The organism is Chryseobacterium ginsengisoli, from assembly GCF_039542325.1.
Classification (GTDB): domain Bacteria; phylum Bacteroidota; class Bacteroidia; order Flavobacteriales; family Weeksellaceae; genus Chryseobacterium; species Chryseobacterium ginsengisoli.
In genome coordinates this window covers 115,344-171,537 of sequence record NZ_BAABHX010000005.1, presented here as the reverse complement: position 1 = coordinate 171,537, position 56,194 = coordinate 115,344, and the positions used below count along the sequence as shown (strand labels likewise).

Sequence of the window (56,194 nt, the reverse complement as noted above, 5' to 3'; positions counted from 1 at the left end):
CAAGCGTTCCGAATAACGGATCAGCAAATGTAATGCTTCCGAATGAAAATGTTGCTTCTGCGAGAATTATGGTGAAAGCTTTAAATAATATTTATTATGCTCTTAATTCTGCAAGCTTTTCTATTGCGCAGGTTGTTTTGGCAACGGCTGAAAATAATGTGAAGAGTTTTTCTATTTATCCGAATCCTTCTCATGATGTAGTAAATGTTATTTTGAAAAACCAATCACAAAAAGCTGATTATTCATTATTTGATGCTTCAGGAAGATTAATTAAAAACGGAAACTTTAAAGGTGAAACTAAAATCAGAGTGAATGATTTGATCAACGGAAATTATTTACTTTCTGTAGTTTTAGAAAACGGTGAAAAAGTAACTGAAAAATTAATTATTAAGAAATAAGTGATTTATTGGTATAAAAAACAGAAAAGCAACCGTTTTAATGGTTGCTTTTTTTATTAATCGTGATTTTCGTTGATTAAACTTTCTCCATTGGTAATATTGATACTTGTAGGAGTTACCAATTGAACTCCGTCTGCATCGAGACGTTGTTTTATTTTTAAATAAGCCTCACTTTTTAGCTGAACCATATTGGCTCCGACTTTCATCCAGAATTTTGCCTGAATATTAAAAACCCCCTGTTTCAAATCTGTGAAAATAACTTCTACAGTGTCTAATCTGTCAATATTTTCTAAGCTCTTCACAACTTCCATAATTCCTTTTTGAGCCTTTGTAATATCTTCATCTGCGGGAATTTCAAAATTTAAAATAATTCTTCGCTGAGGTGAAGCGGTAATATTGTAAAACGGAGCATTAAAAACAACCTGATTCGGAATGTATGCTTTTTTTCCATCGTCAGTAATGATTTTTGTTGTTAAAAATCCGATTTCCTGTACCGTTCCGGAATGAGCTCCAATTGTGATGTAATCTCCAACCTTAAAGGCTTTATCAATCCCAATCAGCATTCCTGAAAATATACTTGAAACAAGGTCTTTCAAAGCGACCCCTGCAATAACCCCTGCAACTCCCAAACTTCCGATAAATTTCCAAAGGAAACCGCTGAATCCCATAATTTCAAGGGCAACAAACGTTCCCATGACCATAATTAAAAATCTGAAAATACTTATTAAAGTAACTAAAGAACTTTCTTTTTTACTCTTAGGAAAGAATTTATGGAAAATTTTTACAGCAAATTGACTTAAATATTTACTCGTAATCAGGAAAAATGAAAATACCAGAACTCCGACCACTAATTTTGGAGTAAGCTCTGCTAATTTTAAATACCAGTTTTCTAATACATTATATACAACATCAATATATCCTAGACCATTTTTCTGCATGATTGGAATTTTTTTTTTGATTAAAGATATAATTTTTAAACAAAAATTTTGCCAGTTCCAAAAACTCTACTAAATTTGTAGACTAATAAGAGCAAAATATTATGTCAATTAAACTAGGAGATACCGCACCGAACTTTCAGGCAGAAACTTCTGTGGGTGATATTAATTTTTATGAATATTTAGGAGATTCTTGGGGGATTTTATTTTCTCACCCTGCAGATTATACTCCTGTTTGTACTACAGAATTAGGTTACACTTCAAAACTGAAGCCGGAATTTGATAAAAGAGGAACGAAGGTAATTGCTTTAAGTGTAGATGGAGTAGAGGATCATCAAAACTGGATTAATGATATTAATGAAACCCAGAATACAGAAGTACAATTTCCGATCATTGCAGATAAAGACAGAAAAATTTCCGAGTTGTATGATTTTATTCATCCGAATGCTTCTGTAACGGCAACAGTTCGTTCTTTGTTAATTATTGATCCTGATAAAAAAGTAAGATTAATTATTACTTACCCTGCTTCAACAGGAAGAAATTTTAATGAAATTCTAAGAGTACTGGATTCTCTTCAGTTAGTTGATTCACATAAAATAGCAACTCCTGTCAATTGGAAAGACGGGGAAGATGTAATTGTTCCACCATCGATTTCTACCGAAGATGCAAGAAAAATTTTCCCGAAAGGAGTGACAGAAATAAAGCCGTATCTAAGATATACGCCTCAACCGAATACATGATTTATTTGATTTTTTATAGTTTAGTTTTAATTTGTACGAAAATCGCCTCAGAAAAGTTTTCCGAGGCGATTTCATTTGTAAGTGTATATGAATGTGTGAAGTGATTCTTATTGCGATACATCTCTTGCTACTTGCTTAGCTTTTGACGTAGGAAGATAAATACTAAATCCAACATTGAAAGTAATATTTGAATTTAAACCTTCATTACCAAAACCAGCCTGTCCCTGATATTTAACTAAACCTTCAATACCGATATTTGGAGTAATGAAATATGAATAACCAGGACCAACACCGAAGTCAAGACCAGTTGTAGAATTTCCACTTTCTACAGAAGATCCTCCGATACCTACGTTTCCTTCAAGAAACCATCTTCCGTGGTTTAATAAGTTATCAACACCTTTTTCTCCTGGAGAAAGATAGTAACGTCCTAAACCTCCAACTGCATAATCAAATCTTGTTGGGCTTCCGTTTGTTACTTTGCTGATAGCTAAATTAACATATCCACCGACTGCAACATTATCTTTAATAAAATATGCTCCTTTTGGCTGGATTGCAATATTGTATCCACCACCAGTATTAAGTCCGAAGTTACTTGATAACAAACTACTTCCTACCAACCAGTTGCCTTGTTGTATTTGAGCATTCGCAGTTGTAGCTAAACCTGCCACCGCTAGTATTCCTGATAAAATTAACTTTTTCATAATTTATTATTTTTAATATTTAGTGCTTACTATTCGTGATTTCAGAAAATCAATAAATGTGCCATACTACTCAATGTTTAGTGAATATTAGCTTCTTGATATTGATTAATTCATTCTAATAGTCATGGTTTCAGCAGTGTAATTAAAATTATAAATACATTGATTTTAGATTAAAAGTAAAATAATAGACACGATAAGTCCTGCAATGGTAAATATCATTCCTCGTTTAAAAATTTTCGTTTTAGGATTAAACATCCAGAAACTTGAGATCACAAAAAAGAATAATGCAACTCCAAAAAATGCATTTAAAGGAGAAAGAGTATCTTTTGATTGTGCTTTGTGAAGTTTTGTCATTTTGTCTAAAAGGAAGGGAAGTTCTTTTTTAGAATATTTTGCCTGTCCTGTTGCCGAATCGTAAGTTCCCTGCTTAAATTTTAAAATGGTTCCTTCTGTTTTTTCAACCTCAAGACCCTTCATTTTCAATTCTTTTCCCAGTTCTTTTTCAGAAAGATCTTTCGCGATGATTTTATCATACTTTTTTTCTTTCTTTAAAAAATCGGTGTCGCGGTAAATATAATCGCGATTTCCAAAAGTCCTAATTAATTTTTCCAAACGTCTTAAATTTCGACAAATAGAAAGCATCTCTAAAGATGCTTTTATTGTTTTAATATGTCTTTAAACGCTCTTTAAATAACCTTTAAACAATCTTTTTTAATGACCTTACGGATTTCCGTAACTGAAATACATTTCAATCTCGTAATTATGCAAATGTAAGTTTTTATAAATAATCGCGATTTATCAATTTACATGTGTATTAATTTAATAGTTTTAACAAACCAAAAAACTAAACATTATGAAAAAAACATTTTTTTTAAGTGCATTCATTGTTGCTGGATTAGTAAGCGCAAAGAATGTTGATGTAAAAAAAGACAAGGAAGGTGAAAAAACCGAAAAAAAAGCATCAGAAACACAACAAGAAGATCCCACTGGTAGAATGCAATGCACACAAGTAGGAATGTTGGTGTGGTGTACGAATGAAGTTGTTGCAGACACCGTTTGTTGGGGAGAAGGTTCTGGAACCTCAACTTATCAACAAGCTATGCTGGATGAAGTTCACAACTCTCAATTATTAACCGAATATTTTTGCGGACTAGGAACTGGAAGCGGTCCAAATAATGGTGGTAATTAAAAAAAATTAAACAAATGCGGTTTTATATATTCTTTTTACTATTGTTTAGTTGCTGTTTATACTCTCAATCGGACAGCATAAAATCTCAATATGAAGTTATTTACAGAGTTAAAATGCTTTCTGATACAAGTAAGACAAAAGATTTTAATGAAATGGAGGAAGACCTTTCGCTTTTGATAAAGGGAAACAAATCACTATTTAAAAGCACAAAAAAAGCTATTCGAGATTCTGTTGCCTATGCTATAGGCAAAAAGAGTTTTGAAAATCCTGTTAATGGAATGGTTGTTTTAGACATGAAAGCCGTTCCGGGTGTTAACTTTAAATCTGAAGTTTTTTTAAATGACGGCAAACAAACGATATATAAAGAATTATTAAAAAACCGTTTTTCTTACCCTTTAGAAGATGCAATTGAATGGAAAATTGAAAGCGAAACAAAAACTATCGCGTCCTATCTTTGCAAAAAAGCTATTGGGAAATATAAAGGACGGGAATATGTAGCATGGTTTACGGATTCCATCCCATTTCCTGACGGTCCATATGTCTTCAAAGGTCTTCCGGGTCTAGTTTTGGAAGTTTACGATTCTAAAAACTATATTTCATTTTCAATGATAAGTTTTAAGAAAGTTGAAAAACCAATCATTGTAATGAAAGATGTTGCCAACACGAAGTATTCAACATTTCACAAAGCCCGACAAAATTTTTTAGACAATCCTTCAGGAACATTAAGTTCCCAAATAGGATTAACTATAAAACCGAATGATGCTTCTAGAATTAATGGAAATGTCAAAAGGTTTAATAATTATATCGACTAATGGTAAGTAACCTTTAGGTTATTAGTTTTTAAAGATAAAAGCATCCTTAAGGATGCTTTTATCGATTTTCTTCTTTTGTGAGATTTTTTATCTGAAACGTTAGTAAACGTCGTACAGGTCTAACGAAATATTTAATAAAGTCATTATTTCCCATTTCTTCCATATTCTCGAAAATACTTAGGATTTCAATGTAAATCATTATATAAATCATTGTATCGCCAAATATCCAACTGAATTGTTCACCTATTTTTACTTTACTATTGTAGATAATATTTAACAATACCATTGCAATTACAATGCTCCCTCCATATTGACAGAATTTAGTAAACGTTTTCCTTAAACCTTCAGAAGTCCGCCTTGTTCCGTTTATTGTTGCTTTTCCAATACCAAAACCCAAATCAAGAACAACTAACGCTAAAAGGGCTATTAAAAGAAGTCCATCAGGACTATAAAAGATATATGTTTTCATAATTATTTATAAATTCTAATTTCAAACGCACCAAGTTCTCCGGCTGTTTCATATGCTGAACCATTTACAGCGTTAACAATCTTAATATTAAAAGTATTATCATCAATCCTATTACCTAAAACCTGTTTTGGAGCTCCCCCATCAGTGGCGTTTATCTTTGATACAGACCAAACTTTGCCAACAGGAAAAGCACCTAATAAAGTTCCATTATAAGAACCTGTTCCGACTCTTTCCCAAATGATTGCTCCAACCGTATTTTCAAATATCGGAAAGACTGGAAGTGCTGGCGATCCAGTTAACTGAATGTTTCCAGTGTAAACCTTGTAAGGCTTTGAATTATCTAAGTGCTTTTTCTGAATGAAATCCCCATCATTTGTAGGGTTAAAAACTGTTTGAGAAGAAACACCTGTACTTCTATCAACTTTAATAATATCTGACAAATAAACAGACTGAACAGCCGTATTTCCTAGCGTTGTTGTGTTATTGCCATTACCTATAGCATTTGCGCCAATAACAGTTTCATTATTTGAATTTACACCATCTTTAAATTTAGCCCTGTTTCCAATAATCACACCATCAAAAACATTCTCACACCATCCATTTGCTGAACCTACAAACACGGATGTTCTAGATTCTTTCACCAATAAAGCCGAACCACTACCAACAGCCGTAATTTCATTCCAATTATTAGTGTCAACATAATTACCAACAAATTGCCCTAAAGCTCCATTTCCTAATATTGTAGACGAACTAAGATTTAAACCATTGGAAGCGATATTCTGACCTACAGCAACAACCCTATGAGCTGTTAACGTATTTTGTAAATTACTATGACCAAAAATTTGATTTAATCGAGTTACTTTCGCTTTCTGTAAATTACTATTACCAAATAAAGTGGTCGTATTAATTGAATTAGCTTTTGTCAAAGAATCAGTTCCAGCAATAAAATTGTATGTTCCTGAAGCGTATTTTCCGGCTGTATTTTTACCTATTGAAACATGATTATCCAAGTTGTTCCCCGTTCTCACTTCTAAAGTTACATTTCCGGCAAAGTCTCTCACTTCCTGAACAGGAATTTGATTTTCATTATTTTTAACATGTAATAAAGAAACTGTAACATCACCCGTGATTGCTGATCCATCCAATACAATATCAAAATAGTTATTCGATATACTCGTAATCTCAACTAAATTGTTATTTGTACCCAGCCATGAATCAGGATTTCCACTGTCCGAAGATGCCCCAATAGAATAACCCCATGTCCCCGTGCTTCCTAAATTTGAATGAATCGAAAACAAATAAGATTCTCCAACCGTTAAACCAAAATAGACCCTGTAATTTCCGGCTGGCGAATTATTCAATATCAATTTTTTAGTTGCCGGATCATATGTTGCATTTGAATTAGCGGGCGAAGAAGTCAAAGACAGTTCAATATTTTCAGTAGGAACTTTGTTAAGTTCATCAGTAATTTGATTCCTAATAACCCCGTTTACACCAAAATATTTATTTCTAAAATTCCCTTCTACAAGAGGTCTATAATTAGGATCAGGACTACCATTTCCATAATGTTCGTGAGCTCCAATTAATAAATTATGACTTGTACCATGTCTTTGAAGATTCTTTGAAAATCCAAATCCTATCAAGACATCATTATCTAAATAATTGTCTTGTCCTGCTTTGTCAAAAATATTCCCACCCAACACCAAGGAATTAAAAATATATCTGAAATTCCTCACATTATAACCTGTAATAACAGAACTGTGAACATCCCCGCACCAAATCTCGTTTCCAGTTGCAACAACATTTGACATCATTGGACTTCTTAAATTGAAGCCGTTGGAAGCGATTGCAACTCTGTTAGGATCATTATGTGGAGCTTTTGCATTATTAATACCTTTGCCCACAGCCGTCACTGAATCTGCAATTTGAATATCGTTTCCGGCAAATAATCCAGTGCCGAAAAATGTGAAGTTAGTACCGTCATTGAATCCTTTAGCGATTAAGGAACCATACGCAACTAAAGAATCGTGTGCCGGGTGTCCCGGACGATAATTTGTATCACCTGTAAAATCCTGAAAGATATCCGTTCCGTGAATAACGTATCTCGAACTATATCCTGAATCGCCTTCATCTTTTCCGACATAATTTGGAAGGACATTCCATCCCGAAATTACAGCATCATGCATTACAGTGTCCGAAAGATTTGACTCGCTATTAATGGTTCTTTTGGCTTGATCTACAAAAAATGGCATATAGTTTTCCTCAATATATTCTTTGGTGAAAACATTCCCATCAACTCCATTTGAAGGATTATCAATAGTAGCCATATTTTCAGGCAAACTCATGACCTCTAATTTATCTTTCCATTGCTGAACATCGATGTTTGAAGCGTCAACATTAGCTAAATTTTTAATAGCATTTGCATAAACTTCTTTATCTAATTTATTTTGTAAAGATGTTTCTAAATTTTCAACACTCGAAATTGGCAGTTTGTCAAATTTATGCCAAAGAGAAGCCCAAGATTTTTGGAACTGTTCTTGTGTTGGATAATCGCCAGTCTGAAACCAGCTTTGTATTGTATTTAATGGTACTGTATCAGTATTATTAATTGGCATTGTTTTTTTATTGAAAGTTAGGTTCTATGAAATATGCTATAATTGATGGCTGTATATTATTGTGAGGTTGATCCCCGCCAACAGAAGGATTATTGAAGTTTGAACCACCTCCGCCATTTGCACTGGCTCCGTTTTGATTTCCAGTTCCTACTTTTTCTCTTCCTGATGTGGTTCCATGTGCATGGCTTGGTAGCTCCGAAACTGTTAGTTTATGTCTTTTCTCTCCTAAAGTTCCTTTTAATGTCGCAAAGGAAAAATTAGCCGGATCAATATCATTTGGATCAAGTCCGACAATTGTTTTTCCGCGAATGTCAATTGCTTCTTTCCATCCATCTGGGATTTCATCAACTGGCTTAAACCAAGCCCAAACAATACCTCCGTTAATAATTGGTGCAGTTTTTATTTTTAATACTTCAACTTCATCTTTTAAAGCATTAAAATCTGTAATACTTACACTATTATTTACCTTTATTTGTAAGCTTTTTAATGTTTCTAATCTGAAGAATTCAGACCATAAATATTGTGTTGATGAATCCCCGAATTTGACAACTTTCTTTTCTACTAAAACTTTGTCCGTCGTATCTTGAAAAGTTTTTACAATTTCTTCAGTATGAACATAAACATTTGTATATATGTTTCCGCCTTCAAAATATAAAACATCTCCGTTTATAGCGACTACACCCGGACTTACATTTTGTCCTGTTATTACACAGCCTGAAAGTATTGTCAAATGCCCTGCTAAATCTCCTAACACATTATAAGTTTCTATTGATTCCATTACAACCGCCATAACATCATTTGTTAATGGAACACCGCCTGTTTGCAACCATTTTATATTAATTCTCATTTTTTAAATAATTTTGATGTCATAATTTTTACTTTGAAGGACATAAAAGTTTATTTCCGCCCTTAATTGTGCCTGATCTATATTAGTGTTTGGAATCTCAACAATAAAATCAAATTCACTTGTTAGCTCTGATTCCATTCTTAAATAAATCGGTTTATCATCCCCATTAACCCACTTCATTTTATTGTTAATATTTCCGCTGAAATATCCGGGGCTCGAAGGATCAATTTCTCCTTCAGTATAAATAAAAACTCCTTCATACTGGACGGCTTTAACGATTTTAATTCTTCTTGAAACTGTGTCGAAAGCATCATTTAGCCTTTTTTCCATTGAAAATTTTTGGTAATTATGATTCATTTTTATTAAGTTCCTTTTCCGAACCTTCATAAATTCTATGTATAATAATTCCATTGGATAAATAAGCATTATGATAAAAGCTTTCATTATTCTAGTCCTCAAAAAGGTTGGTAAATACCAAACAGCCAGTTTTCGAAAACTAATGTCAAATAATTCATCTTTCATTACGCTTCAGGTTGATAATTAAAATATGTTATTCCGCTCCAATCTTCTTGACCTGTCATTTCATCCTTTATTGTAAATCGTCCTGATTTTGGTATTCTTGAAATCGTAATAGGTTGATAATTCCCATAACCTCCAACAGTAGCGTCAATCCATTTACTTAATACATTAAGTTCTTGTAAATCTCTTACGCCTTCAGTTGCTTTAATTGCTTCACGTAAACTTTGTACACTTAATTCCCCGTTAAATGGTGTGTTTAATAAAAATTTCTTTATTGTGTCCTGAACTGGAAAAAGTCCGGTGATTTTACTCATCCCTGTTGTGCTTAAAACCAAAGGATCAATTGCGACCTTGAAAGAAACTTTTAAAATATCAGGTAAAAAATTAACAATTACGACTGTGTCTCCTGTTGCTTGAACTTTTTCTATATAATCACCAAAAGCAAGGACTTTTTCATCCGGTAAAATATCGTCTGTATTTTCTCCTGCAATTTTCATTGATATTCTAATTTTATTATCAACTCCCTTACTTCTAGTAACAGCACAATACTTGATTATTTTTGACTGCTCAATTTTTTCCGGTGTAGCTTCGATAATTTCACCGTTTTCCTCATAAGTGGTTTTAAACTGATCTGTTTCAGATATTAATTCAAAACCATATTGAAATTTGAATGCTAAACCCCTATACCAATAAAGATTTGGGATTTTCTGATTAGCAATTTTTTCTTCAATTTCTTTCAGGTGCAAATTGCAAGCTTCTTGAAAATTAAAAATCATGAATGCAATAACCTGTAATAATTGTCTCCATACTGAAGATTTACTTGTTGATGTTAATCCGGATAAATCAGCATTGGATTCCTTTAATGCGATCATCTCATTTATAATATCTTCAAAAGTCTTTTTCATGTTATTTTATTCTAAAATTTCCGCCTATTTTCATATAATCAATTCCTCCTAGTTCTGTAATAGCAAACTCAATATTTCCGGTTGCTGGATGAATCCTTTTTGCTTTGAAGTATGACAAAATATCATCATCTATTTTTAGGGCTTCCGGCTCTTCGAAAGTCATTCCAGATGTTAAATCATCTGAAACAGATTTCCCGTTTGCAATGGCTATTTGGAAACAGTTTTCAACATTTCCGGTATATTGAATAGAAATGTCTAGAAGTGTCTGATTATGCAATACAATATTTTCCACTATGTTATTTTTCCTAAAGTCAATGCACCGCCATTTGGAGGACAAACACCCGTAACAGTTGCATTTGTTAATAATATTTTTATTATCTCATAAATCACATCTACCAAATCATCTAAAGCCTGATCCGGATCAGTTGTGTTATTTCTTACAGTTTGCAATTTTGTTTTTATGACTGCCTTTGCTTGTGCTTCTACAATTGCCATTTAATTCTATTTTAAAAATTGATTAAACCGTGTTTTAATTTCCTGAAATTCCAAGTCATTTAATAATTTAATGGTTACACCTGAATTTGTTTGGAATTTCATATTTCTGCAAGCCTGAATAAAATCAGACATCATTTTTTTTAAAGTTTCATTCTCTTTTTTTAAAAGAAAACCTTCATTATCGATTTGTAATTGTACATTCCCAATTTTCAGGTCAAAGTCTTCGATTTCACTGAAAAACTCAACATAAAGCCTGTGTAAATCTTCATTAATCGGAGAAACTAAAACATAACTTCCAACCTTTGGATAAAGGAAAAACCGTTTTCCATTTTTCTCTACAGTTGCAGAAAGTTGTACATCTGTATAATCAATAGAATCGTCATTTACAGTACAGGTTCCGTTTTCTTTATCGACTGATACAACCTTTGCAGGAAAAGTATCAACACCTCTTTTTGACAATTGCTTAAAGGCGTTTTGTAGGTCTTTATTAATTATCATAATTTATTGCTAAATGTTGCTTTTCTACGTGCTCCACTAGTCCCGAAAGTTGTGACAACAGCTTTAATGAAATAATTTCCTTCACGATTTTTATGTTCAGAATCTCGAACTTCAGCCGCCATTCCGCGCGTTACATAAGGAATTAAAAAACTTGTTACATCACCTTCAAAGCCGTCATACTTTAATTTTTTTATTTCGGCTTTTGCCATTTCTTCAAGCTTTTTTTCATCTGAAACAACAGAAGTATGATAAGTTCTTAATTCGCCGTCCGGATCGCCAAATTCATAGCTTTTTTTCTTATTCTCTTTGTCTATATAAGTATATCGGACTTTAATTTTTTTATCTTCTGAAGTTTTGAATTCAAGGTTATTTTCTACCAAATTATAATTGAGATCGTAAATAACTCTTTGCCCTGTGTTCGTCAATTGTTGTAACCCACAATAAAGACTTCCATCATCTTCTAAAAAAACCGTCATTGATAAATTATCCTTTAAACCCTGTAAAACCTGTGTTCCGTTTGCATCTTTGATAATGTATTTATCAAGCGCAACACTGGGGATTCTTTTTGAAAGTTTTATTGGTGTGTCTTTTACAACCTCTTCCAAAATTTCTTTCATTGTTGTTTTACCAAAAGATTTTGTAATGTTTTTTCTTCGCAGTAAATACATTGCGTCCTCACAGTGAATTTCTAAAGGAATTTTCCCTTTTATCCGTGCAACAAAGCCTTCAAATTCTACTCCCTCATATTTACCCTCGTATGCTAAAGTAATTTTAACAGGATCACCCGTTTTAATAACCTCTTCAGTAAATTTTTGTTCGTTATTATCTCGGACTTTAAATTTCAATGGCATTTTGATAATTGCCGTATCAACAAGTTCTTCAACCGATTTAGTAACTTCAACTTCATTAATAGAGTTGAAAATAAAATTTCCAATTTCAACTGTTGCTTTTAAAATAAACATTATCCAAGTGCTGTTATTAATCTGTTATTTTTTTCCTTCTCCTTTAGATCGGCGTAAAAGTCCTGATCTGATACAGCCGTAATTGTATATTTCTGTAAGCCCTGTTCACCTGCCATTTCATCAAATTGAATTTCTTTTAAAACTATTTGCCGAATTCCAAACATTTCAAAAAATGGATTAGAAACAACTTCCAACGATTCGTTTATTTCAAACATTTCGTGCAGTTCCCGAACCTGTTCCGTCGGGTATTCTTCCAAATTATCCGGATTCATGCAAACTCCTTTGATAGATATTTGATAATCTTCTGTACAGATATATTCTTTTACAGTTCCTTTTCTTTCTTTTCCGACGGTTGCAGTTTCTACAATTGTTTTTGTTAATGATATTGAAACAAGTGGTTCATTTGGGCATGAAAATTCATTTCCTTCCTTATCCATTACTTTCAATGTCAGGAAATACTTTTGCCCCATCTGAATGCCCGAAACCGAACCATTCAGAGAAGGCAAAACCATTTTCTCCTTATTCTTTGCCCACCAATTTGGAAAAGGTGAACCGATGTAATCAAAATGCGCCCTTGCTGTAAGTTCTTTGATATTAAATTCGTATTCCATTAGTTTGTTTGCATTTGATTCGCGCTGTTAACCGCTCTTAATAAAAGTTCCTGAACTCGATCACCTAAATTATTTATCCCGTCTTCCGTTTTATTGACATTAATCACGGTTTGATCTTGAAGTTTATTTATATTAATTGTGATGTGAGTAAGTCGAGAACCGCCACCGGTTATACTATCGCCCGCCTTCTTTTTGTCTTTATCTTTTCCTGTTGAAGGATCATCTTTCTTGCCTTTTCCCGTCAGACCAGGTATTGCGTTTAAGTAATCATTTTTATTTCCGGTTTGTTCGCCTTTCAGACCTTTAAAAGAATCTTTCATCTTTTTAAAGTCATTTTTCATTGCGTCTGTATCGAAACTTACTCCGATTCCTTTTGTAGCATTTAAAATTCCCTGTGCGTTATTTTTAGTAGTGGCAACATAATCTGTGAGTTTTTTCCCGTAATCGCCTTTCAGTTTGGAAATCTCTCCTTCAGCACTTGTTTTTACTTTTTCTGTAACTTTTGAGAATGCTCCGGAAAAGTCCCCGTCCATTGCTAATTTTATAGCATCCCCAACTTTAGAAAAGACTCCAACAATTGTTTGTGAAGCGTCTTTCGCATATAGTACAATTAAGTTAAAACCAAACTTGAATGTTTCAACACCAATATTGAAATGTGCTTTTATTTGATTCCAAACAAGTTCAAAAATAACTTTGATATTTTGCCAGCTTTCAGACCAACCATTACTATATTTGATTAACATTCCGATAACGGTAATCAAAGCAACAATTCCTATAACAATCCAACCAATTGGGGAAATTGCCAAAACAAGATTAAATATTGCTAATGCAATTGCTACATCTTTTAAAATCGGTGCAAAAGGTTTAATTGCACTGATAAGCCAAAGCATACCTTCTTTAAACCAAGTAACCACAACCAAAACGCCTGACATTATACTCCCAAAAGTATCAAGAGCATCACCGCCGTCTTTAAAGTCAAAAATTGCTTTAACTAAATCCCATAAAGCCAACGCAATCGGCTGTACATTTTGCCAAAGAACATCAAACCAGTGTGCAATTTCGGGAAGGTGTGCTTGTAAGAAAGCCAATCCATCGGACATAGCCCCCAACGCTTCACCAAAAACACCACCTCCAAAACTTCCAACTGCAACTAAAAACCCCCAAACCTGATCTTCTAAATTCGCGATTTGACCGCCTAGAGTTCTCGAAACAACTTCCATTGATCCAGCAACCCCTTTCATTCCTCCGAATTCTAAAATCGCGTCTCGGATTGCCTTCTCATTATTATTAACTTCTTTAGTAATTCCTTTAAAAGTTAATTTTACTTTATCACCTTCTTTTTGGGCTTTTACTCCAAACTCTTTCATTCTTTCAAATTCACCGCTTTGAGCATCAAGAATACCTTCAACTAATTGATCGAATGATTTTCCCTGTGATGAAGCTAAATCTCCCAATTTTGTCAATTCTTCATAGGTAGGATAAACACCACGATTGACAAGTTTTATAAATCCGCCTGTAAGCTCGTTTAATTGATAAGGTGTCTTTTGAGCGAATTCAGTTAAAAGAGCCAAAGCCCCTTGACCTATTGTCTTACTTTGAAAGGTATTAGCCAGTACCGCGTCAAACTTTTCATATTCCTGCCGGGCTTCTATTACTTTGTGAGTAAATGCCATAACACTACCAAAAGCAAAAGCCCCAACCAAAGCTCCTTTAAGTTTTCCAAGCGATCCGGAAACAACACTTGATTGTTGATTCATGGTTCGCATTGATCCAATTAGATTCCTTATTCGAGTGTTTGCTACTCCTGCAGTATTAGAAATGTTTTGCAATTGAGAACTAGCGTAATTCCTAATTCTTACTATATATTGATATACATTCATTATGAGTTTTCTTCAGATGCTTTTTTTTCTTGTTGGCGGATAAACTCCAAATCCTGTAATCTTTCCGCCCAATCTTCATCACTTAAAGAATCAGGATTCGGAATGTGCATGTAGTACGTTAAAAGTGCGTTGTAAATTCTGATTGCTGTCTTTAAAACAAAATCATTTTTCTGAAGCACTAAATTTTTTGCTAAGTCTTTAGACGAGTCAATTTCATTGTCGATAATTGCCCCGTCTAGAGCTTTTTTAGCTGTCCTATTTTTTTATTTTGCAATTTTTCCAATTCTTGATATAAAGGAAATCTGATTTCAGGATTGTTTTTATTGTTAAATCCTTCTGTTTTTTCAGTAACTACCATATCAAACAAATATTCCTGTGATAAAAAAGGCTTTGATTGTGGATTCTTTTTTTCACACATCCTTAAATCCTCTCTTGTAATCACCCTAACAACACATCTTTCGTCACCAATCAAAATTTCTGTCTGTCTGTTTTCAAGATCATTGGTTACTGCATCAGGATATTTAAAGAAATCAAGCAATGTTTTTTTGGCAGGTAAGAAATAATCATCATTAGTTTTAATTTCCGTATCTCCACCAATCCATAGAGCCGAAAGCATTTCTTCACCAAATGCAATCTCAGTTTCTTTCTGCATTGCAGTAACCGCCCTTTTAAAATCATTCATGTTCGGGTCTTTTAAATAACCTGTTTTATCTTCTATTGGAAGTTCCCAAACCCCGCCAAACTTTTCCTTCCATTCGTTAATTTGATCTTGCGTAACTGTCATTTTTTTTGTTTTCATTTAGTTAATAAAAGCCCCACCCAACCTATTGAAGTGGGGTAAATTTTAAGATTATGTTTTAAATTTTATTGTTGTGGTTTAAGCTTCAGAAATATGATAGGCAATTCACAAAGCATGTTTGTATCACCTTGCGACATTCCTTTTTTTACCTCCGTAAATTCACAGCTTTCAAGAATATCTGTGACTGTTTGCCCGCCGTCTTCCGGCACATAAGAAACTACTAAGTCAAAATTAAGTGCAAGAATATCTTTGTTTTTTGCGTCTTCTGTCATTGCTTCCAATTCGGACTGCCAAATAATTAATTTTCCTTCACATTCTTTGTCACCTCTTAAAATCTTATGTCCTTCATTTCCTCTACCTTTTAAAACTGATTTAGTTTGTTTAACAGTGTATTCGACATTTGTACAACCTGTAACGATTCGACCACCCATTGAAACAGAAACTTCAGCCCAAGAATATTGGGAACTACTAAATTTTTCGTTTCCTGCCATTTTTTTATTATTCGATATTTGTTGTAAATCCTATGTTAACGACTATATATTTTGCATATCCAACGGGCTGAAGGGCAATCTTCACATTAAGAATTCCGGTTTGTAAAACTTTTTGATTTTCATCTATAAATACTCTACGCCCGCTTAATTCTCCCGTTTCTATCATTAACCCATTAATTTGAGTTTCAACATTTGTTTGCCAACTTTTAATGATTGCCGGATGAATATTTCCTGAAGCTGTTACAGGAATTTCATCAAGCAACTCATTTATCAAGGTGTTGTAAGAAATTAAAATTGCTTTATCCATTACAAAACCATTCGCCAACGATTTAAAATCGTCACTTTCTTTTGTTAATGTTGGATCATCTGAAAAGAAAAACCCTGCACGCCCTACATAATTTCTTAAAAAGATGTAACCCTTATCATGTATTGTCTCCCAAAAATCAGAGTTGCTTTCTACCTTTGCCCCATTAGTGAAATAGGCTTGAATTTCTTCAACCGCTCCATCTTTTACCCTTCCAATATTTCTTTGCACTGGAATGGATGCAATACGAGCCAAAGCCAAACCAATTGAAGCTTCTTTATTTCCGTCTGTATTTGAAACCAAAATCGAAACTCTATTGTAATTATTTTGACCGTAATCTTTTAGATCGGTTGCAGAACCTGTATAATTATTTCCGGAAATGATAACACGAAAAGGATAATATTTACCTGCGTAATAATCTGCTAAATTTTGCGAAGCAATTACTGAAGCGTTTACATCAGCATCAAGAGCGTCTAACGCTGTTTCCGTGCCTGAAGACTTTTTAATTAATCCTAGAATTCGAATTTTTCCACCAGCATCTTGAATTAACCTTGTTGCAATATTTCCCGCTTTATCTACCATTTGAGCCATTGTTGTGGCATCGGAAACAAGCATAACCCATAATTCTGCATTTTCACCAGCATAATCATAAAAATGTTTGATATGCTTGTACGCAAAAGGATTTGATGTTTCATCAATTCCAAGATTTTTGGCTTCTTCTATTGAAAATAATTGATAAGATTTGCCAATTGTTACTTTTGTGGCAACGCTTACACCTGTGATAATTAATCCGGGTATTTTTTGAATATCTGCCTGTAATCTACCAAGCCCCGTCGTAGATATATTAAATTTAATATTTGGTAACATGTTTAATAGATTTTAGCAATTACAAATCCCGCAACAAAAGCAAGTGCAATCAACGATCCCCACAACCAATAATTTGGCTTTTGCTTTTCCTTTTCGTCCTTACTTTGAATTGAAGAATCATTTTTAATTCGACTTTCAAATTCTGCCTTTATTTTCGCTCGCAATGCAATACTATCACACTCGGCATAAGCATAGAAATATAAACTATCATGCACTATCGTGACTTTAGCATTTCCGTTTTTTTGTTCGTAAACAGTCGGTTTTAAATTCGATTTCAATGATGTTGAAACACCTTTTAAATCATTGTTAAAACCGAAATTTTGAATCGGGATCTTAAGACTTGCAGTTGTTTTCTGTGTATAAAAAACAGTGTCTTTGTAAGATGTTGTTTTTATCGTGTTGCTTTCGCTTTTAGTTTCTTTTGTTTCTGAAACCTGCCGAATAGTTCGACAGGATTCTAAAACAAAAAATAAACTAGTAAATAGAAGCAAGTTTTTTATTGATTTCATTATTTTGAAAAGTATAATTCAGCTTCTTTTGTTCGTCTGTTAATTAATCCTTGAACTATTTTGCCGTCATCATAAACCCATCTCATGAACTGATTTTTGATTTCAGGATCGTTTGGATTACTATTAACTTTCTTCAGTAAAGTAGAGCCTTTAAATTGTGGACTTCCTACATTGTAACAAAAAGAAACCAAAGCGTTAAATTGATTTTGTGTGAGATTTTTTTTCACAAACTTTTGTACTGTTTCAACATAATACTTTAGAGTATTCATGAAAAGTTTTTGTTCTCTCTCAACTGAAATTTTGTCACCAGGCTTAACTTTTGTTCCGTCTTCATAATATGTGATCCCGCGCCCAATCGTCCAAACTCCACCTGAATCTTTATAGGCTGTATATCTTATTCCTTCAACTGAGGAAAGAAATTTTTGACCAGATAGGTCAAACATTTTTTGACTTTCACCCGTAATAATTAATTGAACTCCTAAATTTGTTAATATCATTAATCTTCACTTTTTGAGTTTTCAATTAAGTAATCAATCAAATCATCTTTTGTCAATGATTTCCATTCAGATTCCGGCAATCCTAATTGGTTGGCTTTCGCTTTGAGTTCCGGAACCTTTAACCCATGCAGAACAACAATTTCATCCAAATCGTCCAAATCAAGTGAATTTAAAATTGTTTCAATCTCTTGATCGTCTAATGTTCTACTGTGAGAAACGGCATCCGGATTTTTCTCAAATAAAAATCCATCACTTGTTGCAAAAACTTCCTTTGCTTCCGGCTTTGATTCAAAAAACTCCAATGCTTTAGTTTTAATATCTGACATAATTTGAATTTTAAAGGATTGCACCTAAGTATTTAGGATTTGTTGCTCTGATATTTCCTACTAAAGCCCTTTGAGCAAAAGAAAGCGTATCAGCTTGTAACCCAGAATGTCCAATTGTTGCGTACATCTTAACATCTCCAAAACATCTGAAAACTTCATCCGTACACCATGTGAATGAGCTTCGTTTGTCGGTTGATCCTTTCACTGATCCATAAGGTAATTTTTCACCTTCAGCAGTGTAGATCGGATTTTGGGAATATCTCCAAACCTTGAAGCCGTACATTTGTTTCTCATTAAGAATATCTTTATAAAGTTTCTTATCTTCTTTTTTAATTCTCGCCATGTGTTGAGCATTAAAACAAACGTTAAGATTTTCCAGTAAATCCAAATCAGAATAAAAAGCTTCTAAATCAACAAGGGCGTCAATAATTGAGTCCGTCGCGCTCAAATTCATGATTTTATTAAACCCGTTATCTGATGATGGTGACCAAATATGAGCCGCCCTTTTACCCAAATTTTTACCTAAAGAAATTCTGTGTCTTTTGATAACACTTTCTTTTTTATTGTAAGCAAATTCAATTTCCTGTAAATCTCTGTGACGTGTTTGTTCAGTTGAATAAGTTTTTAGAATAACTTCATTTGGAATGTCTTGAATAGTTGCAAATGGTAATTCACCGTCATCATTGTTTAAGAAATAATCTTCGTGAACACCCGGTTCAATTCCCGCTTCAGCCAAATGCAGTTTATTATGTTCCACATGTTCCGACATATCAACCGATGCATAAACAAAGCTTGTATCAGGAACCGGATTTTCTTTAATTCCCGGAACCCAAACTTCAGTTTGTAAACCGTTCATTAATTTTCCAGAAAATAATTTCGGCACAAAGTATTGAACTATAACCGATCCAAGAGTTACACCAGCGGAAAGAACGAAAGGATCGATTTTAAAAATTGCTGAAACTGGAATTGCGAAAAGAAACGCTAAAATAAGATTGCTTAATAAAGCTTTAATTGATAATTTTTTCATGTTTAAATTGATATATTTTTTTAAGAATTATTTACCTGTGTATCTAACACCCGCCCCAAAATCAGTACACAATTTTTTATACTTATCAGGTTCATTTGTTCTAATTAATGATAGTTTCGCAGGATCATGTTTTTGTAGGTAATCGAAAGACTCTTCATCTCCGATTGCAATTTTTGTTTTATCATTACTTAGCTTGATAACTCCTTCAATTGTGTGTGTCTTCGTTTCTTTGTTTTCTTCAGATTCTTTTTTCTCGATTAAAGCACTCAATTTTTTGTGTTGATTATCGTAATCGTTATCAAACAAAGAGACTAAACCATCTTTAAAGTCTTCAGGAAATAGACCTAGTTTAATTGCTTTCTCAGCCAATGCAGTGGCTTCTGTTTTCTTTAAGGCAATATATTTATCCTGCCATTCCTTCGTTTTTCCTTTTTCAGTTTCTAAAGAAAGTTTTAACTCGCTTACAGCCATTAAAACCGTTGATTCTGTACTGTTTGGCTCCTTTCCTAATGCGAGCGCAATTGTTGTAAAATTTGACATTGTATTTTGTTGATTAATTAATTGAAGTTTGTGAGGTGAATTTCCCGCTGATAATCTTAAGGCATCGTCCTGTCCGCCAATATCCACGATTGAAAGCTCTATCATTTTACACTTTATAACCGTTTCATATTTTTGACCGGGTAATGCTAATTGAGGATCGGTTGAAGTTTCTATTGGATCAGCCCAAATTGAACACATGTTTATAAAACCGCCTGCAACCTTTTCTTCTATTTTGGATGCGAATTCATTTTTCGAATCAAATGTTACATAAGCGTATAAAATGTTATTCTTTTTTTCAAGTCGTGCTTTGCCTATTACTTCATCTCCTGTTGGATTACTTCCGCCCCGATTGTGCATATATAAGAGCACCGGATTTTTTTCATATTGAGAAATATCAATTCCCTCTGTTAGTATCCTATAACCATAGGAATTAACGTTTTCTGTGCTTGCTATAAATGGATATTCTTTCACTCATTTTTAATTTAATTGTTACTTATTGACAGGGCAAAATTGCAAGCTTTACGGCTTGAAAAAAAGTTGTAAAACAATGATTTCCAAATATTTGGAAGTGTTTGCCGAATTTTTGGCAATGGTTGATTGTGAGATTTTATTGCTTCATTATAAGGATGAAATTTGCCAACATGAAAGACATAATATTTAGAGATGATCTGCAAATTATCGACGGTGATTTAGCTGTTGGTGAAAGCGATAATCAACATCAGGAACACATTTTAAGAGCCTTTAAAGGCGAGTATAAAAAAACACCGGAAATAGGTGTTGGAATAGAGCAAATGTTGAACGAAGACAGCCCTGTTTCCTTCATTATTGAAGCAAAGAAAAATCTTGAATACGACGGGATGAAAATTAACAACATTTATTTTTCGAGTAATGACAAATTAATAATTGACGGCAAATACAAGCAATAATGGCGAGACTATCAGCAAGCGAAAGCGTACAAAAACAAAGTCAGGGAAAGGATTTATTTATAAAAGGTTTTGCCCTTACATCAATTTCAGAAATTACGGGTATAGGAATAAAGACCTTGAGTAGTTGGCGAGACAAATTCGATTGGGAAAAAGAAAAAGAGTTAAATAATATTCGACCTTCAGAAATAAAGAAGCTTATCCTTCAATATGTAATCGATATTCGGGAAGGTAAAAAACCAGCGCATAAAGCGGACGATCTCTCAAAAATTTCAGCTGCATTTGATAGACTAAATGACAGTAGAAAAAAAGCTGTTTACACGATGGAAAGCTTTGATGAATTTTGCTCTTATATACTTGAAAAGGCGGGTAAATCAACAGGAAAAAAACGCGATGATTTACTGGAAAAAGTAAAAGAAATAAGAATTGATTTTGATGAATATGTAAACCAACTTTTGCAAAATGACTAAAACCGAATTTCAGACAGCTATTGATAATTATCAAAGAATGTCTTCAAGAATTAAAACATTATCCTATGAATCATTAGTAAAAGAAACTTCAGAACAACAAGAAGCACGAATTAAACATTTACTAAAGCCTGAAAACTATTTAGAATTTTTTGAACATTATTACGGTATAAATTCGGGACTTGCTTTAGCCGATGCACCATCTGCAAAATTTCACTTATCTAGCTATTTAGAGGTTTTTTACAATCCTTTCATTAAACAACAAAGACGTTGGTTTCGTGGAGCCGCTAAATCAATACATTCTAACGTTGGAAATGTTAGTCACTTAAAAGAAAACGATCAGCTGTTTTTCGGTCTTATTATCGGCAAAACAAGCGAACATGGCAAATTGTTATTATCTGATCTTCAACTTCATTTGGAATCTAACGAAAGATATATTAAAGATTTTGGAATGCAAATGCAATATGGTTCTTGGGCGGATGGTCAATTTGAAACATTAGACAATCGTTTTTTCATGTCTTTAGGTTTGAATCAACCATTTAGAGGATTGAGAAACGGCGCGAATAGACCGGATTTTGCAAGTATGGACGATTTAGAAGACCGTAAACAGGCAAAAAATATTGAACTAACAAAAGAGAATGTTCAAAAGCTTACAGGTGATTTGGGTAAAGCTGGACAAAAACAAAGATTTCGTCAAATCATGGCTAATAATTACATTGTTAAAAATGGGATTATAGACGGGTATGCTGAAAAATACAAGAAATCAAAAAACCTTTCAATTCATACCGTAAACCTTTGTGACAAAGACTTCAATCCTTCATGGGATGAAAGATATACAAAAGAAGAATGTATTGCAATTGTAGAAGATACAGACTATCACACGTCACAACGTGAAGACTTCAATAATCCGGTTGAAGAAGGAAAAAGAATTAAGGAAGAATGGATAAGATTTAAAAAGACTGATCCTGATCAGATTCATAACGGTTTAATTTCTTTTTGGGATTTATCATATTCTAGTGAAGGTGATTATAAAGCGGGTGCGGTTGTATCCATTGATAAAGGACGCGCGCATGTTTTAAGAATTTTCAATCAGCAAACTGATAGACCTGATGCAATGAATCAACATTATGTTTGGCAAAAAGAATTCAATGAAAAAGGCATGTCAATAATTTCATACTACGATGCAACCGCATCTCAAAAAATTGTTTATGAACCTGATTGGCTAGTTGCTTGCGAAGAAAACAATGCTGTTGACATACCTATTGATGACCACGCTTCAGGTGACAAACACGACAAAATTGACGCGACTTTAACAAGTACTTTCAAAAGAGGTTTAATAACATTCGATGAAAGTTTGAAAGATACACCTGATATGGATAAAGCCTTAGAGCATATTCTAGCATTTGAAAAGGGCTGTAAAAGTCCGGATGATATTTTAGACGTTTTAGAACAGTGTGTAAGAAAAGGACGGGTTTTATTTGGTTATTCTCAAAAGGATGAAAATAAAGGAAAGCCTGTAATGGGGAAGAAAGAACGCAATTCATTAAGCAAATCACGAAAAGGAAGAAAAAGAAGAGCATGACACCAAGAAAAGAACTTTTTATTACAATAAAAAACAAGCTTAAAGAAATTCCGGAATTAGAATATATAGACCTTTTTCGGGATCAATTTAAAGATTCCGAAACCGATTTTCCTTCAATATGGACGGCTGTTTTAGTTCGCATTAATAAAATTACCTATGAGACAATGACGGAGCAAATTCAGGAAGGAACTTGCACGCTTGACATCATTCTTTATTGCAAAGACGGTTGGATGAATCAGCACAATAATACATCTGATCCTGAAAACGGCTTGATTGAAATTGATTTACTGGATGAAATTGCTGAAAAGCTTCAATTTTTATATGGTGAACAATTTAAACCATTACAGCAAACAGATGATGAAACGGAGGAAAACACTTTGGATTCAATAATGAGTTATCGCCAAAGTTTCACAACAAAAATATACAGAAAATTAGCGCCAAAATATCAAAACATAAAAATCTCAATCTAATGGCATATTTAACAAAAGACCAGCTTAAAACAGTTATCACAATTGAAACACTTGATTTGATAACAAATAAAGACGATGATACAATTGAAACTATAATCAAAGAGAATATCAGTGTTATGAATACTTATTTAGGTAGTTATTATGATATGTCTGAAGAATTCGCAAAAACGGGTGATGAAAGAGATTTAACCGTTGTAAAATATTTAAAAGCACTAGTAGCACACGATATTCCAAAAAGACGAAAAAAACCAGTTTCCCGTGAAGCTGATACAGATTATAACGAAGCAATGAACTGGCTGGAAAAAATTGCATCCGGTGAAATGAAAGCAAATCTTCCTCCAAAAAAGAAAGATACAAACGGCGACGGAATACCCGATACAAATGTTCCATTTTTAAAACTTGGAGGACGTAAATCTTACAAAAATAATTGGTAATGGCAGATTTAGGCGATTTTCAAAGAATGCTTAATCAAGCAAGCCAATTCATTCCGGATAAACTTCCAATAATTATTGAAGTTGAAGGACTAAATTTTATCAAGATGAACTTCAGAAAACAAGGATATACAGATACAAGTTTAGAAAAGTGGGTTGACAGAAAAAAGAAAGATTCTGAAGGGCGGGACATAACAAGATATAGAACAGATAGAGTTGGTTCACGCGGTTCCTTAAATAAATACGGGCGAGAAATTCAAGGGCGGGCAATCTTAGTCGGTCACAGAACTGGAGGAAACAAGCTAATAAATTCTTTCCGGGCTAGACGTTCTCGACAAAGAGTAGTTTTTTATACTTATAAAGGTTATGCAAATGACCATAACGAAGGTAATGGGAATTTACCACAACGTAAATTTTTCGGGAAGTCTGCGTATTTGGATAATAAAATTGAGCAAAAAGTCACGAAAGAACTTGACAAATTAATGAGGGGATAAAATAATAATTATGAATTTTCATCAAACATCAACAATACAATTAAGCGGGAACGCTTTTAATAATAATCTAAAACTTTCAAAAGTTACACCACAAAACATCGAATCAGTCACCAAAACAATGGTTGATATGATCCGCCGTCAAAAACGAATTTGGAGAAAAGAAATAAACGATTGGCAATCTGCAAGAATATTGAGAAACAGCGTAGATTTTCCAAATAATTTTTATTTACAGGAAGTAAACGACGACGCTATGATGGACCCGCATTTAATTGCTGTAACTGGAAATAGAACATTAAGAACGACAAACAAAAATTTCATATTTGCAATAGATGGCAAAAAGGATGATGAGAGAACAAAATATATTGAGGCAAAACAATGGTTCGAATATGCTTTAAAATATGCTCATACTACTTATTATAGAGGTGGAATTTGTTTATTTATTAATGGTTTTAAAGATGGCGAAATTACAAGTATAAAGCATATTCCATTCGGTCTTTATTTACCTGAACAACAAATGATAATTAATGATTTTGTTGGAATGGGGATTGATATTACAAAATTTGACGATATTCTTTTACATACTCAACTTTCCGACGAAATTGGATTATTAGAAAAGGCTTTTCCATACACCTGTTTAAAACGTCACTCATGGGGATCATGGGATGAGTTTGAAGAATTATTTGGAATTCCTATCAGAATTGCAAAAGTCGCTTCACAAAGTGAAACTGTAAAAAATGAAGTTGCTGGATGGCTAGAGGAAATGGGTTCGGCGTCTTATGGTGTTTTCCCAACAGGAACAGAAATTGAAATTAAAGAGAATACGAAAGGGGATGCTTTCAATGTCTTTTTTCAGAAAATTAAAGCTTTAGATGCTGAATTATCAAAATTAATTGTACATCAAACAATGACAACTGATAACGGCTCTTCTAAAGCGCAAGGAAGTGTTCACGAAAACACTTTAAACGAAATTGTAAAAGCAGATGAAAAAGATATTTTAGGTTGGTTAAATGATGTTTTGGTTCCTGCAATGAGAAAACTAGGTTACAAAATTCCTGAAAACTCAAAAATTATTGTAGAACAAACAAAAGACCCAAGCGAACAAATTAAAATTGACGGCGTTCTAATGAGTAACGGTTATGTTTTAAAGCAAACATATATAGAAGAAGTTTACGGAGTTGAAATTGAAAGCATGCCAAATTCTAACCAATCAAAGGAAGAAAAGGTAAATGATTCGGGAAAGGATTAAGCCTACTAAAGTTAAATTATCGTACAAAATGCTGTAACCACGAACCTATTAAATTGGTTGCTGATTTTAGCTTAAGTAGGCTTGTTGAAAACTATATTGAAGAAATGTTCAACGATAAGAACGTTTCATTTGTTAACAGAAAAAAACTTTGGGAACATTATAATCAAAAACTTTCTTCAGGCGTTGATATTGGTTTTAAATCTGATTTAAAAATTGAGGATAAAGATTTAGTAAAATCACTAAAAAAAAGTGTAGCCGAATTTTCAGCTTTTAAAGAAACTTCTTTCAAAAAAAATCTTGAAGAATTACTTGTAAAAGATGGAAAACATCAGTCTAAATCTGATTTCAAGAAAGATGCTCTTAAATTATCAGGTGATTATAATGTGTTATGGATGGAGACTGAATTTGACCAGACAATAGCAAATGTAAATTCAGCGGTAAAATTTAAATCTTTTGAGAAAAATGTAGACCTTTATCCGAATTTAAAAATTGTTGTTATCCATGACAACCGGACACGCGCGGATCACAAACTTTTAGATGGTGTAATTAGACCGTATTATGATGCTTTTTGGAAAACTCATATGACGCCACTTGATTGGGGTTGCCGTTGTGATATTGAGCAAACGGACGAAGAACCAACAGGGGAAATTCCAAAACTTGACCTAAAGGATGAGTTTAAAAATAACAGTGCTTTATCCGGAAAAGTTTTTGGTGAAACAGGGTATAAAAAAGATTTAAGTAAAGCAGAACAAAAAGAAGCTTTAAATAATCTGAAGGAATTTACAAAAAATAATGATCCTATAATTCCGAAAGGTTTGGAAGAATTAGAAAAAAGGCTTGATATAAAAATTGATAGAGATTTCTTAAAAGATTTAAAACAAGAAATTACGATAACTAACGATAATAAACAAATTACAGCTTTTAGAGGTCTGAAAAATCAAGTAAATATTGGAGATGCATATTTAAAGGGTGATTGGCAAAAAAAATCGATTTTCTACCATGAAATAGGACACGGAATTGATTTTCAAAATGAGTTGTCATATAATCCAAAAGTAAAAGAAGTAATGAATAAATTCCGGGAAAAATATTCACAGAATAAAAATCACGGATACAAAAATTTTGATTCAGTTGCAAAATCTTCATCATTCAAAGCAAGCATTGATAAAAATAAAGATTATGTTGACCAAATAACAGCCGCTCAAGATACTTTAATGTCTTTAAATTCTAAATTTGGTTATGGGCATACTAAAAAATATTTTGGTGTTGAAAGGGCTTCTGAAAAAGAATTTTTGGCGCATTGTTTTGAAACAAAATATTGTGGAAATAAATTCTTAAAAGAAATAGATAATGAGTTGCATGATGATATGATAAATTTAATTGAAGAATTATTAAAATGAACCTGATAGAAAAAATTAAAAAATTTGAAAATGATTTGGATTATTTTCAAATACTAACAACTATTTATTTTAGTCTTCCTGAACAGGACTATAACGAATTTGAAAAGCAATTGGAAAAAGCAGAAAGCGAGAATAAAAAAATTTTTATTGACGATTCAGATTTAGTAGGTGTTTTATATGATGGAATTTTAATTTCGATGATTAAGATTAAATAATATAAAAAGCGTTGAAACAGTGTTTCAACGCTTTTTAATTTACATTATAAATTGTTTCTCCTTTAACAATAGCACGAACGGTTCGTTCGCTTAAAAAAAATTTGTCGGCTGTAGCTGTTTCGAGCGCATCAATTCTCCAATTTGGATTTTTACTTTCCAATTGTTTGAAATACTCTCTAACAGTTTTATTTCTTTCTAAAAATCTTGCGTTTGCCTTTGACATTTCGCAAAAATAAAAAAGTGTTTTTTATTATGCAAGCTGGCGTTATACCTGATTTCTGTCTTTTCATAATAAAGTATTGAAGAAAGCTTCAAAATCCGCTTTATTTTTGTATGTCCCGTTTGTAATTGTAATATAAGGTTTTCCGGCGTTAAAATGTAATCTTATTACATCTTGTTGATGGAGCCTTTCAATATCTGATTTTTTAGCATCCCAATTTATTGTTGTATTCCAGTATTCAACAAAAAACGTGAACACCTTATCTTTATCACCTGAAATTTTTATGCTTGTAACAATTTCCGGATTTGGAACATTTGCTTTTATTTGCTCTTGTTTTAATGCAATATTTAATTTTCCTGTTGAAAATTTATCCTGAAAATGATATGTTGAAGCGTCGGAACCTGTCACCGCCATTGCCATGTGATCTGAAACGAAATTTTGCAATGCTCCTGCAACAAACATTGCATCATAAAACGTCAATTGTGTTGGTTCATTACCGCGCCAAGCGTTATCCTGTTTGGCTGGATAATAAGGCGAAATTTCTTGACCAAAGGCAAAACTCGAAAATAGTAATAATATGATTATATTTTTCATTCCTGATTATTCTCTAAATTTTTTTTAAACTTTTTAAAAAGCTTTTTCAATTGAAAATTAGACAGCTTTTTTTCTTTTCTTTTTGGTACAAACAAACTATCAAATTCATTTTTAGAAATATTTAGAGTGCCTTCAAATCGAGAAACTAATATAGAATTTTCATTTGTATATTCTAAAGGCTTCACGTCGATTTTCTTTCCTAAAAGATGTACCTGTACATCTGACCATTCAAATTTAATCTCTTTATTATTCATAATGTTTTGTAATTTCCATAAAAGTCGTTTAATAAATCTATAATATCTATAATGATTTTTAATAATTTTTTGTGCTCTTTTTCATTGACAATTGAACCGTCCGACAAACTAAACGGATTTTGCGTTTTCCGGACTTCTTTAAGCATCAACCGCAACGGTTCCTTCAGCTTTTCAAATTCTGTCTCCTTTCCAATTCCAATTATTGTATTATTTAGTTGCAAAATCATCCAACGATCATTTTGAATTGATTCTAAAAATTCAATATGTCGTTTATAATCCATAACTATTATATAATTATTGTTTCAAATTTTATTTCTTCAGAATCCGTAATAATGGTTTCTTTCACAATCAAATTATCTTTTACTAAAGCTTCCTTTAAGATATAGAGTAAACTATATTCAAGTTCTTTTAAATCTTCAGTATCAGGAAAACTGTTTTTTTCAAAATCTAAAGTTATTATGATTTTACGTTTGTCTTTTTTCTTCTCCAAATTTATTATTTTTTTTACTCAATATTATTTTCTTTTTTCATAAAATCTCTACCAATAAGAATTCCTAATGAAAAAAACTCAATCGGCTTTAAGTCCTTTTTCCCTTCCTTTGTCGTGAAAGAAATAGTCAAATTATCTTCACCGTTTTTATTTATTTTTATATCATAAAAACCTGTAAATCCAATGCCCTGTGAAGTTTCTTGTAATGCTGATTTTATCAGTTTAATATTTTCGGTTTCTGAAGTGTAAGAGTGTTTTGCCATAAAGCGAATTTAGTAAGAAGAAACAAAAAAAGGTTACGGATTCCCGTAACCTATTAATTTTGGTTTATCTTTTTTAATTTCAAAAATCTTCCTTGCTATTATTGACCAAACATTTTCATCCGTTGGCTCTTGATCTCCCTTGACGGCACATTTTGTTGTGTAATAATCTTTAATAAAAGTACTGCCATGTATATGGGTTTCACGATAAGTCTCAAACGGTACAATCTTAAATCCTTCCTGTCTTAATGCAAATAAAACTTCTTCTTCTCTATATCTATGACCATTTATCAACATTGTTTTTTTGATTTATAATTTCTTAAGTTTGGATTAGTAGGACTATTAATTTCTAATGATGAAAAATCTAAAGGTTTTATTTGATTACAAATTTTTCCCAGTTCAGTTAATACTTTTGCGCTCTCACTTATAACGCTTGCAGGAATAGTAATTTTATTATATAAGATTGCAAAATCTGCAAAAGTTTGTCTTCCTGTGATCCTTGCTTTTTCTTGATCTTCTACAAATGGGAAATTTTCAATTTCATTTTCCAAGTCTTTAAGTTTTTCATATATTCTTAAAGGTAGAGACAAAGTTTCATTTCCTCCGATAATTATCACTTTCTCCATTATTTCCATTGTTTTTGATTCAAGTAAGTAGCTGGATAAGGAAAAGCCGTTCCATCATTTTTGATTTTTATTAAAACCTCAATACCTAAAATTGCATTTAATTTATCAGTATCAGACAGTTTATTGTATGCTTTTTCTGTTAGTTCGCGCCTTCCTATACTTCTAGGATATTTTTTATAAAAAGCATCAAATGAAATGTCTGTGATTTCGGCAAAAATCCATGCACTGGATTGATTAGAACCCGTCATTTCTTCTTGCATCTTTTCTAAGCTTGCAGGAAAACGGATTTTCATAATCTCAATCTGTTTTTCCGTCCAATCACCTTCAAACTTTAAAACTTGCAAAATATCTGTATAATTATATTCGAATGTTATTGTTAGTCCTGTTTTAAAGTTTTTCGCAACAAATTGTCTCATAGTAGTTGTCTGTGTAATTCGTTTGTTATTTGTAGTATTGCATTTGCTTCATAAGAGCCGAAATCATCAGGGAAATAGATTTCATAACCTTTTAAAAAATCGTGTATTGCTTCAGCTTTATGATAAGGAAGTTTTAAAACAAATTCTTTATCTTTTTCTCTCTTATCAACAGCTTTTTTTAATAAATCGGTTCTTACTTCTTTACAGATAGAAATTAACGCCCTTGATTTTTTAGGTATGTCTTGCAGGTTAAAAGCATCTAAAGCCACCATTGCATTATTTAATACTAATAATTTACTATTATCGAGTGTTAATGTTTTCTTCATATCTCTTTTGAATAATTCTTTCCATTTGTTAAATTCAAAAACTTTAGATTTAAATGTTTTATCAAATTTTAATCTGTCTTTATATTTTTCAACATGATGTATAACTGTTGTATGATGTAACTTTAAAATCATTCCTATTTCTTGAAATCCCATTCCTTTGTTTTTAAGTTCAAACGCTAAGATTTTACGGACGTCACAAATTTCACTTTTGCGATTCTTTGAAAATATCTGTGTATCTGTTATTCCAAAAACATTAAAAATAATTTCTATTAAATCATCAAAATCGGTATCCATAATTTAATTGAGGTTTTTGTTTTGTAATCCTTCGCGCCACCAAGACTTTGTAAGCGGTTTTTTTGCGCTTTTTGAATTATTGGCTTTTACTCCCTGCAATTGCTTATGTAGTTCCTTAAGTTCTTCCAGTGAATAAGCATTTAAGTGTTTTTTATAAATACTTGATTTAAGCATCCATTTATTAAACCTTACAAATCCGTCCTTATCTTTTATTCCAGTTGCTTCAGCGACAACAAGTACTTTTGATTTCCAGCCTTTTTTTAAAATTTCTTCTGAAGCTTCTCTTACTTCTTGTTGTAATTGTTTTACTGTTTTTTGTGGTTGATGGATTTCTAAAAGCTGTTTTGCTTCTGTATCGGTTAATTCTTCCAATAAGGTTGTTCTAAAGCCCGTGAAGCCATTTATTTCAATTGCTATATCTGCACCGCTTCTTTTAGCGAATAGTATTTTTAGTTCTTGAATTGCGTCCATTATGTGATTTTGTTTTTTCAGTTGGATTTTGACTAGTGTTTTTTATTGGTGTATTTCTTAAAAGTTCGCGTTCACCAAAAAGGTCGGTCAAAGGTGTTTTTCTTTTTTTAAGCATTTCTTTTAGTAATTAAATCAGTGGCGGTGAAAACCACCACTGAAATATTTAAATAATTCTATCTTTTTATTAATCTTAAAGTGATTTTTGCTGAAGCTAGAACCCCGATTGCAAAACCTACTATAAAACAAATTGAGCCTATCATTAATAATTCCATTAGTAAGAAAAGTTTAGATTAATTGTTTCCCATTCGTGATTATCATTTTTTTGCGAGAAAATGACGTAATCTTTACTAAATGAATAGCTGTAACTTTCTTTTAATAGTTTGATTCCTTCACGCCAATTCGCATCATCAAATCTATCTTCCATACTGTATAGCTTTTGCACTAATTGAATATCTAAAGCCCCGTTTTTCCTTTCCAGTAGAGACATAATTAAATCTTTTGTGTCCTGATCGTCGTCATATTTAGACTTCAGAAAATCAAAGATGTGTTTTTCAGCCTGCACCGATCTTTCATCAAACTTTCCTTTCCCCTGTCTCGAAAACTTAATCTTATTATTGTCGTTTTCGATTTGAAAATTTCCTTTGCCATCATTATGACGTTTACTGTAATCTTTCAGAAGGTCAAAAAGGGCTCCTAAATCGCCGAAACATTTTTTCTTAAACTCTTGTATCATATCAGAAAGTTCTTTTGCTTTTGGGGCTAATTCTTCAATTGTCGCTTTCTTCAAACTTTCGTATTCTTTTCTCTTTTTATTTCTTTCCGAAATGTCGTTTTCTATTCTTTGATTTAATTCGGCTTGCAGTTCTTCAGTTGTTAACTCTTTTATTGTATTAGTGTTCATGTCTTTATTATTTTAAATTTTTTAGTAGTAATTCGCATTTAATCAATTCATCATTTATTTTCACCCATTCGGACTGATAACTGTCATCTTCAAGCCGTGCTTTTAATCCGGCAATCATTTTTTTAAGTTCCTGTTCGGTTGGAGGAAACATTTCATTAAAATTAGCTGTACTCATTTTGTATATTTTTTAAATCGTTAGTAATATTTGGAAAGACTGTCTTATATTCTTCAATTGGACGATCTTTTTCTTTTTGTTCATCGTAGAAATATAAAAGGCGATCTTGACCAAATTTCATAAGCGGTGTTTTCCATTTGGTTATGCTTACGAATTCATATAACATTGATACTTTACCGTTTAATTCGTTCGCTCCAATTTCCCCTGTCATTACTCTGTGTAAAATCGTTCTATCATGCCAACTTAAAACATTGTAAATTGTATCTAAAGCCAATGTTTCCTGATATATATTTCTTTTTTCTTCTGTATATTTTTTCATAGTTATTTTTCGGTTCCCCAATAAAGATTTGCTTTTTGTTCGTTTATCATCAAAGTTCCTCCCGGACATCTTCCGGAAATAATTGCTTTTAATCCTTCAGCTTGTATAATAATTTTCGCTAGTTTTCGCCAGTGACTTGCGAGAGCGTTGTCCGGCAAGCCTTTTTCCTCATGGCATATTAAAATGATAAGTTTGTTTGAGTGTTTTTGTTTGAATTCTGAAATCATCTTCTTTGTAACTTCATCACGGTAAATCGTGGCGTTGTCTATTAAAATGATTTTAGCACATTTTCTAGATTCTAGTCTTTTGTCTATATCTTCCCATGCTTCGTAACCAATAATGTGAAAGTTTTTTTCTGTGTCTGATAATCCCGCAAATTTCATTGCGCCAATTATGTCTTTCGAAAGTCCCTCTTCAGCAGAAATATAAAGTACTTTTCCGAAGCTTGTAAGATATTTAGCCAACATCATAGCAAAGGTTGATTTGCCGTTTTTTTCGCCACCTCCTAAATACCATAATCCAGTTGTTTCAGGTTTTCCGAAGGATTGAAGCCAAAGACCAGTAAATTCAAACACTTTAAACACTATTGAAAACGCCTGTTTTACTGATAATGCCTTCATCTATGATCTGACTTTTACAAGGGTTTTCATATATCGTAATGATTTAATTCTACCATCCTCTTGACCTCTTTTGCTCTTATATGGGTTATCTATTTTCACCATACAATTTTTAATGATTTCATTAACCTTAGATTTGTCTTGAACATTGACATAGGCTACATCACCAAAAAGTTTCATATAAAAGTTTTTTCTTTCTTCTGGATTTCGCGGTACTAATGTTACAAAATCATCAGAAAAACGGCTGAATATCTCAGCAAAACCAACTTTATGATTTGTTATACCTCTAGTTATTTTCGCTCTTAATCCATCTGCACCGATCATATACCATGCACAATTATCCTCAGTAGCATTTATAATTCCTTTCAGTTCTAAATATGCATTGTATTCAAGGTCGCCAGCTTCATCGATACAGATAAAAGGATCTTCCAACATATTAATTGCATACTTTACATTTTCTAAAACCTCGTAATATTTTCCTGTTGTATCACAACCTAGCGCCTTTGCTAATGCTCTTATTAATCTAACTTTAGTATGAGACTGTGAACCGTCTACATAAAAAGCATTTTTCATTTTACTGATAAGAATTTTAGCACAATAAGTTTTACCTATGCCACAATCATCAACCAAAATCATTGATGTTTGATTTTGCTGACAAAAATTAAAGTTATCTTCCATTAGTTGATAAATTTCAGTTGTTACTGGCTTCCAATTAATCTTTTTGATAGTAACCTGATACTTTCTTCCAATATTTATCCATTGTCCCGGTGATAATACTTTGTCAATTTCACCTTTTTTAATTCGGCTATAAACTGAATTGTCAATGCCTAATGTTTTAGCGAATGCATTATCCGATCCGCCGAAATTTTCCCTGCCATTTAACATTGCAGTTCTAATTTGTTGTTTAAATTCATTTGTAATCTCCATATCTTCTTTATAAATTCAATAAATTAAAAATTCGCAGCCCAACCTCTTGCAGTTGGTTTTTGGGATGTTTCCCCAAAGTTGTAGTTGATTTCTTCTGTCTCAATCGCAATTTCTTGCGGTTCGTCAGTATTTGGCGTGTATCTTTTGCGCCCTCCAATTTGAAATTTGTTGTTAAGAGTTTTTTGACGGTTATCAATAACAGTAATTTTGTCAATATCTCTTTTTCTTTGGCTCATATAGCCGTTTACAGTGTTTTCATAAGCTGACATCAACTTTCGATTAATATCTCCGTTTTCGTCACGTTCGTGAATTGATCTTGAATAAGCAGGATGAAGAACTAAATCACAAAGCATCATATCATCATAGTAGATCATGGCTTTTAAAACATTTCCGTCATTTCCATCAAGCCAATAAATTGTAAACTCTTTACCTTCTACATATTTCATCAACCTGATTAAATCTTCACCTAAAGCAATTTCGCCTTCCATGCCTAAAACATAAGTTGTCTTTCTAAAGTTGATAATCCCAGCGTTACAGCTTGAAATTTCAGTGCGTCCGATGTATGGCAAAAACGCCTTCCAATTTGTTGGTTGTGTATTTTTATTTTGAGTTTCACAAAAGACCTCCCAACGCGTTTTATCTGTATGTACTGAATGTGGCATGTTGTTCCAAGTCTCAATGTCGTTTAAAGACTGATCTACAATTTCATCGAATGGAAGGAAAACATCTTCATCGGCACTTTTTTGATTTTCCTCTTTTCTTGCATGAGGTCGCGCCATCCAACCAATTCGACTTTTTTCGTGTCTATATCTTAACTCTCCAAATTTTCTTTCAACAACCTTTGATCTTGCACGGTTAGCATAAATATTCACATTGTCGAACATCGCTCCGTTTCTTAGGAAAGTGTCTTTAAAACTACTATTCAATGAACTTTCACATTCTAAGCCTAATGGTAAATTAAAGCCCCATTCTGTGTAATTTCGAATCATCTGACGATAAAACTCTTTGATAATCCCTTCTTTTGATTTTCCCCAAACCCAAACCGTCCAAGCTTCAGAACCAACATCGATACCCATGTAAAACCAAGCTCGACTTCTGTTTTTATCATACATAAATGGCGGTTGACGGTCATCAATTGAAATCAGCGTTCCGGCTTCCTTGATTTTATCTAACTTATGCCACGGAATGAATTCCTGCATAAATTTTTGTCTATCTCCGGAACGTTTTGCGTGTGTTCCTATCTTATTTTCCCATTTACCAAGCCATGCAATTATTGAACTATCGGACAATTCTCTGTAATAAGCTTCATTAGCGTTGTAAATTTCGCCTGTATCATGTGAGATAATATCAACATCTCCTTTTATAAATCCGTTGTATAAATTGGCTACTTCTGTACGTGATGGCTTATGTTCTTGACCTGCGAACATGTCATTTAACAATTGAATCATTTCATCAGTCATTATTTTCCTATTTTGATTCTTTAGCTTTCCGGAAATCAGACTGGAAAAATCAAATCCAACATCGAACGTATTAAAAAACGGCTTCCAAACTCTGTCAAATGCTCTGTAAGAAGCTGGAATTGTGTGTTTAGTTTTAAATAGCTTTGGTAGATATTCATTAAACGTCATAATGTCCTGATGAATAGAAGTAAGCAAACCACGTCCTGATGTTTTTTTTAATTTTTGCCATTCTGTAAGACGTGCGATTCTCAATTTTTCAGAAGCAATCAAAACACTTGCGTTTGTTATATATTCTTCTTTGAAACTGTCTTTTAAGCTTGATCCATCATCAAATTTAAAATCTGTAAAATATCTTACTGCGTTTGCGTCAAATTGGAAAAACTCAATTAATGGATGATTCATTTTTCTAGGATCACCAATACTGTCTTGAATTTCTTTTGATAAACTATCGAAGTCAATTAACATGTGGCGACCGTTTCCGCCTTTTTGAACCTGTTTAATTCCAAAGGGCTTATCCTTGTAACGGTAAACATTAGTTTGTAATGTTTTCAGTGTATTATAGTAGTCAGGAACCAGTTCCTCCAATGTTACTACTAAAATATTTCCCCAATGGTGTGGCATTTATTTTAGACTGTGTTTATATGTTATACATATTGGTAAACCAAAAATTAAAAAATAAGTTGCTTTTTCTTCTTTTCCGGTTGGTGCGTCCAATACGTCAATAGTGCGATAACAGAAAATGTTTTGTATTAATTTTTTCATGATTTAATATTTAAAAGTTGTTTTCTTTGATTGATAACTTTTGCCAAAGCGCTTGATGCTTCAAAATGATTTTTCTGAAAAACTCTGAAAAATGCTTTCTCGGCTGATTGTGCAGAAACTTTTATCATAGATGCAACCAGTTGCCAATCACCTCGTCTTTTTTCATTTAATAGCTGGCTCAACCATTCCAAATGTTTAATTTCTTCATCACTTTTTGGGATATAAGTAAATTTTGCGCTTATGGGGGTTTTTACGGTATTTACGGGTTTCCTCATTTTTCGCTGTGTATTTGTTTTAATTTTGTCGTGCATTTGTTTCTGTCTGTATTACTTTTGTATTACTTTTGTATTGATAACAATACAAGTGCAAATATATACTCATTTTGAGTATAAAACCAAATAAAACTACTCAAAATGAGTAATAAAATTGATAAAGAACTGATTCTCAATAAGATTAAATTACATTATGGATTCGAAAAAGATACTCAATTTGCTCAATTTTTAGAAGTTCCACCGACAACATTATCGGGTTGGTACAGAAGAAACACATTTGATATTGATGTTTTATACTCAAAATGCGTAGGAATTTCAGGTGATTTTCTCATCACTGGGAATGAACCTATGTTCCAAAGTGGGTCTTATGCAATGGAAACTAGTGTTTCTCATGATGCTGATATTGATTTCGTGCATAAAGTTCCTCAAGTGGTCACTGTTGATTCACATCAGAAAGAAAATATTCCGCTTGTATCGGTGCAAGCAAGGGCGGGGTATTTGGATGGGTATTATAAATCTGATTTTATAAAAAAATTGCCTGTTTACAGAATGCCCGGACTAAATAACGGAACGTTCCGTGCGTTTCAGGTCAAAGGACAGTCAATGAACCTTTCTTTACATAATCAAAGTTATGCTGTTGGTGAATGGGTAGAAAATTGGATAACTGGAATTAAAGACGATAGATTATATATAATTGTTCATGAGGATTGGGATAATGACAAAGAAGGGGTTTTAATCAAAAGGTGCATTAATAGGATTGAAAAATATGATAATCTACTTTGCAAATCTGATAATTTGGATAGGCGATCATATCCGAACATCAATATTCATCCCAGCACTATAAAGGAGGTTTGGGAAGTTAAAGGCGGAGTTGTATTTGAATTTACTAATCCTGCATTAATATTTGATAGAATGAATGACATAGAAGCGGAAATTGAACAAATAAAAATGGGGAAATATCTAAATGATTGATTTTCAGCTAATATCAACTTAATCCAATTGTCCTTATATATGCTTGAATCTTTATAAAATATTTATATTTGTACATTATATGGCTACAAATCCCCGTGAATGTAATCAGAATAAACATTTTTTGAATACCCAACTGAATACCCAACTGAATACCCAAATAGAAAAAGCACCCAAAAAGAGGTGTTTTTTGTTTTTTATTAAACTTATTGCCATAAGTTATAATTAAGTCTTTTTTAAATACTTTTAAACAGCTAAATAAACCTTGTTTTAAGGCGTTTATTCCTTGTATTGGTAGTTATAGACACTATAAACGACAACAACCCCAATTAAAGGGCTGTTATTAGTAATTAACGGATATTTTAATGGTAATTAAATAGTAATTAAATTACATTTATAGACATTTCGTTTTTTTTAAAAAATAGCTTCAAAAACGCTGAAAACCCTCATCAATTGGGCTTTTTTGGCTTTTTGGCTTTTTTGTTCTTATGTACTTTTTAAATTAATGCCCATATAAATAAGCAAAACTCCGCTTAAAGAATAAACAACCATTATTCCTGCAAGGAAATATCCTAAATAACGGTGTGTAATTCTCATGAAACTTCTTGTGTCCTTAATCTTATCCATATCTTATCGTTTGTTTTTAAAAGTTCAAAAGTGGAAACTGCAAAAATGCAATTCCCACTTTATTTAAAGAAATCATTAATACTATTAAAATGTTAAAGTTTATACGTCAACGTGAAATAATAATTTCTTGGCGTAATAGGATTAACAGAGTAATTTTCGTGAACATTGTAGTTTACAACATCGAAAAGGTTTCCTACTTTTCCTTGGATTGAGAATTTATTCCATTCGTAGCCAAGGCTTAAATCTACGGTTACGAAACCATCAACATCAATCATTCTTGTAACCTGAGTTTGATTTTTTGTGTCGTTCCAACCAGCTTTTCTGTCACCTGTATAGAATGCTGTTGCTCCGATTCTCAGACCTTTTGCAAAATTTGTAAGTGTGTAAAAAGCTGATGCATTTACAGTAACTGCAGGTGTTCTCACTAATCTTTGGTCCTCTACATAACCATAAATATCCGGAGTTTTTGTATAAACAGCATTATTATAAGAAACACCTCCAATTAATGATAAATTAGTTAATGGATTTCCTGTGATATCTAGCTCTACACCACGGCTTCTAACTTTACCTGCAAATTCTTTCAAATTAGAATCCGAGTTCTGTGTCATTCCATCCGCTTTAAATCTTGCGGTAGTGTAATTATTGTTATTAACAATTTGATAAGCTGTTAAGTTAATAGCAACCGCATTATTGAAAATATTCTTTTTAATACCAATTTCATATTGATCTACTGTAGAAGGCTTCAAGGATTCGAAATTTACTGTAGTTCCGGTATTTGGAACAAATGAATTTGTATAGGTTGCAAATACTGAAATATTCTCATTCGGATTAAAGATAAGGCCTACCTTTGGTGAAAATGCATGATCTTCTGTTTTTGCACTCGCTACAGGAATTGTATATCCCTGAATGAATATATTGTCTGAAGATTCACCATTCGTTAAATAAGAGTAACGAACTCCTGCCAAAACTTTTAAAGATTTTGTTAATTCAACTAAATCCTGAGCATAAACTCCAAATCTTCTTGTTGGAATTCTTCTTCTGTAAGCTTTATCTGCAGTTGGCATTGCTCCTTCATTTGTCCAAGTTGATGGATCGTTTAAAAGTAATGTGCCTAAAGTTGTACCGCTTAATTTAAAAGTATAGGAATCAGCTTGTCCGTAATCTCCATCAGTACCTACCAGAAGTTTGTGAGTAATATTTCCGGTCTTAAATTCTCCATTTAGATTAATTTGTAAGGAAGTATAATTTTGTTCGTTGTAAGTTCTTCCTACAGGTCTCGTCCAACTTGGATTTAAATTATTTGTTTTTGAATTGAAAGCCCACTGAACTCTTTCTGTAGAAAAATAATCTTTTGTATAATTTTGGTAAGAAGCAACTGCGTTTAATGACCAATTATTATTAAATCTGTGATTTAAAATAACATCAGTTGTAGCTTGCTGATTGGTTTGATATTGCCAATTGGCTCCAAAGAACTGATTTCTGTTGACTTCAGTTGCCAGTCTTGAAACTCCTGTTGCATTATCAGTCACACTTCCAATTCCGAAATCGGGTGTGAAAGTATGGTATAAATAATCTCCTTCTACAATTAATTGTGTATTTTCACTTAAATTAAAAACAAAAGAAGGGTTGAAATAATTCTTTTTCGATTGCACCAAGTCTCTAAAACTTTCAGCATATTCATAAGTTCCGTTTACTCGGAATGCAATATTTTTAGATAAAGGACCGTAAACATCAACGGTTGGTTTGTAAGAATTCCAGCTTCCAGCACTGAATCCTACAGTTCCTCCAAATTCAAACTTCGGTTTTTTCGTAATTAAGTTTACAATTCCACCTGGTCCAACATTTCCATATAACATGGCATTAGCTCCTTTTAAAACTTCAACTCTTTCAAGACCTGTTACTTCAGGAAAAACTCCACTATTTATTTTTGCACCGTTCTTGAAAATATTATCATTTCCAAAAGTAAAACCACGTCCGCCAAAACTGTCTTGAGAACCCCCTCTTGCTGAAGTAAGATAAATTCCGTTTACATTTCTAATAACATCACTCAATTGTTTTGCTTGTTGCTGTTCAATTACTTCATGAGTAACGATAGCAATAGGCTGTGGAGTTTCCATTATCGTCAGATTTGATTTTGTAGATAATGGTTTTGCTTTGTTTGGGTTTCCTGTTTTGTAAAGGTTAACATCTTCAATGGTCTGAACTTTTACAGTATCAGCTTCAACGTTTTTCATTTGTGCGCTTAAGGACACGGCTGCGAATAGTAGTCCTAAAGTTACTAGCTGCTTTTTCATTTTACGTTTATTATTTAGAGTGGTTTTAAATAAAGTGCAAAAGTATATCATTATTTAGAATTAATAAAAATTAAGAGGTGACATTTGTCATTTATTAATGATTTTTTAATTATAGGGTTGAATCTTGAGAAGTATTATGTGATTTTTATAAATATATTTGTTTAAAATAAAATTTATGCAATTGGTAAAAGTAGGACTTTGTGCATTCGGAATGAGTGGAAAAGTTTTTCATGCTCCTTTTTTAAAGGAACATCCGGGATTTTTCATTTCTGCTATTGTAGAAAGAAGTAAAGAAGAATCTAAAGAAAAATATCCCGATGCAACAATTTATCGTTCGGTAGAAGAAATGCTGGAAAATGCAGATATTGAATTGGTTATAGTAAATACGCCTGTTCAGACGCATTTTGAATATACAAAAAAAGCTTTGGAAGCAGGGAAAAATGTAGTTGTTGAGAAACCTTTTACAGTAAACGTTTCCGAAGCAGAAGAATTGGCAAGACTAGCGGAAGAGAAAGGCTTATTTGTGAGCGTTTATCAAAACAGAAGATTCGACCGTGATTATCTTCAGGTTCAGAAAATAATGAACGAAGGTAAATTAGGCAGTCTTAAAGAAGTTGAAATTCGCTTCGACAGATTCCGAACTGAAGCAAGTGGGAAAGCTCATAAAGAAAATCCGGAAGCTACTGGTTCTGGTTCACTTCACGATTTGGGATCTCATTTGGTGGATCAGGTAGTGCAATATTTTGGTTTTCCGGAAAAATTGTTCGCGGATGTTTTTTCGATGAAAGGAAAAGAATTTGCTAACGATTATTTTGAAATTATTTTATTTTATCAAAATGATTTGAGAGTAAGATTAAAATCTTCAGTTTTTACAAAAGAAGCTCATTATGCTTATTCGGTTCACGGAGAAAAAGGAAGTTTTTTACAGGAAAGAACGGATAATCAGGAAAATGAATTGGTTGCAGGAGCAATTCCAACTTACGGTGAAGATTGGACGCAACCTTTAAAAGAAACCGACGGAATTCTGAATTTTTTAAATGAAAATAAAGAAACCGAAAGAATTCTTACATCAAGCGAACCAGGAAATTACATGAATTATTATCAACAAATTTACGAATTCATCGTTTTCGGATATGCGTTACCTTCACCTGCAGGAGAGATTATCAAGAACATGAAAATCATCGACGCTGCAATGGAAAGCTCTAAAGAAGGAAAAATTATAAGTTTGGCTTAAAATAAATTGAATTTTTATAATAAGAAATGCTTCGACAAGCTCAGCATGACATTTCTAATACTAACTGTCTTAAATCAGCAGTAAATTTTCAGCGATGTCATGCTGAGCTTGTCGAAGCATGTATATTTTAGGTTAGGTTCTTTACCTTAAATTTCCTGAAGTTCCAGCCATCTCATTTCGTGGTTTTCCAACTTCTCAGAAAGTGCTTCCAGATCGGCAGAAAGTTTTGCAATTTTCTCATATTCACTTTCATTATTAAGCTGTTCAAGAATCTTTGCACGTTGTTCTTCTAGTTCAGGAATTTCTTTATCAATGGTTTCCAGTTCTCTTTGTTCTTTAAAAGAAAGTTTTCTTTTCGGAGCTTGTGGTGGTGAAACGGGAGTAGGAACCGAAATAACTGTTTCAACTTTTTTCTCAACAACAGCTTTCGGATTTTTTTCTTCTAATTTTAAATTTTCTCTGTATTCTGAGAAATTCCCAATAAAATCTCTGATTTTTCCTTCTCCTTCAAATGCTAAAATATGGTCAACAATTCTGTCCATAAAATATCTGTCGTGAGAAACGATAATCAAACTTCCCTGGAAATTCAACAGGAAATTTTCCAATACTGTTAAAGTCGGAAGATCAAGATCATTCGTAGGCTCATCAAATATTAAGAAGTTTGGATTTTGATATAAAATATACATCAAATGTAATCTTCTTTTTTCACCTCCTGAAAGTTTTGAAATAGGAGAGTATTGTGTCTGATCGTCAAATAAGAATAATCTTAAAAACTGCGATGCAGAAATCGTTCTTCCGTTGGCTAGAGGAAAGTTTTCAGAAATTTCTTTAATAAAATCAATTACTCGCTCGTCTTCTTTATATTTAAGTCCTTTTTGTGAAAAGTAACCGAATTTGATAGTTTCCCCAGTTTCAATTTCTCCGGAATCTCTCGGTTCAAGCCCTTGAATGATGTTTAATAATGTAGATTTTCCGGCACCATTTTTTCCTACAATTCCTACTTTTTCGCCTCTTTGAAACTGATAACTGAAATCTTTTAATAATAATTTATCTCCATAACTTTTAGAAATATCTTTTAGTTCAAGGATTTTATTTCCAAGCCTTTTCATTTCGAAATCAAGCTCAAGAGATTCTTTTCTTGTATCGGTTTTGGCTATTTTTTCAGTTTCGTAAAAGTCATCTTGTCTCGATTTAGACTTTGTAGTTCGTGCTTTCGGCTGTCTTCGCATCCATTCCAGTTCTTTTCTGTAAAGATTGTTGGCTTTGTCGATGGTTGCATTCATATTATCCTCACGAATCATCTTATTTTCAAGATACGTTGCATAAGAACCATTATGGAAATACAGATTTTTATCTTCCATTTCCCAGATAATTCCGCAGACTGCATCAAGGAAATATCTGTCATGGGTTACCAAAATTAAAGTAATTTTTGCCTTACTCAGATAACTTTCCAGCCATTCCACCATTTCTACATCAAGATGGTTGGTTGGCTCATCCATGATGAGAAGTGTGTGGCGATGTTCAGCTCTGGTTTCCGTCAATAATTTGGCTAAAGCAACACGTTTGATCTGACCTCCGGAAAGATTTCCCATTTTGGCTTCAAGATCTGTGATTTTCAATTGAGACAGAATTTGTTTCATGTCATTCTCAAGATCCCACGCTTTATGAATTTCCATTTCAGCCAAAGCTTTTTCAATGAAATCATAATCTGTAGAAAGTAATGATTTATGATAATTTTTCAATGCCTGAATCGGTGCGGAATCAAGCGTCATCATGAATTCGTCAATCGTTAAATTAGAATCAAACTCGATCTCCTGATCAAACAGAACAACCTGAATGTCTTTATTGATAGTCACAGTTCCGCTGTCTGCGATTTCTTTTCCCATCAGGATTTTCAGAAGGGTAGATTTCCCGCTTCCATTTTTGGCAACGATGGCAATTTTGTCGCCTTCATTCACATGGAACGAAATATTTTCGAACAAAACTTTTATACCATAGGATTTGGTGAGATTTTCAACAGAAACGTAATTCATTAGAGTTTGATACTTAAATTAAGGTGCAAAAGTACGAAAATGTAACCAGAAAAATGGATGATAAAACAAGCCTCAATATTCAGTTTTTTTATTGTTTTTATTAAATTGGGATTAATAATCAAATATGTTAATGTTTTAAATTATTATTCATTAAATAGTAATTTGTTTATTGAATAATAGTTAAAATTAAATATTCATTGAATTAAATTTATTTCATATTGATTTTTAATGTAGCTTTATATTCTAAGATTATTTTAAAATTAAAACTATGACACAAATCAACTTTTGGGCTATTTTCGTAGCCGCACTTGTCCCATTGATTATGGGATTTATTTGGTATCATCCGAAAGTTTTCGGAAAAGCATGGATGGAGGAAACAGGATTGACAGAAGAAAAAATGAAAGGTTCAATGATTGGAGTTTTTATTTTTTCTGTGATTTTATCAGGCTTAATGGCTCTTTTTCTGCAGTTTGTCACAATACATCAATTCGGAGCTCTCGGAATGGTTGGAGGTGACGAAATGAACGCCAACGATTCTTATCATGCTTTTATGAAAGATTACGGAATGGCTTACCGATCTTTTGGTCACGGAGCTTTGCATTCTTTTATGGCAGGATTTTTATTTGTTTTTCCGATGACGGCAATCAATGCAATGTTTGAAAGAAAATCATGGAAATATACGATGATCAATTCGGCATATTGGACGATCACAATTACCATCATGGGCGGAATTATCTGTGGTTGGTACGCTGTTGACGGTTTCCATTGGGTGACACAAAAATAATTTGAACAGTTTAAAAGATAAGGCTACATTTGTGTGGCCTTTTTTATGTCATATAATCTAACAATATACAACACAGTTTCAGCTTTGCCTGAAAACTGGAATATCGTCATAGGAAATCATAATATTATGCTTTCCAAAGAATATTTTCATGTCCTTGAAACTTCAAAACCCAAAAATATGCAATGTTATTTTATGGGATTTTTTCAGGATGATATTTTGATTGGCGGAGCTTTATTTCAATATTTGAATTTTATTCAGCATAAAACCTTTCAGAAAAATGAAATGTTTTGCAGTATTAAAAATTTTGCAGCGAAACAGTTTAGTAAAGATGTAATGATTCTTGGAAATAATATGTTGACGGGGCAAAATGGTTTTTATTTTGATGCCTCAAAAATCACTTTAGAAAAGGTAATTCCACTTTTGGATGAAGCGGTGTGTAAAATGCAGAATGAAATCAGGAAAACTTCCTTAATTATTTATAAAGATTATCAGTCGAATTTTGTGAAATATTTTAATGATGAAAATCATAAAACGTATTTCAGGTTTTCTGTTCAGCCGAATATGATTCTGAGTTTAAAAGAAAGCTGGAAAAGGTTTGAAGATTACAGCAATGATTTTTCGAAAAAATATAGAGCCAGATCCAAGTCTGCAAAGAAAAAACTTGAGGGAATTGAAAAAAAGGAATTAGATTTAAATAATATAAAAAGATATCAACCTGAAATAAATTTTCTTTATCAAAATGTAGCTGAAAATGCACCCTTCAACACATTTTTTCTTCCGGAAGATCATTTTGAAAGTATGAAAGAAAATCTGAAGGAAAATTTTAAAATCTTCGGTTATTTTTTAGGGGAAAAATTAATTGGTTTTTATACCCTGATTTTAAATAATGAAGATATTGATACCTATTTTTTAGGCTATAATAAAGAATGCCAGAAAGAAAAACAGATTTATTTAAACATGCTTTTGGATATGGTAGAATTTGGAATTAATCACCAATTTAAAAGAATTATTTTCGGAAGAACCGCTTTGGAAATAAAATCTACGATCGGCGCAGAACCAACTGAAATTTTCGGATTAATAAAGCACAATAATTTTATGGTTAATCCTTTCATGAAAAATATTTTTCCTTCACTTTCCCCAAAAACAGAATGGATTCAAAGGAAACCATTTAAATAATATTTCTTAACACAAACAGCACAAATATTTTTCACAAATAAACACAAATATCTGTGCAAATCTGTGAAATCCGTGGGAGAATAAAAAATCAGTCTAAAGTCAATCTCTTCAAAGACCAAGAACTTCCATTGTAAATATCCAAATCTACTTTTGTGTTAATTCCGTGTACAATTCCGTTTTCTGTAAATTGCCAAAAATCCCAGTCAGAATCGGGCGATGGAGTAGGAACGTCATTGTAATTTGCCAGCCAAAGAGGATAATCATCAAATTCACCTTTCAAAAAGTCTTTATAATAATGATAATACGTGTAAATGATAGGTTTTTCTCCGTAAGTTTCCTCCACGATTTTACACCAGACTTTTAGATCTTCAATTAATTTTTTATTCGTTTTACGTTTCGGAATTTTTTCGATATCTAAAATCGGCGGAAGATCTCCACTTTCAAGCTTTACATTTTCCAGAAAATTATTCGCCTGAATCACCGGATCTTCATCCGCTCTGTAAAAATGATAAGCACCACGAATGAGGTTTTGTTTCTTCGCCTGTTCCCAAAAATCGGAAAAATGTTTGTCAGCATTTCGGTTTCCCATTGTTGCTCTCATGACAACAAATTCCAGTGGAATAATTTTGTTTCCAATCGTTAAACTGTCCCATTTAATATCTTCTTTATTTTGATAATGAGAAATATCAAATCCGTAGGTTTTATCAAGATTATTAGAAAGAATTTTCTGAATTCTCAATGTTTCAGTTTCGTTGTTGTGCAGCTTTTTATGTGTGAATTTATTAAAGTATAATGCGTAATAGTAACTTATTGATTGTTTTAGATATAAACCTGTTCCGATTAACGCAATAATCAGAATTGCCAACACCACTTTTCGGCGGAAAAAATAATTATTCCGACGATTTTTATGAATCTTTTTGGCGGTCTTTTTGCTGTACATCTTTGTGTGATAAAGTTTTGCAAAACTAACTTTTTTCACTTCTAAATGCTAAATAAAATCAGTAAATTTGTGTACTATGGAAACACGCGAAAAGATCATCATTATCGGAGGAGGTTTTGCGGGGCTGCAACTTGCAAAAACGCTAAACAACAAGAACAAAAAAGTAATTGTTTTAGATAGGGTAAATCACCACATGTTTCAGCCTCTTTTTTATCAAGTTGCGTGTGGACGAATTGAACCTTCCAATATTTCCTTCCCGTTCAGAAAAATTTTTCAGCGTTCCAGAAATACGCAGTTTCGTTTGACGGAAGTTAAAGAAATTGATACAGCGAATAACAAAGTTATTACTGATGAAGCAGAATTTACTTATGATAAGCTAATTATTGCGACGGGTTGTAAAACGAATTTTTTCGGAAATAAAGATCTTGCAGGTAAAGCTTTCGGAATGAAAAATACTCAGGAAGCGATAAGTATCAGAAATCATATTTTAATAACTTTCGAAAAGCTCATTCTTGAGAAAAGTCGAAGTGATGATGGAAACTGGAACATTGTAATCGTAGGAAGCGGACCAACCGGAGTAGAATTAGCCGGAGCTTTTGCCGAAATGAAAAAAGAAATTCTTCCGAGAGATTACCCTTACATGAATTTTGATCATCTTCAGATCATTCTGGTAAGTTCTACAGAAAAACCATTAGCTGTAATGAGTCCTGAAGCTCAACAAAAATCTGAAGAATATTTGAAAGATTTAGGAGTGACATTTTTAAGTCAGGAATATGTGACAGACTATGATGGCGACAAAGTTTTCATGAAAAGCGGAAAAACAATTCCTTCTAATAATGTAATTTGGGCAGCCGGAGTCACAGGAAATGTGGTGGATGGTTTTAAGGAAGAAAATTTAGTCAAAAACAGATATATAACAGACAGATATAATAAAATAAAAGGCTACGACAATATTTTTGCGATTGGCGACATTGCTTATATGGAAACTCCAAAATATCCGCAAGGTCATCCACAGGTTGCAAACGTAGCAATTAATCAGGCGAAAAATTTAGGAAAAAATCTTTTGAAGAAGGTTAATGATTGGGTTGAATATGAATATGACGACAAAGGATCATTGGCAACCATCGGAAAACACAGGGCAGTTGTAGATTTACCATTTGTAAAATTTCAAGGATTTTTGGCGTGGTATTTTTGGATGTTCTTACACTTAATGTTGATTTTGAGCGTAAGAAATAAGCTTGCCGTATTCTTCAACTGGATGTGGAGCTACTTCAACAAAGATTCTTCTTTAAGATTAATAATTTCGCCAAATAAGAAAAACGAAACATTACAATGAGAATTGACATTATAAGCGTACTTCCGGAATTGATGGAAAGTCCATTTCAGACTTCTATTCTGAAAAGAGCGATGGATAAAGGATTGGCAGAAGTACATTTTCACCAGTTAAGAGATTGGTCGATCAACAAACACAGACAAATCGACGACGAACCTTACGGTGGCGGAGCGGGAATGGTGATGATGATTGAACCTTTGGATAAATGTATTTCTGAACTGAAATCACAGAGAGAATACGATGAAGTGATTTATCTTACACCGGATGGAGTTACCTTAAACCAAAAAATTGCGAATACACTTTCTATTAAAAATAATCTGATCTTTCTATGTGGTCATTATAAAGGTATTGATCAGCGTTTGAGAGATCTTCATATTACCAAAGAAATTTCTATCGGAGACTACGTTCTTACAGGCGGAGAATTGGCGGCTTGTGTTCTTGCGGATTCTATTATTCGTCTTCTTCCTGGAGTTTTGAACGATGAGCAAAGTGCTTTGACCGATAGTTTTCAGGACGATCTTTTATCACCACCAATTTATACACGACCTGAAGTTTATAAAGGTCTGGAAGTTCCAAAAATCCTTTTAAGTGGAAATTCTGCTAAAATTGAAGAATGGCGTCATGATGAAGCGGTAAGAATTACTCAGGAAAAACGTCCGGATCTATTATAAAAAAATATAACTGAAATTATATTAATCAAGATAAGGTCCTCATTTTAAGCTAAATTATTTAGTGATCGGAATAATTTTTGCTGTAAATTAATTTATGATTAAAATTATTTACGATTATGTTGTTTTAGTAGTTTTTTATTCTAATAAATTTAAATTTCAGATATTAATTTATTTTTATTTTAATAATTAATTTCCTGAAGTGGTTAATAATTTTAATTTTACTTGATTGTTTTATTTAAAATTTCATATAAATTCTAATATTTTGAAGATAAAATTAATATGAAAAATATATAAAATAATTAATGATATATTAAATAAAATAATAAATTTACAGATTCAAACGAAAATGTAAGTTTTAATGAATCAAGAAAAGCGTGTTGATGGAGCTGTTCAGTTTTTACAACGTTGAGAATTTATTTTTACCCGATCCCAAACCAAATCATAAATTAGACCCTACAAATTCGGGACTGAGAAATTGGGACGAACGGAAATATAATAACAAGCTCTTTAAGATAGCTCACGTTTTTCAGCTAATGAAGGAGGAAAATGGCGTATTGCCTTTCATGATTGGTCTTTCGGAGGTTTCCGGAAAGAAAGTTTTGGAAGATCTTGTACAATTAGAACCTTTTAATTCGGAATATGGAATTGTTCATTACAATTCTATGGACGAAAGAAAGGTTGATGTAGCCTTATTGTATGATAAAAATAAAGTTGAGGTAATAGATTCAGAAACTATTACATTCTTTTTTGAGATAATAAGCAAAAACACAGGGAATTACGACACAACTAGGGATGTACTTTATTCAAAAGTAAAATATAAAGGAGAAATTATTAATGTTTTTATCGCGCATCTTCCCTCTAAACGCGAAAAAGATGTTAATAAGCCTAAAAGAGACTTTATACTTAACGAAATCCGCGGGCGGATTTTGGATATCGTGAATGAAGATAAAGAAAATGTGATTTTGTGTGGTGATTTTAACGAGAACCCAGATGATGAAAATTTAGTAAAAATTCTCTATGATGATGAGCATGGAAAGGTATTAGAAAACCCCTTTCAACAGCTTTTTTCCACAAGAAATTATTCTACTTTTCATTATAAATCTGGACTATTGTTTGATCAGATCATATTGTCGAAGTCATTCTTCAATGATAATAATGGTCTGTTGTTTCAGAATGCGGAAATATTCAATTCTGAAAAACTCAGTAGTCGGGACAAAAAATTTGAAGGTCGTCCTTTCCGAACATTTGCCGGAACGCGGTATTTAGGAGGTTATAGTGATCATTTTCCGGTTTTTGTAAGATTCAGAGATTTATAAACAAACGTAAAAACATAAATAAGTAGAAGAATGAAAAATTCAAACAACACAAGTTATCAGTTAGATTCGATTGACAAAGAAATTATTTACATGTTGATGGACAATGCTAAATCATCATTAGCACATATTTCTAAGAATGTAGGAATTTCAACAACTGCAGTTCACCAGAGAATTAAAAAACTTGAACAGGCAGGAGTAATCGAAAATTCGATTTCGTTTCTTAATCCTAAAAAAATAGGGTATAAAGTAATTTCTTACATCGGAGTATTTCTGGATCAGCCAAGTCATTATCCCGATATGGTAAAATCCCTAAAAGATATCAATGAAGTCGTGGAAGCTCATTATACAACAGGAAATTATACTATTTTCTTAAAAGTTCTTTGCAAGGATAATGATCATTTAATGCAGATTCTTAGCAAACTTCAGAAGTTAAAAGGAGTCACAAGAACAGAAACTTTCATATCTTTGGAACAAGGTATTTACAGACAATTGAAAGTATAACAGATTATGAATATTGCTCAATATTTGGATTCAACATATTTGAAAACTCCGGCTCAGTCGGGACTTTCGGATGAAGAAACTTTACAGAAAGATATAGAACTTACCCAAGAGGCGATTGATAACGGAATTTTTGCCGTAATGATCCGACCAGATTATGTATCTGAAATCAAAAAGTATATTCAGGAAAGAAATTCGAATGTTGTAGTAGGAACTGTCATTGGTTTTCATGAAGGAACGTATTCTATTGATGAAAAACTTACGGAAGCTACAAAAGCAATTGCCGACGGAGCAGATGAACTGGATTTCGTCATTAATTATAATGCTTATCTGAAAGGAGATGTAGGTTTAGTAAAAGAAGAGTTTGTAAAATGTACAAAGCTATGTTTGCAGAATCATAAAATTGCAAAATGGATTATTGAGATTGCAGCTTTAACAGACGAACAAATTGCAGATCTTACTAAAAATATTTCCAGTTGGGCAGAAGAAAATTTCCCTGAGAATTATTTAGCTAAAGTTTTTGTGAAATCTTCAACAGGTTTTTATGAAACTACAGATGGAAAACCCAACGGAGCAACATTTGAAGGTATTAAAATTATGCTTGATAATGCAGGAAGGCTTCCTGTGAAAGCTGCAGGAGGTGTAAGAACTCCGGAAGATGCCGAAAAAATGATTAATCTAGGAGTGAAAAGAATCGGAACTTCTTCAGCATTGGGACTAATTAAAAAACAATCTGGTTCAGAAGGATATTAAATCTAAATCATCTATCAAATAATAAAATAAATAAACCATCAAGTAATTTTGATGGTTTTCTTTTTATGCTTGTTGAGCTAAATATTCTGTATAAAATTCCTGAGTCTCGTTGATCAAAGCATCCATCTCCTCTAAAGTATATACTTCTAAGAATTTTTTTCTGAAATCCTTAAAGTGTGGAACCCCACGGAAATAATTGCTGTAATGTTGTCTCATTTCGATAAGTCCTAATTTTTCACCTTTCCATTCTGCACTCCATTCTGCGTGTTGACGGACAGCCAATAATCTGTCTTCAATTTTTGGTGCAGGTAAATGTTCTCCGGTTTTAAAGAAATGTTTAATTTCATTAAAAATCCAAGGATAGCCAATCGCAGCACGACCGATCATAATTCCGTCGCAAGCGTATTTTTGCTTGTATTCCAACGCTTTTTCTGGAGAATCGATATCACCATTTCCAAAAATTGGAATTTCTATATTAGGATTTTGTTTAATTCTTGAAATATGTTCCCAATCTGCCTCACCTTTGTACATTTGAGCACGGGTTCTCGCGTGAATCGTCAATGCCTTGATTCCTGTTTCCTGAAGGCGTTCCGCAACCTCATCAATATTAATGGAAGTACTGTCCCATCCTAAACGAGTTTTTACTGTTACAGGAAGACTTGTAGAACTTACAACAGCTTTGGTAAGACGAACCATTAAATCAATATCTTTCAAAACGCCCGCTCCGGCTCCTTTACAAACCACTTTTTTTACGGGACATCCGAAATTAATATCAACCAAATCAGGATTTACAGTTTCAACAATTCTTGCAGACATTGCCATTGCTTCTTCATCTCCACCAAAAATCTGAATTCCAACTGGTCTTTCATAATCAAAAATATCCAGCTTTTTTCGGCTCTTCATTGCATCACGAATTAGCCCTTCAGAAGAGATAAATTCAGAATACATCATATCCGCACCGTGCATTTTACAAAGTCTTCTGAACGGCGGATCACTCACATCCTCCATGGGTGCAAGTAAAAGCGGAAATTCCGGCAGTTCTATGTTGCCTATTTTTATCATGGCGCGAAGTTACGAAATTCTGTTTTATGTCTTGATAGAGTTTATAAGTGATAATTATCTGAATTTATAAATCTATTTCAAAAGCCTTATTTTATTGGTGTTTTTATGGTTTTATTCATAGTGTGGTATTTAATATTTGGTTAAAATTAGATTTTATTAAATATTTTGTATATATTTAAAATGAAAAAATAATACCTATGAGAAAATTTCTATTTTGCGTAATTACTACAATTGCGGCTGCAAATTTCAATGCACAGATTAGTCTAGCGTCAACTGCTGGAACAATGACAGGAACTTATACTACATTAAAGGGAGCGTTTGACGCTATTAATGCAGGGACACATCAAGGTGCAATTACTATAACGGTTACTGCTAATACAACGGAAACTGCTACTGCAACTCTGAATGCTAGTGGAGGTACAGTGAGTTATACTTCGGTAATGATAAAACCAGGTACAGGAGTGAATGCTACTATCACAAGTGCCGATCCTGCTGCTACAATCAAACTTTTTGGTGCAGATAATGTAACTATTGAGGGAAGTAACAACGGAACCTCTACCCGAAACCTTACTATTAGTAATTCGTATGTTGCAACAACCGGAACAACACCTGTCGTTCTTTGGGTTTCTAGTACGACAACTGACGGTGCTGAAAATGTGACGATCAGAAATACTAATTTTGCCGGTTCTACTTCTGCTGGAACTATTGGTGCGGTTATAGTATCAGGAACTACTTTGGGAGCGGCTGAGGTTTCTAATAATAACTTCTCAGCAATTAATAATACATTTGTGAGAGCGCAAAATGGTATTTTTGCAGTAGGAAATGCTACAAATACAGATACTGGATGGATTATCAGAAACAATGTTGTAGGTTCTACAGTCGTGGCAGATAAAATGTTATTTAGAGGTATTGCAGTTCAAAATGCAAAAAACTTTGAAGTAAGTGGAAATACAATTACAGGTGTTGCTCTTCCTGCAACTTCTACAGGTACTTCTCAAGGAATTTTGATTGGAGCAGCTGTAACCAACGGAACGATTTTCAAAAATAGAATTTCAGATGTTAAGCAACCTAATACATCTGGCTACGGAGCTGTAGGACTTTATATTAATTCAAGTGTTGCTGCTTCTAATTTATTAATTTATAATAATATTATCAATGATATTGCTGGTACTGGTTATTCTTTATCTGGTGGATTAGCAGATAACGGAAATGGTATTGTAATTGGTAATGGTGGTGGTTTTAAGCTTTACTATAATACTGTAGTAATGGATACTAATCAAACCAATGCAGGAAGACCTTCCGCATTAAATATTCTTAGTACAGTAACTGCAGCAGCATCAATAGATCTTAGAAATAATATTTTTGTAAATAAACAAACCCAGACAGGTGACAGATATGCTATTTATTCAGGTGGTGCTAATACGGTATTTTCTAATATTAATAATAATGATTATGCTTCATCAGGTACAGCTTTAGGATATATTGGCTCTGCCAGAACAACTTTAGCAGACATTCAGGCAGGTTTTGGAGGAAATGTTAATTCGGTAAGTGTTTCTCCTGTATTTATTTCTGCAACAGATTTTCATTTAGCAACATCAGGAAATGCAGCTCTTGATAATAAAGGAACATTTGTGGCGGATGTGACAGTTGATGCTGATGGAGCAACAAGAAATGCTACAACTCCAGACCTTGGAAGTTATGAATTTACAAATGTTGTTTTAGCAGTTGGAGATGTCGCAGCTAAAAATAATAAGTTGAACTACTATCCAAATCCTGTTGTTGACTTTATTACGATCAACAATGACAGTAAGATCAAAAATATTGAAGTTTACAACACTGCAGGACAAAGATTGATTAATGAAACTATCAATGCAGAAAAAGGCTCTGTTGATATGAGAAGAGTTCCTTCGGGAGTTTATATCTTAAAAGTAAATTCGGAAAAAGATTCTCAATCATTAAAAGTGATTAAAAAATAAAAACTTAAAACCTAATATTTAAAATTTAAAAACCCCGATTTTTTCGGGGTTTTGTTTTTATGTCTAAAGATTTAGTTTAAATATTACTATGTAAGCAAGACAAGGCTGAATTAAAAACTTGCCTTCACCTGCATACTTCCAATATGAATTGTTCTGTCGCCAGAATTTCTTCCTTCATAATTTAAGTTTAGCTGTAAGAAAGAATTAATTGCCTGTTGAATGAAAACACTCCAAACCTGATTCTTGCCTGGCTTTAAGCCGTCCAACATTTGATTCCCAACGATGCTGAAATTATTTCCGTTGAAATTGTTATTAATGAAAGAGAAGTTTCCTCTGATGGAAGTTTTTCTACGCTCCCATTGGATTGTTCCTGTTACATCAAATGCTTTTAACAGTTCTTCTCCATCCACTCTTTGTTTTTGACGGAATGCGGAAGATAGCTCAGCTTGAATAGCATCTGTGAATTTATAAGTTGCTTTAGGTTTTGTCTCAAAATTATTCAGGCGATAATCTCTCGTCGCAAATAATTGTGATGAATTTTGAATATCATGGACGGAATTTTCCCAGTCTACTCTGAATTCTTTATTGAACCAATATCCAATATTTAAGAAATGCGAAACCTGTTCCCTTTCTTCATTACTGAAATTGGCATTGATGAGGTTGTCGTTCGAGATGAAGCGATAGTTTCCGTTCCAGCCGGATTTATCTGTCGGGCTAAACTGGACTGAAGCTAAAATATTTTGGTTCTTAAGAATTTGATCAGCATTTTTCTCAAAAGGATTTAAAACTAAAACTTTATCCTTTTTATAAAATGAATTTTGTGAATTTAATGAAATATTGAAATTCCAACGTTTTAAAAATTTATTTTCAGAATTGAATATAATTGATGGATTGACAAATAATGCCAACTGAATTTTATTTTTATTCGACGGAATATATCTTACAGAATTTGTATAAACTCTTATATACTGAGCCAAATCAGAATATTCCGCGATTTCGAATTCATCAAGCTGTTGAACACCATCGCCGTTATAATCGGTCCATTTATAAATTCCCTGTCCGTCTGTCACTTTTATATATTGAAATTCTCTCTGCGCTTCCTGTCCGTTTCCAAGCTCGTAGAAAGCCTGCAAACGCATACCATTTTTAAAAAGTTGTTGATTATAAAGAATATTTCCTACCACAAAATCATTATTTCTGGATGCATCAATATCCTGGTTTTGATAGAAGAATTTTCTATAATGAAGCAATACGTTTAAAGTTGTTTTTTCAGTTTTTATAATCTGACTTTCCGCCATAAAACCTAAAATATTGTTCATGCTTTGAAGCCTGTTATCACGAACGGAGTCATTGTCTCGCATGTAAACTTTTGCCAATAATTTTGTTCTTGTACTGTCACCGATTTTTTTCTGAACAAAAATTTCTTTCCAGCTGAAACTTGTGACATCCATCAATTGGGTGTCATTATATGTTTTCTCGTTGTGTTCCATGCTTCCACCAAGAGCCCAACTTCCTTTTTTGCCTGTAAATTCAGTTGATACGCCTCCTCTGATGAATTTTGTATCCTGAAGAATGGCGTTTGTATTTAAGTAAGATAAATTCCCTTTTGTGAAAAATTTTCCTTTAATCCATCCGAAATCAAGATCATTTTTAATTCCTTTATAAGAATCCTGTTCGTCAAGGTAATTGATCCTGTAATTTAAGGTTGATTTATTATTCCATTTATTTAGGAAACTGAAAATAAATCTGTTTTGTGTTCTTCCACTGAATTCCTGAGCCAAGTTGAAATCTCTTGAGAATTCTACGTCATTAATTCTGTCCAGAATATGGAACTGTTTGTCAATATATTGATATTCAAAATTCGGAGTTCCTTTCCAGTTATTTTTAGAGAAAGTTTTATTCCCGAAAATTCTCCATGCATAACCGATATTTTGCTGAGAATCTTTTGAAGAAAATAAATTCACGTCATAATTACTCAAAGAA

70 protein-coding genes (2 of these 70 only partly in view) are annotated in these 56,194 nt (G+C 32.8%); 23 read left to right on the top strand and 47 right to left on the bottom strand.

Features of this window, described 5'->3' with window-relative positions; all coding sequences use genetic code 11:
• Positions 1-398, top strand: partial view of a reprolysin-like metallopeptidase gene (locus ABD940_RS16020; RefSeq protein ID WP_345206150.1) — the 3' end only. The gene continues 1,807 nt to the left of window position 1, outside the view; only the last 398 of its 2,205 coding nucleotides appear in the window; the start codon falls outside the window, past its left edge; the stop codon is at positions 396-398.
• A 56-nt stretch (positions 399-454) separates the two neighbouring features.
• Here the strand turns inward: ABD940_RS16020 and ABD940_RS16015 are convergent, their stop codons facing one another.
• On the bottom strand, positions 455-1,336 hold the full coding sequence (locus tag ABD940_RS16015; protein ID WP_345206147.1) for a mechanosensitive ion channel family protein: 882 nt from the start codon (positions 1,334-1,336) through the stop codon (positions 455-457).
• 101 nt (positions 1,337-1,437) lie between these two features.
• On the opposite strand from ABD940_RS16015, the gene ABD940_RS16010 reads away from it, so the two are divergent.
• The gene (locus tag ABD940_RS16010) at positions 1,438-2,073 is read left to right on the top strand and encodes a peroxiredoxin (RefSeq protein WP_345206145.1); all 636 of its coding nucleotides are present in this window, start codon (positions 1,438-1,440) and stop codon (positions 2,071-2,073) included.
• Between the two features lie 107 nt (positions 2,074-2,180).
• Here ABD940_RS16010 and ABD940_RS16005 read toward each other — a convergent pair whose 3' ends face one another.
• Both ABD940_RS16005 and ABD940_RS16000 read right to left on the bottom strand, forming a co-directional pair.
• Entirely contained in the window at positions 2,181-2,774 is a 594-nt protein-coding gene (locus ABD940_RS16005; protein ID WP_345206143.1) for a hypothetical protein, read from the bottom strand.
• Between the two features lie 165 nt (positions 2,775-2,939).
• Positions 2,940-3,386 carry a hypothetical protein gene (locus tag ABD940_RS16000; protein ID WP_345206140.1) on the bottom strand — a complete coding sequence of 149 codons (447 nt, stop codon included), beginning with the start codon at positions 3,384-3,386 and terminating at the stop codon, positions 2,940-2,942.
• Between the two features lie 241 nt (positions 3,387-3,627).
• Here ABD940_RS16000 and ABD940_RS15995 point away from each other — a divergent pair, with 241 nt between their 5' ends.
• Both ABD940_RS15995 and ABD940_RS15990 read left to right on the top strand, forming a co-directional pair.
• The gene (locus tag ABD940_RS15995) at positions 3,628-3,963 is read left to right on the top strand and encodes a hypothetical protein (RefSeq protein WP_345206137.1); all 336 of its coding nucleotides are present in this window, start codon (positions 3,628-3,630) and stop codon (positions 3,961-3,963) included.
• Positions 3,964-3,977: 14 nt separating this feature from the next.
• Positions 3,978-4,775, top strand: a complete 798-nt coding sequence (locus ABD940_RS15990) for a GLPGLI family protein (protein ID WP_345206134.1) — start codon at positions 3,978-3,980, stop codon at positions 4,773-4,775.
• A 58-nt stretch (positions 4,776-4,833) separates the two neighbouring features.
• Here ABD940_RS15990 and ABD940_RS15985 read toward each other — a convergent pair whose 3' ends face one another.
• The 20 genes from ABD940_RS15985 to ABD940_RS15890 all read right to left on the bottom strand — a co-directional run bounded on the left by ABD940_RS15985 (position 4,834) and on the right by ABD940_RS15890 (position 20,407).
• A complete protein-coding gene (locus ABD940_RS15985) occupies positions 4,834-5,244 on the bottom strand; it encodes a phage holin family protein (RefSeq protein WP_345206131.1) in 411 nt (136 codons plus the stop codon).
• A gap of 2 nt (positions 5,245-5,246) precedes the next feature.
• Complete coding sequence (locus ABD940_RS15980; RefSeq protein ID WP_345206127.1) at positions 5,247-7,859, bottom strand: hypothetical protein; 2,613 nt, start codon at positions 7,857-7,859, stop codon at positions 5,247-5,249.
• Between the two features lie 7 nt (positions 7,860-7,866).
• Complete coding sequence (locus ABD940_RS15975; RefSeq protein WP_345206124.1) at positions 7,867-8,706, bottom strand: phage baseplate protein; 840 nt, start codon at positions 8,704-8,706, stop codon at positions 7,867-7,869.
• 3 nt (positions 8,707-8,709) lie between these two features.
• Positions 8,710-9,228, bottom strand: a complete 519-nt coding sequence (locus ABD940_RS15970) for a hypothetical protein (RefSeq protein ID WP_345206121.1) — start codon at positions 9,226-9,228, stop codon at positions 8,710-8,712.
• Positions 9,228-10,130, bottom strand: coding sequence for a hypothetical protein (locus ABD940_RS15965; protein WP_345206117.1), 903 nt, complete (start codon positions 10,128-10,130; stop codon positions 9,228-9,230). Before ABD940_RS15965 ends, ABD940_RS15970 begins: the two co-directional genes overlap by 1 nt.
• Position 10,131: 1 nt before the next feature.
• Complete coding sequence (locus ABD940_RS15960) at positions 10,132-10,422, bottom strand: hypothetical protein (protein WP_345206114.1); 291 nt, start codon at positions 10,420-10,422, stop codon at positions 10,132-10,134.
• Positions 10,422-10,625: a hypothetical protein gene (locus ABD940_RS15955; protein WP_345206111.1), complete on the bottom strand. Its 204-nt coding sequence runs from the start codon at positions 10,623-10,625 to the stop codon at positions 10,422-10,424. The genes ABD940_RS15960 and ABD940_RS15955 overlap by 1 nt, the downstream gene beginning before the upstream one ends.
• Positions 10,626-10,631: 6 nt before the next feature.
• Complete coding sequence (locus tag ABD940_RS15950) at positions 10,632-11,123, bottom strand: hypothetical protein (protein ID WP_345206108.1); 492 nt, start codon at positions 11,121-11,123, stop codon at positions 10,632-10,634.
• On the bottom strand, positions 11,120-12,085 hold the full coding sequence (locus ABD940_RS15945) for a late control protein (RefSeq protein WP_345206104.1): 966 nt from the start codon (positions 12,083-12,085) through the stop codon (positions 11,120-11,122). Before ABD940_RS15945 ends, ABD940_RS15950 begins: the two co-directional genes overlap by 4 nt.
• A complete protein-coding gene (locus tag ABD940_RS15940) occupies positions 12,085-12,696 on the bottom strand; it encodes a DUF6046 domain-containing protein (RefSeq protein WP_345206100.1) in 612 nt (203 codons plus the stop codon). The genes ABD940_RS15945 and ABD940_RS15940 overlap by 1 nt, the downstream gene beginning before the upstream one ends.
• Positions 12,696-14,453, bottom strand: coding sequence for a tape measure protein (locus ABD940_RS15935; protein ID WP_345206096.1), 1,758 nt, complete (start codon positions 14,451-14,453; stop codon positions 12,696-12,698). The genes ABD940_RS15940 and ABD940_RS15935 overlap by 1 nt, the downstream gene beginning before the upstream one ends.
• A gap of 122 nt (positions 14,454-14,575) precedes the next feature.
• A complete protein-coding gene (locus tag ABD940_RS15930) occupies positions 14,576-14,755 on the bottom strand; it encodes a hypothetical protein (RefSeq protein WP_345206094.1) in 180 nt (59 codons plus the stop codon).
• 56 nt (positions 14,756-14,811) lie between these two features.
• A complete protein-coding gene (locus ABD940_RS15925) occupies positions 14,812-15,360 on the bottom strand; it encodes a hypothetical protein (RefSeq protein ID WP_345206091.1) in 549 nt (182 codons plus the stop codon).
• 80 nt (positions 15,361-15,440) lie between these two features.
• A complete protein-coding gene (locus ABD940_RS15920; protein ID WP_345206088.1) occupies positions 15,441-15,866 on the bottom strand; it encodes a hypothetical protein in 426 nt (141 codons plus the stop codon).
• 7 nt (positions 15,867-15,873) lie between these two features.
• Positions 15,874-17,037 carry a DUF2586 family protein gene (locus tag ABD940_RS15915; protein WP_345206084.1) on the bottom strand — a complete coding sequence of 388 codons (1,164 nt, stop codon included), beginning with the start codon at positions 17,035-17,037 and terminating at the stop codon, positions 15,874-15,876.
• Between the two features lie 2 nt (positions 17,038-17,039).
• Entirely contained in the window at positions 17,040-17,546 is a 507-nt protein-coding gene (locus ABD940_RS15910) for a hypothetical protein (RefSeq protein ID WP_345206081.1), read from the bottom strand.
• On the bottom strand, positions 17,546-18,043 hold the full coding sequence (locus tag ABD940_RS15905) for a lysozyme (protein ID WP_345206078.1): 498 nt from the start codon (positions 18,041-18,043) through the stop codon (positions 17,546-17,548). Before ABD940_RS15905 ends, ABD940_RS15910 begins: the two co-directional genes overlap by 1 nt.
• Positions 18,043-18,369 (bottom strand): hypothetical protein, encoded by a 327-nt coding sequence (locus ABD940_RS15900; protein ID WP_345206075.1) that lies wholly within the window; start codon positions 18,367-18,369, stop codon positions 18,043-18,045. The genes ABD940_RS15905 and ABD940_RS15900 overlap by 1 nt, the downstream gene beginning before the upstream one ends.
• A gap of 10 nt (positions 18,370-18,379) precedes the next feature.
• Complete coding sequence (locus ABD940_RS15895; RefSeq protein WP_345206072.1) at positions 18,380-19,396, bottom strand: hypothetical protein; 1,017 nt, start codon at positions 19,394-19,396, stop codon at positions 18,380-18,382.
• Positions 19,397-19,423: 27 nt separating this feature from the next.
• Positions 19,424-20,407, bottom strand: a complete 984-nt coding sequence (locus ABD940_RS15890) for a hypothetical protein (protein WP_345206067.1) — start codon at positions 20,405-20,407, stop codon at positions 19,424-19,426.
• A gap of 170 nt (positions 20,408-20,577) precedes the next feature.
• On the opposite strand from ABD940_RS15890, the gene ABD940_RS15885 reads away from it, so the two are divergent.
• From ABD940_RS15885 to ABD940_RS15845, 9 genes are read left to right on the top strand one after another with little or no spacing between them, the layout of a single operon-like run.
• The gene (locus tag ABD940_RS15885; protein WP_345206063.1) at positions 20,578-20,862 is read left to right on the top strand and encodes an oxidase; all 285 of its coding nucleotides are present in this window, start codon (positions 20,578-20,580) and stop codon (positions 20,860-20,862) included.
• Positions 20,862-21,329 (top strand): hypothetical protein, encoded by a 468-nt coding sequence (locus tag ABD940_RS15880; protein WP_345206059.1) that lies wholly within the window; start codon positions 20,862-20,864, stop codon positions 21,327-21,329. The genes ABD940_RS15885 and ABD940_RS15880 overlap by 1 nt, the downstream gene beginning before the upstream one ends.
• Positions 21,322-22,908 (top strand): hypothetical protein, encoded by a 1,587-nt coding sequence (locus tag ABD940_RS15875; RefSeq protein ID WP_345206056.1) that lies wholly within the window; start codon positions 21,322-21,324, stop codon positions 22,906-22,908. Before ABD940_RS15880 ends, ABD940_RS15875 begins: the two co-directional genes overlap by 8 nt.
• Positions 22,905-23,378, top strand: coding sequence for a hypothetical protein (locus tag ABD940_RS15870; RefSeq protein ID WP_345206054.1), 474 nt, complete (start codon positions 22,905-22,907; stop codon positions 23,376-23,378). Before ABD940_RS15875 ends, ABD940_RS15870 begins: the two co-directional genes overlap by 4 nt.
• A complete protein-coding gene (locus ABD940_RS15865; RefSeq protein ID WP_345206051.1) occupies positions 23,378-23,812 on the top strand; it encodes a phage protein Gp36 family protein in 435 nt (144 codons plus the stop codon). Before ABD940_RS15870 ends, ABD940_RS15865 begins: the two co-directional genes overlap by 1 nt.
• Positions 23,812-24,303 (top strand): phage morphogenesis protein, encoded by a 492-nt coding sequence (locus ABD940_RS15860; protein WP_345206048.1) that lies wholly within the window; start codon positions 23,812-23,814, stop codon positions 24,301-24,303. The genes ABD940_RS15865 and ABD940_RS15860 overlap by 1 nt, the downstream gene beginning before the upstream one ends.
• Before the next feature lie 10 nt (positions 24,304-24,313).
• Positions 24,314-25,549, top strand: a complete 1,236-nt coding sequence (locus ABD940_RS15855; RefSeq protein WP_345206044.1) for a phage portal protein family protein — start codon at positions 24,314-24,316, stop codon at positions 25,547-25,549.
• Positions 25,550-25,602: 53 nt separating this feature from the next.
• The gene (locus tag ABD940_RS15850) at positions 25,603-26,946 is read left to right on the top strand and encodes a phage head morphogenesis protein (protein WP_345206041.1); all 1,344 of its coding nucleotides are present in this window, start codon (positions 25,603-25,605) and stop codon (positions 26,944-26,946) included.
• Positions 26,943-27,161, top strand: coding sequence for a hypothetical protein (locus ABD940_RS15845; protein WP_345206038.1), 219 nt, complete (start codon positions 26,943-26,945; stop codon positions 27,159-27,161). The genes ABD940_RS15850 and ABD940_RS15845 overlap by 4 nt, the downstream gene beginning before the upstream one ends.
• 34 nt (positions 27,162-27,195) lie before the next feature.
• Here ABD940_RS15845 and ABD940_RS15840 read toward each other — a convergent pair whose 3' ends face one another.
• From ABD940_RS15840 to ABD940_RS15755, 18 genes are all read right to left on the bottom strand, one after another.
• The gene (locus ABD940_RS15840) at positions 27,196-27,384 is read right to left on the bottom strand and encodes a hypothetical protein (RefSeq protein ID WP_345206035.1); all 189 of its coding nucleotides are present in this window, start codon (positions 27,382-27,384) and stop codon (positions 27,196-27,198) included.
• A gap of 63 nt (positions 27,385-27,447) precedes the next feature.
• Positions 27,448-27,975, bottom strand: coding sequence for a hypothetical protein (locus ABD940_RS15835; protein ID WP_345206032.1), 528 nt, complete (start codon positions 27,973-27,975; stop codon positions 27,448-27,450).
• A complete protein-coding gene (locus tag ABD940_RS15830) occupies positions 27,972-28,229 on the bottom strand; it encodes a hypothetical protein (RefSeq protein ID WP_345206029.1) in 258 nt (85 codons plus the stop codon). Before ABD940_RS15830 ends, ABD940_RS15835 begins: the two co-directional genes overlap by 4 nt.
• Positions 28,226-28,456: a hypothetical protein gene (locus ABD940_RS15825; protein WP_345206025.1), complete on the bottom strand. Its 231-nt coding sequence runs from the start codon at positions 28,454-28,456 to the stop codon at positions 28,226-28,228. The genes ABD940_RS15830 and ABD940_RS15825 overlap by 4 nt, the downstream gene beginning before the upstream one ends.
• A gap of 59 nt (positions 28,457-28,515) precedes the next feature.
• Positions 28,516-28,719: a hypothetical protein gene (locus ABD940_RS15820; RefSeq protein ID WP_345206022.1), complete on the bottom strand. Its 204-nt coding sequence runs from the start codon at positions 28,717-28,719 to the stop codon at positions 28,516-28,518.
• Positions 28,720-28,733: 14 nt separating this feature from the next.
• Positions 28,734-28,982 (bottom strand): hypothetical protein, encoded by a 249-nt coding sequence (locus ABD940_RS15815; protein ID WP_345206018.1) that lies wholly within the window; start codon positions 28,980-28,982, stop codon positions 28,734-28,736.
• A gap of 33 nt (positions 28,983-29,015) precedes the next feature.
• Positions 29,016-29,276: a hypothetical protein gene (locus ABD940_RS15810; RefSeq protein WP_345206015.1), complete on the bottom strand. Its 261-nt coding sequence runs from the start codon at positions 29,274-29,276 to the stop codon at positions 29,016-29,018.
• The gene (locus ABD940_RS15805; RefSeq protein WP_345206012.1) at positions 29,270-29,614 is read right to left on the bottom strand and encodes a hypothetical protein; all 345 of its coding nucleotides are present in this window, start codon (positions 29,612-29,614) and stop codon (positions 29,270-29,272) included. Before ABD940_RS15805 ends, ABD940_RS15810 begins: the two co-directional genes overlap by 7 nt.
• A complete protein-coding gene (locus ABD940_RS15800; RefSeq protein WP_345206008.1) occupies positions 29,605-30,021 on the bottom strand; it encodes a hypothetical protein in 417 nt (138 codons plus the stop codon). The genes ABD940_RS15805 and ABD940_RS15800 overlap by 10 nt, the downstream gene beginning before the upstream one ends.
• Positions 30,018-30,641: a helix-turn-helix domain-containing protein gene (locus ABD940_RS15795; protein ID WP_345206005.1), complete on the bottom strand. Its 624-nt coding sequence runs from the start codon at positions 30,639-30,641 to the stop codon at positions 30,018-30,020. The genes ABD940_RS15800 and ABD940_RS15795 overlap by 4 nt, the downstream gene beginning before the upstream one ends.
• A gap of 3 nt (positions 30,642-30,644) precedes the next feature.
• Positions 30,645-31,112, bottom strand: a complete 468-nt coding sequence (locus ABD940_RS15790; RefSeq protein WP_345206002.1) for a hypothetical protein — start codon at positions 31,110-31,112, stop codon at positions 30,645-30,647.
• Between the two features lie 271 nt (positions 31,113-31,383).
• The gene (locus ABD940_RS15785) at positions 31,384-32,013 is read right to left on the bottom strand and encodes a DUF3164 family protein (protein WP_345205998.1); all 630 of its coding nucleotides are present in this window, start codon (positions 32,011-32,013) and stop codon (positions 31,384-31,386) included.
• 7 nt (positions 32,014-32,020) lie between these two features.
• Positions 32,021-32,188, bottom strand: coding sequence for a hypothetical protein (locus ABD940_RS15780; RefSeq protein WP_345205995.1), 168 nt, complete (start codon positions 32,186-32,188; stop codon positions 32,021-32,023).
• Entirely contained in the window at positions 32,175-32,507 is a 333-nt protein-coding gene (locus ABD940_RS15775; RefSeq protein ID WP_345205993.1) for a hypothetical protein, read from the bottom strand. The genes ABD940_RS15780 and ABD940_RS15775 overlap by 14 nt, the downstream gene beginning before the upstream one ends.
• Before the next feature lie 2 nt (positions 32,508-32,509).
• The gene (locus ABD940_RS15770; protein WP_345205991.1) at positions 32,510-33,127 is read right to left on the bottom strand and encodes a P-loop NTPase family protein; all 618 of its coding nucleotides are present in this window, start codon (positions 33,125-33,127) and stop codon (positions 32,510-32,512) included.
• Entirely contained in the window at positions 33,128-34,051 is a 924-nt protein-coding gene (locus ABD940_RS15765; protein ID WP_345205989.1) for an AAA family ATPase, read from the bottom strand.
• A gap of 23 nt (positions 34,052-34,074) precedes the next feature.
• Positions 34,075-36,132 (bottom strand): hypothetical protein, encoded by a 2,058-nt coding sequence (locus tag ABD940_RS15760; protein WP_345205987.1) that lies wholly within the window; start codon positions 36,130-36,132, stop codon positions 34,075-34,077.
• 137 nt (positions 36,133-36,269) lie between these two features.
• A complete protein-coding gene (locus ABD940_RS15755) occupies positions 36,270-36,548 on the bottom strand; it encodes a hypothetical protein (protein ID WP_345205984.1) in 279 nt (92 codons plus the stop codon).
• Between the two features lie 138 nt (positions 36,549-36,686).
• Between ABD940_RS15755 and ABD940_RS15750 the strand changes: the two genes are divergently transcribed.
• Positions 36,687-37,517, top strand: a complete 831-nt coding sequence (locus ABD940_RS15750) for a LexA family transcriptional regulator (RefSeq protein WP_345205981.1) — start codon at positions 36,687-36,689, stop codon at positions 37,515-37,517.
• Between the two features lie 483 nt (positions 37,518-38,000).
• On the opposite strand, the gene ABD940_RS15745 is transcribed toward ABD940_RS15750, so the two are convergent.
• Positions 38,001-38,141: a hypothetical protein gene (locus tag ABD940_RS15745; protein ID WP_345205977.1), complete on the bottom strand. Its 141-nt coding sequence runs from the start codon at positions 38,139-38,141 to the stop codon at positions 38,001-38,003.
• Positions 38,142-38,233: 92 nt separating this feature from the next.
• Entirely contained in the window at positions 38,234-40,435 is a 2,202-nt protein-coding gene (locus tag ABD940_RS15740) for a TonB-dependent siderophore receptor (RefSeq protein ID WP_345205974.1), read from the bottom strand.
• A gap of 175 nt (positions 40,436-40,610) precedes the next feature.
• On the opposite strand from ABD940_RS15740, the gene ABD940_RS15735 reads away from it, so the two are divergent.
• Positions 40,611-41,669: a Gfo/Idh/MocA family oxidoreductase gene (locus ABD940_RS15735; protein WP_345205970.1), complete on the top strand. Its 1,059-nt coding sequence runs from the start codon at positions 40,611-40,613 to the stop codon at positions 41,667-41,669.
• 146 nt (positions 41,670-41,815) lie between these two features.
• Here the strand turns inward: ABD940_RS15735 and ABD940_RS15730 are convergent, their stop codons facing one another.
• On the bottom strand, positions 41,816-43,702 hold the full coding sequence (locus tag ABD940_RS15730) for an ABC-F family ATP-binding cassette domain-containing protein (RefSeq protein WP_345205967.1): 1,887 nt from the start codon (positions 43,700-43,702) through the stop codon (positions 41,816-41,818).
• A gap of 268 nt (positions 43,703-43,970) precedes the next feature.
• Between ABD940_RS15730 and ABD940_RS15725 the strand changes: the two genes are divergently transcribed.
• Both ABD940_RS15725 and ABD940_RS15720 read left to right on the top strand, forming a co-directional pair.
• Positions 43,971-44,486, top strand: a complete 516-nt coding sequence (locus tag ABD940_RS15725) for a DUF1761 domain-containing protein (RefSeq protein WP_345205965.1) — start codon at positions 43,971-43,973, stop codon at positions 44,484-44,486.
• A 45-nt stretch (positions 44,487-44,531) separates the two neighbouring features.
• Entirely contained in the window at positions 44,532-45,662 is a 1,131-nt protein-coding gene (locus ABD940_RS15720; RefSeq protein WP_345205961.1) for an 8-amino-7-oxononanoate synthase, read from the top strand.
• A gap of 88 nt (positions 45,663-45,750) precedes the next feature.
• Here ABD940_RS15720 and ABD940_RS15715 read toward each other — a convergent pair whose 3' ends face one another.
• Entirely contained in the window at positions 45,751-46,602 is an 852-nt protein-coding gene (locus tag ABD940_RS15715; RefSeq protein WP_345206505.1) for a glycoside hydrolase family 25 protein, read from the bottom strand.
• A 76-nt stretch (positions 46,603-46,678) separates the two neighbouring features.
• On the opposite strand from ABD940_RS15715, the gene ABD940_RS15710 reads away from it, so the two are divergent.
• The 5 genes from ABD940_RS15710 to deoC all read left to right on the top strand — a co-directional run bounded on the left by ABD940_RS15710 (position 46,679) and on the right by deoC (position 51,173).
• Complete coding sequence (locus ABD940_RS15710; RefSeq protein ID WP_345205959.1) at positions 46,679-47,938, top strand: NAD(P)/FAD-dependent oxidoreductase; 1,260 nt, start codon at positions 46,679-46,681, stop codon at positions 47,936-47,938.
• Positions 47,935-48,606 carry a tRNA (guanosine(37)-N1)-methyltransferase TrmD gene (trmD, locus tag ABD940_RS15705; RefSeq protein ID WP_345205956.1) on the top strand — a complete coding sequence of 224 codons (672 nt, stop codon included), beginning with the start codon at positions 47,935-47,937 and terminating at the stop codon, positions 48,604-48,606. The genes ABD940_RS15710 and trmD overlap by 4 nt, the downstream gene beginning before the upstream one ends.
• Positions 48,607-48,986: 380 nt before the next feature.
• Positions 48,987-49,922: an endonuclease/exonuclease/phosphatase family protein gene (locus ABD940_RS15700; RefSeq protein ID WP_345205953.1), complete on the top strand. Its 936-nt coding sequence runs from the start codon at positions 48,987-48,989 to the stop codon at positions 49,920-49,922.
• A 30-nt stretch (positions 49,923-49,952) separates the two neighbouring features.
• On the top strand, positions 49,953-50,423 hold the full coding sequence (locus ABD940_RS15695; RefSeq protein ID WP_345205950.1) for an Lrp/AsnC ligand binding domain-containing protein: 471 nt from the start codon (positions 49,953-49,955) through the stop codon (positions 50,421-50,423).
• A 3-nt stretch (positions 50,424-50,426) separates the two neighbouring features.
• Positions 50,427-51,173, top strand: coding sequence for a deoxyribose-phosphate aldolase (gene deoC / locus ABD940_RS15690; RefSeq protein ID WP_345206502.1), 747 nt, complete (start codon positions 50,427-50,429; stop codon positions 51,171-51,173).
• Positions 51,174-51,236: 63 nt separating this feature from the next.
• Here deoC and dusB read toward each other — a convergent pair whose 3' ends face one another.
• A complete protein-coding gene (gene dusB, locus ABD940_RS15685) occupies positions 51,237-52,235 on the bottom strand; it encodes a tRNA dihydrouridine synthase DusB (RefSeq protein WP_345205947.1) in 999 nt (332 codons plus the stop codon).
• Positions 52,236-52,432: 197 nt separating this feature from the next.
• Here dusB and ABD940_RS15680 point away from each other — a divergent pair, with 197 nt between their 5' ends.
• On the top strand, positions 52,433-54,211 hold the full coding sequence (locus ABD940_RS15680) for a T9SS type A sorting domain-containing protein (protein WP_345205945.1): 1,779 nt from the start codon (positions 52,433-52,435) through the stop codon (positions 54,209-54,211).
• 110 nt (positions 54,212-54,321) lie between these two features.
• Here the strand turns inward: ABD940_RS15680 and ABD940_RS15675 are convergent, their stop codons facing one another.
• Positions 54,322-56,194 carry the 3' portion of a hypothetical protein gene (locus ABD940_RS15675; RefSeq protein ID WP_345205943.1) on the bottom strand. 1,340 nt of this gene lie beyond the right edge of the window, so only the last 1,873 of its 3,213 coding nucleotides appear in the window; its start codon lies beyond the right edge, outside the window; it ends in the stop codon at positions 54,322-54,324.

Coding starts and splice junctions, on each gene's coding strand:
- ABD940_RS16015 (WP_345206147.1), bottom strand. CDS start 1,336: ATGCAGAAAAATGGTCTAGGATATATTGATGTTGTATATAATGTATTA.
- ABD940_RS16010 (WP_345206145.1), top strand. CDS start 1,438: ATGTCAATTAAACTAGGAGATACCGCACCGAACTTTCAGGCAGAAACT.
- ABD940_RS16005 (WP_345206143.1), bottom strand. CDS start 2,774: ATGAAAAAGTTAATTTTATCAGGAATACTAGCGGTGGCAGGTTTAGCT.
- ABD940_RS15995 (WP_345206137.1), top strand. CDS start 3,628: ATGAAAAAAACATTTTTTTTAAGTGCATTCATTGTTGCTGGATTAGTA.
- ABD940_RS15990 (WP_345206134.1), top strand. CDS start 3,978: ATGCGGTTTTATATATTCTTTTTACTATTGTTTAGTTGCTGTTTATAC.
- ABD940_RS15985 (WP_345206131.1), bottom strand. CDS start 5,244: ATGAAAACATATATCTTTTATAGTCCTGATGGACTTCTTTTAATAGCC.
- ABD940_RS15980 (WP_345206127.1), bottom strand. CDS start 7,859: ATGCCAATTAATAATACTGATACAGTACCATTAAATACAATACAAAGC.
- ABD940_RS15975 (WP_345206124.1), bottom strand. CDS start 8,706: ATGAGAATTAATATAAAATGGTTGCAAACAGGCGGTGTTCCATTAACA.
- ABD940_RS15970 (WP_345206121.1), bottom strand. CDS start 9,228: ATGAAAGATGAATTATTTGACATTAGTTTTCGAAAACTGGCTGTTTGG.
- ABD940_RS15965 (WP_345206117.1), bottom strand. CDS start 10,130: ATGAAAAAGACTTTTGAAGATATTATAAATGAGATGATCGCATTAAAG.
- ABD940_RS15955 (WP_345206111.1), bottom strand. CDS start 10,625: ATGGCAATTGTAGAAGCACAAGCAAAGGCAGTCATAAAAACAAAATTG.
- ABD940_RS15950 (WP_345206108.1), bottom strand. CDS start 11,123: ATGATAATTAATAAAGACCTACAAAACGCCTTTAAGCAATTGTCAAAA.
- ABD940_RS15945 (WP_345206104.1), bottom strand. CDS start 12,085: ATGTTTATTTTAAAAGCAACAGTTGAAATTGGAAATTTTATTTTCAAC.
- ABD940_RS15940 (WP_345206100.1), bottom strand. CDS start 12,696: ATGGAATACGAATTTAATATCAAAGAACTTACAGCAAGGGCGCATTTT.
- ABD940_RS15935 (WP_345206096.1), bottom strand. CDS start 14,453: ATGAATCAACAATCAAGTGTTGTTTCCGGATCGCTTGGAAAACTTAAA.
- ABD940_RS15925 (WP_345206091.1), bottom strand. CDS start 15,360: ATGACAGTTACGCAAGATCAAATTAACGAATGGAAGGAAAAGTTTGGC.
- ABD940_RS15920 (WP_345206088.1), bottom strand. CDS start 15,866: ATGGCAGGAAACGAAAAATTTAGTAGTTCCCAATATTCTTGGGCTGAA.
- ABD940_RS15915 (WP_345206084.1), bottom strand. CDS start 17,037: ATGTTACCAAATATTAAATTTAATATATCTACGACGGGGCTTGGTAGA.
- ABD940_RS15910 (WP_345206081.1), bottom strand. CDS start 17,546: ATGAAATCAATAAAAAACTTGCTTCTATTTACTAGTTTATTTTTTGTT.
- ABD940_RS15905 (WP_345206078.1), bottom strand. CDS start 18,043: ATGATATTAACAAATTTAGGAGTTCAATTAATTATTACGGGTGAAAGT.
- ABD940_RS15900 (WP_345206075.1), bottom strand. CDS start 18,369: ATGTCAGATATTAAAACTAAAGCATTGGAGTTTTTTGAATCAAAGCCG.
- ABD940_RS15895 (WP_345206072.1), bottom strand. CDS start 19,396: ATGAAAAAATTATCAATTAAAGCTTTATTAAGCAATCTTATTTTAGCG.
- ABD940_RS15885 (WP_345206063.1), top strand. CDS start 20,578: ATGAAAGACATAATATTTAGAGATGATCTGCAAATTATCGACGGTGAT.
- ABD940_RS15880 (WP_345206059.1), top strand. CDS start 20,862: ATGGCGAGACTATCAGCAAGCGAAAGCGTACAAAAACAAAGTCAGGGA.
- ABD940_RS15875 (WP_345206056.1), top strand. CDS start 21,322: ATGACTAAAACCGAATTTCAGACAGCTATTGATAATTATCAAAGAATG.
- ABD940_RS15870 (WP_345206054.1), top strand. CDS start 22,905: ATGACACCAAGAAAAGAACTTTTTATTACAATAAAAAACAAGCTTAAA.
- ABD940_RS15865 (WP_345206051.1), top strand. CDS start 23,378: ATGGCATATTTAACAAAAGACCAGCTTAAAACAGTTATCACAATTGAA.
- ABD940_RS15860 (WP_345206048.1), top strand. CDS start 23,812: ATGGCAGATTTAGGCGATTTTCAAAGAATGCTTAATCAAGCAAGCCAA.
- ABD940_RS15855 (WP_345206044.1), top strand. CDS start 24,314: ATGAATTTTCATCAAACATCAACAATACAATTAAGCGGGAACGCTTTT.
- ABD940_RS15845 (WP_345206038.1), top strand. CDS start 26,943: ATGAACCTGATAGAAAAAATTAAAAAATTTGAAAATGATTTGGATTAT.
- ABD940_RS15840 (WP_345206035.1), bottom strand. CDS start 27,384: ATGTCAAAGGCAAACGCAAGATTTTTAGAAAGAAATAAAACTGTTAGA.
- ABD940_RS15835 (WP_345206032.1), bottom strand. CDS start 27,975: ATGAAAAATATAATCATATTATTACTATTTTCGAGTTTTGCCTTTGGT.
- ABD940_RS15830 (WP_345206029.1), bottom strand. CDS start 28,229: ATGAATAATAAAGAGATTAAATTTGAATGGTCAGATGTACAGGTACAT.
- ABD940_RS15825 (WP_345206025.1), bottom strand. CDS start 28,456: ATGATTTTGCAACTAAATAATACAATAATTGGAATTGGAAAGGAGACA.
- ABD940_RS15815 (WP_345206018.1), bottom strand. CDS start 28,982: ATGGCAAAACACTCTTACACTTCAGAAACCGAAAATATTAAACTGATA.
- ABD940_RS15810 (WP_345206015.1), bottom strand. CDS start 29,276: ATGTTGATAAATGGTCATAGATATAGAGAAGAAGAAGTTTTATTTGCA.
- ABD940_RS15805 (WP_345206012.1), bottom strand. CDS start 29,614: ATGGAAATAATGGAGAAAGTGATAATTATCGGAGGAAATGAAACTTTG.
- ABD940_RS15800 (WP_345206008.1), bottom strand. CDS start 30,021: ATGAGACAATTTGTTGCGAAAAACTTTAAAACAGGACTAACAATAACA.
- ABD940_RS15795 (WP_345206005.1), bottom strand. CDS start 30,641: ATGGATACCGATTTTGATGATTTAATAGAAATTATTTTTAATGTTTTT.
- ABD940_RS15790 (WP_345206002.1), bottom strand. CDS start 31,112: ATGGACGCAATTCAAGAACTAAAAATACTATTCGCTAAAAGAAGCGGT.
- ABD940_RS15785 (WP_345205998.1), bottom strand. CDS start 32,013: ATGAACACTAATACAATAAAAGAGTTAACAACTGAAGAACTGCAAGCC.
- ABD940_RS15780 (WP_345205995.1), bottom strand. CDS start 32,188: ATGAGTACAGCTAATTTTAATGAAATGTTTCCTCCAACCGAACAGGAA.
- ABD940_RS15775 (WP_345205993.1), bottom strand. CDS start 32,507: ATGAAAAAATATACAGAAGAAAAAAGAAATATATATCAGGAAACATTG.
- ABD940_RS15770 (WP_345205991.1), bottom strand. CDS start 33,127: ATGAAGGCATTATCAGTAAAACAGGCGTTTTCAATAGTGTTTAAAGTG.
- ABD940_RS15765 (WP_345205989.1), bottom strand. CDS start 34,051: ATGGAGATTACAAATGAATTTAAACAACAAATTAGAACTGCAATGTTA.
- ABD940_RS15760 (WP_345205987.1), bottom strand. CDS start 36,132: ATGCCACACCATTGGGGAAATATTTTAGTAGTAACATTGGAGGAACTG.
- ABD940_RS15755 (WP_345205984.1), bottom strand. CDS start 36,548: ATGAGGAAACCCGTAAATACCGTAAAAACCCCCATAAGCGCAAAATTT.
- ABD940_RS15750 (WP_345205981.1), top strand. CDS start 36,687: ATGAGTAATAAAATTGATAAAGAACTGATTCTCAATAAGATTAAATTA.
- ABD940_RS15745 (WP_345205977.1), bottom strand. CDS start 38,141: ATGGATAAGATTAAGGACACAAGAAGTTTCATGAGAATTACACACCGT.
- ABD940_RS15740 (WP_345205974.1), bottom strand. CDS start 40,435: ATGAAAAAGCAGCTAGTAACTTTAGGACTACTATTCGCAGCCGTGTCC.
- ABD940_RS15735 (WP_345205970.1), top strand. CDS start 40,611: ATGCAATTGGTAAAAGTAGGACTTTGTGCATTCGGAATGAGTGGAAAA.
- ABD940_RS15730 (WP_345205967.1), bottom strand. CDS start 43,702: ATGAATTACGTTTCTGTTGAAAATCTCACCAAATCCTATGGTATAAAA.
- ABD940_RS15725 (WP_345205965.1), top strand. CDS start 43,971: ATGACACAAATCAACTTTTGGGCTATTTTCGTAGCCGCACTTGTCCCA.
- ABD940_RS15720 (WP_345205961.1), top strand. CDS start 44,532: ATGTCATATAATCTAACAATATACAACACAGTTTCAGCTTTGCCTGAA.
- ABD940_RS15715 (WP_345206505.1), bottom strand. CDS start 46,602: ATGTACAGCAAAAAGACCGCCAAAAAGATTCATAAAAATCGTCGGAAT.
- ABD940_RS15710 (WP_345205959.1), top strand. CDS start 46,679: ATGGAAACACGCGAAAAGATCATCATTATCGGAGGAGGTTTTGCGGGG.
- trmD (WP_345205956.1), top strand. CDS start 47,935: ATGAGAATTGACATTATAAGCGTACTTCCGGAATTGATGGAAAGTCCA.
- ABD940_RS15700 (WP_345205953.1), top strand. CDS start 48,987: ATGGAGCTGTTCAGTTTTTACAACGTTGAGAATTTATTTTTACCCGAT.
- ABD940_RS15695 (WP_345205950.1), top strand. CDS start 49,953: ATGAAAAATTCAAACAACACAAGTTATCAGTTAGATTCGATTGACAAA.
- dusB (WP_345205947.1), bottom strand. CDS start 52,235: ATGATAAAAATAGGCAACATAGAACTGCCGGAATTTCCGCTTTTACTT.
- ABD940_RS15680 (WP_345205945.1), top strand. CDS start 52,433: ATGAGAAAATTTCTATTTTGCGTAATTACTACAATTGCGGCTGCAAAT.